Origin of the sequence: Marinomonas fungiae (assembly GCF_001418205.1) — a bacterium.
GTDB lineage: Bacteria > Pseudomonadota > Gammaproteobacteria > Pseudomonadales > Marinomonadaceae > Marinomonas > Marinomonas fungiae.
In genome coordinates this window covers 1-52374 of the sequence record NZ_LIQF01000019.1, presented here as the reverse complement: position 1 = coordinate 52374, position 52374 = coordinate 1, and the positions used below count along the sequence as shown (strand labels likewise).

Below are 52374 nucleotides of genomic sequence, written 5' to 3'. Positions count from 1 at the left end.
TGCCAATGAGCATGATCTAAACCAAATCACTGAACTCATGCATGGCGATGAGACGTTTGTCTCTGCTGACTCAGGCTATCGTGGCGTAGAAAAACGTGAGGAAACCAAAGATAAGAAATTGGACTGGTTGATTGCGGAGATGCCAAGCAAGGTTAGGGAATGGAAGAAGCATCCCCGTATTAATAAAACCCCCATCAATACTAAGTACATAAAAGCGAGTATCAGAGCAAAAGTCGAGCACCCATTTCGCATATTGAAGTGCCAGTTTGGCTTCCGTAAAGCGGTCTATAAAGGGTTATCCAAAAATGATAATAAGCTCGCGGTGTTGTTTGCACTGGGAAATTTGCTACGAGTAGATTAGATGATCAGGTCTGCAAAGGGTTAATCCGTCTTGATGACGGTAGTTGGAGCTTTAAAGCCTCCAACTAGGGTACAAGACGCGCTAAAAACTAAGATTTTGAGTAAATTAAAGAGCAAATCAAGTTAGTAGTGATTTCGTGCTAATTAGCTGACTTAATCGCATGTTCCTTAAGTCAGTATGCGAAATATTGCTCAGGTTATCGGTATTGAAGGGCAAGACGAAGACATTGCTGAATTTACTCGCCGACTGGTGTTCAATACCCTAATTGGCAATGCGGATATGCATTTGAAGAATTGGTCTGTGATCTACAAAGATAAGCGCACCGCATCGATTGCGCCTGCTTATGACTTTGTTTCAACCATTCCTTATATCCCCGATGATAGTGCATCGCTGAAGGTGAGCCGTAGCAAGAGATTCAGCGATTTCACGCTGGATGAGCTATCACACTTAGCGGCTAAAGCCATGTTGCCAGAAAAATTGGTGTTAGATACTGCAAAGCAAACTGTAGCAGGCTTCCATGAGGTATGGGCGAAAGAAAAAGCGCATTTACCCCTTACAAAGTCAGTGATTGAAGCCATCGAAACGCACTTACGAAGCATACCGCTACGTTGAATTACTAGTAGCTAAAGCGTACATATCGATAAAGATGGTTTAACTTTACGCGATTTTACGGCGCTTTGCGCCGTAAACTGGAAATTTGGTAAACCGTACAATGATACCGATGTCTTGATAAGGCTGATCTTCTGAAAAAAATCATGCATCTTTCTGACCATCAAAAAGTGATGAATCAGGCGATGATAGCTTTACATTGATTTTCAGGAGAATGCAGATGACAGCAGTGGCGCACCAGGTAACCCCTTTTCTAACATCTTACGAAGTGATGGCTCGTTCCCACATTAGCTATACGACGCTCTGGCGAAGAATAAAAGATGGCAGCTTGCTGCAACCTCGTATCAACCGAAATACACGAAACAAGCTGTGGCACATTGAAGACTTGGAGAAGTATGAGAAGAAAGAGGATTGAGCCTATTTCTTTTGTTGCCCGAAACGCCAGTTGAATGGAAAGCCTGTCGGCTCGATGATGGGCTCTAGCTGTTGATACCAAACGTCGTAAGCATGACGCATTTCATCCAGGTACTGATATTGGTTATAGATAGCATCCAACCCTTTTTTGCTGTGGCCAATCATCAACTCGGCAACTTCTTGCGTCGTGATGGCTGACATTCGCGTTCGCATCGTTCTGCGAAGATCATGCATAGACCAGTGCTCCATCTCAATACCAAGCGACCTTCGAGCCCAGATTTTCACATTGTTAGGAATAGTGGTATCAAAGCCATTTGTGGCAAGTTCTTCTTGTCCGTTCGCGGGAAACAAGTAAGTTGATTTACTCATCTGCATCGCCAGTTCAATCAGCTCAATAGTAGGCCTAATCAATGGCCGCATGATTGGCGCTCCAATTTTCTCACCTTGTTTGCGGATCTCTATGGGCACTATCCACATTGCAGATTGCAAGTCAAAGTGATGCTTTTCAGCTTGAATGAGTTCGCCCTTGCGACCGCCCAATAGCAGAAGCAGTTTTATGTAGATGCGATTCTTCTCAGTGATTTTTGACTCGTGCAAATAGCGCCAAAGTATCCTGATCTCGTTGTCATTTAGCACCCGAGTTCGTTTTCCTTTTTTACCGCCAACCTTTTTTGCTGTGATCCCAGCGGCAGCGTTAATTTCCAAAATTTGTTCATCAATCAGCCAGTCATAAAACTTGTACAGCACAGACACCAGACGTTCTGTGTTTGAAGGGGACGACTCCGAAACCTCACGAAGACAGTTTCACAAGGACAATTCATTGATGTCAGTTAATGGGTACTTGCCAAGTCGGGGCAGCAAATATATTTCACTGCTGCGTTTTTGGTAGTGCTGCGTTTTCTCCTTTAGCCCTTTCTTACCGGCAGAGTCTATCCAGTCTCGAAAAATCGATTCGAAGCTTTGATTGGCAGAATACTTGGCCCGTTCCTGCTGTAGGTAGAGCTTGGGGTTTCTGCCCTGATCAAGTACCGCCCTTAACCTATCCAGCTCATTCCTAGCTTCAGCAAGCTTCATAAGTGGGTAAGTACCTATGTCTACCCGCTGTTGCTTGCCATCAAACTTATAACGAAACTGAAAAACAATTTTGCCCTTGGGCGATACCCGAGCACTTAGCCCATCTCGGTCGGCTTTTACTATGGTTTCTTTTGCTTCTTTATTTAACCTGACATCGAGCCAGCTAACTGATAACGCCATGTTATAAGCCCAGCTCTAGTTTTGATTTTAATGATTGTTTACGTGATTCTGCTTTGGGTTCTAGCGCTGTACTCACAGAAGTATTTTCAACTTCTGGTGCATGGCCATCCACCGGTGTAGATGTAGTGGATAGATTGGGTTGGCTCATTTGAATTAACCCAAAGGTGGCCAGCATCCGCAGACGCTCAGCCCGTTCCCGTGGTGGCGTCTTTTCCAATTCTTTGAGCAGTTCAGGGTGGCTCCCTGGTGGAATGTTGACGACAACTCTCATAATCATGACCCATAAAACCAGAAGCCTCGGACGTTCGCCAAAATAGATTGTTCTGGCACGATGATCTTGCTTCGTGAAAAAATCTCCTTGGCCGCTTCCTTATAAGCCAAGGCCCCACCTCCGGCGATCAATACTAAGTCCGCATTGATGCTCTCGTCACGCATGGATTGGCGCATGGCTGTAAGTGCAACAGGCGCTACCCTTTTTATGGCTGCATTCAGATAAGGTGAAATATCGACTTTTTCACCAAATAGCAGGACCTGCAAGTCGCCGGTTCTCATTGCTTTTTCAAGTCGATCCATTCCGACTTTGGCACCATGATCTTCCGAAATCAGCTTATCAATGGTTTCCAGTAGCACGGACATTGCCTGAAGACTGGTTCCTGATGAGCTGTAGCGAATTTCTCCAGCCTCAAGGGCAACCCAATCAACAGAAAAGAAGCCAGGGTCTATGACCACGACGCGACCTTCTTCAATCAAGCCCAGATCACCACCTGCTTGAACCATATCCATATAGGCACCGGCAGGCTGCGGTAGTACTTTGACGTCATGAACGGTGATACTGCGCTTAGGTGTCACTTGATGGACACCTTTTAGACGCTTCACAAGGTCAGATCTACGTTGTGGTTCATGAAACTGGGAAACCGGTAATCCAGTGACAAGCAAATCGATGGACTCAGTTTCAGTCATTAACAAGGCGGCATGAAAAAGCGCCTTATAGGTTTTTGTGGTGGGATATTCCGGATGAAGTTCTCGTTCCCAGCCTTGAAGGCGTCCAGCAGGCACACCAGCGGCCCAACGCTCATTATCGACAGATACATACAAACAAGTTTCATCATCGCCTCCACCTATACGCTCAGGCATACGTTCCGCAGGACCGGCACCCGCAGGCAGAATAATGGTTTTCGGTTCACTGCCTGATTGGCCAGATGCCAGCTTCAGGTTTGAGTAACCGATATCTACGCCTAGTACAAACATACTTATCTCCTGTGCACTCAAAGTGCTCTAACGGTTTTCAATCAACCGCGCTAATCACGCTTGGGAATGTCCAAGTGCTCTGGCGGTTCACTCAAATGTCATTATCAGGATTCGGTGTACTGGCGGTGGGCAGAAAGGTGACAAATCCTTTCATCTATCTGCCTATTGCATTTTCGCAAAAGTATGAGAATAGGCTCTGTTTGGCGGCGGATGACCTAGTCAAAAAAATCGAGACGCCAAACGTCGTTTGCATTCTGGCTTGAACTTGCCAAACGGTTTGTATTTTCATGGCGATACGTCTTTTTAGGCGTTTTTCAGTGAAATCGGCCTGTATCCCTTGTCAGGTATGGGATTGCGCGAGTTGATTTATATCGAGACGCCAAACAGTGATTGTTACGGCAGTTTTACGTTTGGCGTTTCGATCCAAAAGCCAAACGGATAGTGGTTTTGGCTTTTGGGGTTAATTGGATGGGGAAATTGGTTTGGTAGAAATCGTCAATGAACAATGGAAAGCAGAGGTATCAGATTTACTTCAGCAAGAAACAGACAGGCTAAAAGCACTGGCACGAGCTGAAGTTGATGACTTTTGGGTTACCCATTACAAGGTTCGTGAGAATGCGCCCTTTAAAGATTGGGGGCTGCTTGGTGTCCGTATCAGAGACTTTAAGTATGGCTTTGGCATAGAGTGGTACATCAACAGCTTTCACGGTCAACGAGGCAAGCGCGTGGTCTTTAGCAAGGGACTGCGTATTTCAAAGACGAAGCTGAGATACTCATTTTTGGACTGCCAAGGTCTAGCCAAAGAATGGGAGTTAGCGCTGGCCATGGAGAAAGAAGAATTCTTCAGTGATGTTCGACGCCAGGTTGATAAGCTCAACATGCTACGTCGCAGAGTGAATGCCTATTGAATCACAGGGTCTACTTTACTCGTGGTAACTGGTCCCAGCGTGTTGTGTAGGCGGGAGACAAATGCTCTCGCTTCATCGACCAATCTTTCTTCGTACCTTGTCCAGCAAAGAAAACCTTTCCGGCACCGCTTTGATTAATGGTGTCCAATACAGACATTAACTGTTGACTATTGGAGCGGGTCGATACGTCATCGAATAGACCTGGTTGAAACATGCCGGGATCGTAAAAGTCAGACAGCATGACGCCCGCTTTGGCATAACGAAAACCATCCTTCCAAATTCGCTTGAGTAAGTGATTGGCCAGCTCGATAAAATCACGCGTATCGCAACTGGGGATCAACAACTCGCCCGATGCGGAATTGCTGTACTGCGGCTCGTTGTCCTTAAAGGGGCTGCTTCGTATGAACACGGTCATCACTTTGGCTTGCTGCTGTTCTTTGCGAAGCTTCTCAGTGGCGCGGGTTGCGTATTCGCATATGGCTTCACGTAACAATTCAAAGTGCGTCACTTTTACTCCAAATGAACGGCTACAGACGATTTGTTTCTTAGTTGGCGGGATCTCTTCAAGTTCAATGCACGACTCACCATTGAGCTCTCTGACGGTTCTCTCTAAAACTACTGAAAACTGGTCTCTGATGGCTCTAGGAGAGGCGTTGGCTAGGTCTAAGGCTGTGGTGATACCCAGAGCATTTAATCGCTTAGAAAGCCGTCTACCAACGCCCCAAACATCATCAGCCGGAACTAATGCGAGCAATCGACGTTGCCGATCTGGATTGGTCAGGTCTACAACGCCCTGAGTGGCTGGATACTTTTTGGCGGCATGGTTTGCCAGTTTGGCGAGTGTTTTAGTCGGTGCAATGCCTACACAGACGGTGATCCCAATCCAGTTACCTATCCGCTCTCGCACTTGTTGTCCGAACTCGACAAGGGATAGGACAGATTGAATACCGGTTAAATCCAAAAACGCTTCGTCAATAGAGTAAATCTCTACTTTTGGTGCCATCTCTTCCAAAGTGCGCATCACTCGACTGCTTAAATCTGCATACAGCGCGTAGTTGGATGAGAATGCTAAAATGCCATGACGCTGCATTTCAGCTTTGATCTGAAAGACGGGGACGCCCATTTTAATGCCGAGTGACTTGGCTTCACGTGAGCGAGCTACCACGCAGCCGTCGTTGTTGGACAGCACCACAACCGGCGTATCTTTTAAATCAGGGCGAAATAGCTTCTCACAACTGGCGTAAAAGTTGTTGCAGTCCACCAAGGCAAATACAGGCATAGGATCGTCACGACTTACGGCGCATGTTTCGCACCACATGAGTGACTACACCAAAGAGCTCTAACTCGGTCCCTTCAGGAATTCGGATGGGGTGATATGCCTGATTTCTTGGGATCAACTTGACGCACGGCCTTAGCTGAAGCTCCTTCACAGTGAACTCTCCATGAATACCAGCAATGACAATGTCACCGTGTTTAGCTTGGACAGAGCGATCAACCACGAGAATGTCATCAGGGTAAATCCCTGCTTCAATCATTGAATTGCCTTCAACACGAACAAAGAACGTTGCAGCCGGTCGCTTGATGCACAGCTCGTTGAGGTCGAGTGTTTGCTCAATATAATTCTGCGCTGGAGAGGGAAAACCAGCAGAAACGCATTCCATAAACAATGGTATACGAAAACGCTTGGCTTTGATGAAGTTAGTTTCGTGGTTACGACTTATCACTGAGACACTCATGAGAAACCTGTTAAAAATCCATATACTGTATATTTAAACAGTATTGGGTAATATTGTCACTTCTACAAGTTAAATTGTTGATAAAGAGGTGAAGTGTGAGTAGGGCGGCGTCCGCTTCTTTGTCGTGTTTAGAAAATAAAGGCAGGTAACAAATGCATTTCCGTCAAAGCCTGCAAGGCTTGGACAATACTGCTTCTGCCTACTGCTCTTGTTTCTGATCCTGTTACTGCTACTGGTTAACGCATGGGTCAAGTAACCGTCAGATAACGCTTGGTGAACCCTTTGCAAAGGGTTTAAAAACAGTTAGTAAAATTCTGCTTCGTATTGAATTTACTGGCTTAAAGCGAAGTCAGGAGCATCATTAAAATGCTCAGTTGAGCTCAGTTAAAGCCTTTTTCGACCGTTTGAAAAGGGGTTGGCTAAGCACTACGTAAAGGGTATCGGGAAGGGTTGCCTAAACGGTTTAACTAAGGCTTTCTGAAAGGCTTAGCTAAAGCCTTCATACATGGGTTCACCCAGTAGAAAGATTAAAAAAACGCTGAGGTATCCAAGGTGCATTTTGTACAACCTGTGGCACAGTGAAATCACCTAAAGCGAACAATAGAAGTGAAGAGGAACCATCAATGACAAGAGCCCCTGCGCCATTTCCGCTAGAGCGCCTCGCGGATATCCCAGAAAGACCAGAAGATTTTAGATTGCTGGAACGCATTCCTTTAACGCGTGAGCCGCAGTCCTGGCCACTTGCACTTTCTCCTATCGTCGGTGACGAACAGCCAATGGTGCTGCTCGATACAGAGACAACCGGACTGTCTGCCGATGACGAGTCCATTATTGAGCTTGGTATGGTTAAGGTGCTTTACAGCCCCTCGGCTCAGCGGATTGTGTCGATTGTTGATGTGATCAGCTTGTATGAAGATCCCGGCAAGCCAATCCCCGAGCTGATTACCGAGTTAACCGGCATCACCGATAAGATGGTGCAAGGCCAGCACATTGATGATTCACTGGTAGCGAGTTGGTTATCCGATGATCCGCTGGTGGTTGCACACAATGCACAGTTTGATCGTCCTTTCTTTGAAAAGCGGTTTGCCGCATTAGGCCATCTATCTTGGGCCTGTTCAGCTAGCGGCATAGATTGGAAAGCACTGGGCTTTGAAAGTCGAAAGCTTGAGTACCTGCTGCTTCGCTTAGGCTGGTTTTATGAAGGACACCGAGCTGCAACCGATTGTTTGGCGATGGCCTGGTTGTTTCATTTGTTGCCCGACTCCGTTGCAAACTTGTTGTCTGAAGCAGGCAGGCGAACAGTGTTAGTTCGTGCGTTTGGTGCGCCGTTTGACGTAAAGGACTATTTAAAAGAGCGCGGTTACCGCTGGCATGACGGTGTTAAAGGTGCTAACAAACATTGGTGGCGCGAAATCAGCGAAGACGAGTTGCCGCAGGAACAAATTTACCTGGATGATTTGTATCATCGTGGCTCAGAACATGCCCACTATGACTACAAAGATGCCCGCAATCGATTTAAAGCTTTGTCATAGCCCCTTGCATATTTGAAAATCTCTGGAAAATGGAAAGTGAACTCATGGTTTAACCAACAAGAGGAATCTTTCCATGTACCAAGACACCTACATTGAATACTGGGGCGAAATCTTCGTCTCTGCCCGCATCATTGAATTTGGCATCACGTTCGAGCGCTTTCTTAAAGATCCATGGAAGCACTTGATGTCCTGTGGCCAAGAGTCTGCACCAGACGCGATTGCTGAAGGGATGCTGCCATTGCTACCAGCCCAGGCAGAAGTTGCCAGGCGCATTCGGGAGAGTGAGCAACGAGCCCTGATGTCCACAGACTCGGAAAAAGGGAAGTCTCAAAGCAGTAACATCGTGGTGCCACTGGCTCGGGTAGCGCATTGATAGCGGCTATCAGCAATGACACGAAACAAGGCCTTCACGCCCATAACTGAGCGGCAATTGCAATCAAGATCAAAAAGTTGCCTCTTAGTCTTCCCTACAAAATAATTTGTGATAGGATGATACCTAATAAAATTAATTAGGTTGAGGCCTATTCAGTGTTTTATGGCCATCTGTCCAGCTTCAACCGGTAGAGATTGATTAGTCATTGCGGATGAAGAGCAGCATTGAGTGACGCTTTTCAATGTGATTACGCGATGTCGGTCCGTATTTTATAAACAGAGTTTTAAGAAACTGGTTGATTTGGATAAACAAGACGCATGACAAATGATGGTCTGAAACAAACGGTAGTGGCGAAGTCAGATAGGCTTTCGCAGATAGAGCAGTTGCCACAAGCAACTAGGGATCGCATTGCCCATATCGATTTCACCTTATTGTTTAAGGGAGAGGCGGTACGGGCAGATTTAGTCGATCGCTTCAGCATTGCCGCTGCACAAGCAACGAAAGACTTCACAATGTACCGAGAGCTTGCACCAGGCAACATTGAGTATGACCAAAAGCTCAAGTTGCATAAGCGTGGTGAAGCTTTTGAACCCTTGTTCGACTATGACGTTGTGAGAACACTGGCGACGATTAGCCAAGGGTACGGTGATGGCTTCACTGGAAAGGTAAAACCACCCCTTGCTTGTGAAGCGCCTTATCACCTCAACAAGCCGAGTTTATCGATAGTGGCGAAAGTCACCGAGGCCATACACAAAGGCAAAGCCTTGCGTATCACCTATGTATCGTTATCGAGCGGTGAAACCACGCGTGAAATTGTGCCGCATACGCTGGTGGACAATGGCCTGCGTTGGCATGTTCGTGGTTTTGACCGCAAGCATAATGAGTTCCGTGACTTTGTATTGACCCGCATTAAAGCAGCGGTTGTGCTTGAAGATTCCACTTTGTCGCCCTCTATTGTTAAAGAAAGTGAGCTCGAATCCCAAGACCGGCAATGGAATCGCTTTGTAGAGCTAGAGTTAGTGCCACACCCACGTATTGAGCACAGCGAAGCGATAGAGCTGGACTATGGTATGACGGGTGGCGTTCTAAAGGTTGAGATTAGGGCTGCAACCGCTGGGTATTTGCTTCGCCAATGGCATGTGGATTGTTCCAAAGCACACAGCCTTCAAGGCACTGAATACCAACTTTGGTTAAAGAATACTCCGACACTCTACGGGGTCGGAAATTTGAATTTAGCTCCAGGGTTTAACGAATGATGTTCGACGACAGTGAACATTGCGTAACCAATAAACGAATTAAAAGCAGGAATTAACAAATGACAAGTTTACAACAACGTGCCGAACTCCAACGCCAAATATGGGCGATTGCCAACGATGTAAGAGGCTCAGTGGATGGTTGGGATTTTAAACAATATGTACTGGGTACGCTGTTCTACCGTTTTATCAGTGAAAACTTTGTCAACTACATCACAGGCGGAGATGAGAGCGTTAATTATGCTGCCATGTCTGACGATGATGAAAACATCAAGTTTGCTAAAGAAGATGCCATTAAAACCAAAGGCTATTTTCTTTACCCTAGCCAGTTGTTTAGCAATGTAGCGGCTAATGCACACAAAAACGAAAATTTAAATACGGATTTGGCAGCAATTTTTGCTGCAATCGAAAACTCAGCCAATGGCTATGATTCAGAAAAAGACATCAAAGGCTTGTTTGCGGATTTTGATACCACCAGTAATCGTCTGGGTAATACGGTAGAGGCAAAAAACAAACGCCTGGCAGCCGTGTTAAAAGGCGTGGCAGGTTTAACCTTCGGTAATTTTGAAGACAACCAAATTGATTTATTTGGTGATGCCTACGAGTTCCTGATTTCAAACTATGCCGCCAATGCGGGTAAATCCGGTGGCGAATTTTTCACCCCCCAGCACGTTTCAAAATTGATCGCGCAGCTGGCCATGCACGGCCAAACCAGTGTGAATAAAATCTATGACCCTGCGGCGGGTTCGGGCTCGTTGCTGTTACAAGCTAAAAAGCACTTTGATGCGCATATCATTGAGGATGGTTTTTTTGGCCAAGAGCTTAATCACACCACCTATAACTTGGCGCGTATGAATATGTTTTTGCACAACATTAACTACGACAAGTTTAATATTCAGTTGGGTGATACCTTAACCGAACCGCACTTTTTGGACGACAAACCGTTTGATGCCATTGTCTCTAACCCGCCTTATTCAGTGAAATGGATTGGTAGCGACGACCCAACCCTAATCAACGATGACCGTTTTGCGCCCGCAGGCGTACTTGCGCCCAAATCAAAAGCGGACTTTGCCTTTGTGCTGCATGCGCTAAGTTACCTATCAAGCAAAGGTCGTGCAGCCATTGTTTGCTTCCCTGGTATTTTTTACCGTGGTGGTGCTGAGCAAAAAATTCGCCAGTACTTGGTTGATAACAACTATGTCGAAACCGTGATTTCACTGGCTCCAAACCTGTTTTTTGGTACCACCATTTCCGTGAATATTTTAGTGCTGTCTAAGCACAAAACTGACACCACCACGCAGTTTATTGATGCCAGCGGTTTGTTTAAAAAAGAAACCAATAACAACGTACTTTCTGATCAGCACATTGAAGACATCATGAAAGTGTTTGCCAGCAAAGAGAACGTGGATCATTTTGCTAAATCGGTTGAATTGGAAATCATAGCAGGCAATGGCTACAACCTTTCGGTAAGCAGTTATGTAGAGTCCGAAGATACTCGTGAGTTAGTAGACATAAATAAGCTCAATGCTGAGCTTAAAATTACCGTTGCGAAAATAGAGCGACTTCGCAGTGATATTGATGCCATAGTTGCGGAAATTGACGGTGAGGAGGTTGAGGCATGAACGATTTTAGCTATGTAGAGAAACTACTCGATGGTGTTGAAGTGGTTTGGTTTCCGATCAGCGAAGTTACTGAGCGAACAACGAATATAAAGTGGCGTGAAACTTCTGAAAGCCATCAGTATATTGATCTAACTTCAGTCAGCGTTGATACAAAAAAAATAATAGAAACAACTGAGGTAAAAGCTAGCAATGCGCCCAGCCGCGCTCAAAAGCTTGTAAAAAAAGACGATGTATTATTTGCAACAACTCGTCCGACACAAATGCGCTATTGCTTAATTGATGAGGAATATGATGGAGCAGTTGCGAGCACAGGATATTGTGTATTGCGAGTGAAAAGGGATGTGACTCTACCTAAGTGGATTTTGCATTTGATTTCCTCAAGTGATTTTAAAAAGTACCTTGAAGAGAATCAGAGTGGTTCGGCATATCCAGCTATTTCTGATGCGAAGGTCAAAGACTTTAGTATCCCTATCCCATGCCCAGATAACCCAGAAAAATCGCTGGCAATACAAGCTGAAATAGTGCGTGTTCTGGACGCATTTACCGCCATGACCGCCGAGCTGACCGCCGAGCTGACCGCCGAGCTTAACATGCGGAAAAAACAATACAATTACTACCGAGACCAGTTGTTGAGTTTTGAAGAAGGTGAAGTTGAGTGGAAGACGTTGGAGGAGGTCGCGCACTTTGCGAATGGAAAAGGGCATGAGAAAGATATATCAGAAGATGGTAAGTTTATTGTTGTAAATTCAAAATTTATCTCCACAGATGGGTTAGTTGCTAAGTACTCAGATAGTCAAATATGCCCTCTTTTTAAAGACGATATTCTACTAGTAATGAGTGATCTACCCAATGGTAAAGCTCTCTCAAAAACATTTATTGTAGATGAGGACGAAAGGTACACGTTAAATCAGCGTATAGGTGGAATTACCGTTAAAGATAAGTCTGAAATTTTGCCTAAATTTTTACACTATTATTTAGATAGAACACCGCAATTGTTAAAACATGATAATGGCGTTGATCAAACAAATTTACGCAAGGGGCAGATTCTTGAAGTTAAAGTGCCAATTCTTCCACTCCAAAAGCAGGAGCATATAGTTAGTATCTTAGATAAATTTGACAAACTCACAAAATCGCTTTCGGAAGGTCTCCCACGCGAAATAGAACTCCGCCAAAAGCAATACGAGTATTATCGTGACCTGTTGTTGAGCTTTCCTAAACAGAACGCAGAAGTGTCGGCCTGATATGAACAAGACACTCAAACAGATCGCGGAGCAACTAAATGCGCCGAGAACAGTGAAAAATAAGAAGACTACCGAGGTCGAAGTCGTCACGCAGGTGCCTAAAGTACAGCTGATTTATGCATTCAACGGAACAGGAAAAACTCGTTTGTCTCGTGAGTTCAAACAGTTGGTTGCACCTAAAGGAAATGGCGAAGGTGAAGAAACTATTTCGCCACGGGAGAAAATCCTCTATTACAACGCCTTCACTGAAGATCTCTTTTACTGGGATAACGATTTAGAAGAGGATGCTGCCCCTAGGCTTAAAATTCAGCCGAATACCTATACCGACTGGCTGCTCACTTTGCTGAAAGACCTTGGGCAAGATGCGAATATCGTTAAGTACTTTCAACACTTCGCCAATGACAAGTTAACCCCCCATTTCAGTGAAGACTATGCCGAAGTCACCTTTACCCTGGAGCGAGGTGACGATAAAGGCACAGAGCCTCTGAAAATATCCAAGGGTGAAGAAAGTAACTTTATCTGGAGTGTTTTCTACACGCTGTTGGATCAGGTGATTACCATCCTCAACGTTGCAGAACCAGAGAATCGTGAGTCCCGGCAATTTGAACAGCTGGAGTATGTGTTTATTGATGACCCGGTGAGTTCATTGGATGAAAATCACCTGATCGAATTAGCCGTAAACTTGGCTGGGCTGATCAAGTCTAGCAAGTCTAATTTGAAGTTCATTATCACCACCCATAGTCCGCTTTTTTATAACGTGCTCTACAACGAGCTAAACAGCAAAGCCTGTTATCTGTTGGAGCGGTTTGAAGATGGCACCTTTGCACTGTTAGATAAACACGGCGATTCCAATAAGAGCTTTTCTTACCACCTGTATTTGAAGCAGACTCTGGAAAAAGCCATCGCTGAAAACACCGTGCAAAAGTACCATTTTACGCTGTTGCGCAACCTCTACGAAAAGACGGCGAGCTTTTTGGGCTATCCCAAATGGTCGGAACTCTTGCCAGGTGATAAGCAGGCGTATTTAAACCGCATTATTCAATTTACTAGTCATTCGACATTATCGAATGAAGCCGTCGCCGAACCTAGTGACCCTGAAAAGAAAACAGTGGGTTTTCTATTGAATCACTTAGTCAGCAATTACGGCTTTTGGCAGCAGGAAGAACAGAATGGTTGATTACACCAAGCCCATCGCAGAGTCTAAAAATTACATTGTTTTAGATAAATACACACGCCAAGACCAAATTGCTGAGGGCTACCAGAGCGAAGGTGATTTAGAGCGTGAGCTGATCCAAGACTTAGCAAATCAGGGTTATGAGTATTTACCTGCGCTAACCACACCCGATGCCATGCTGGCGAATGTGCGCAAGCAGCTACAAGCCCTTAATAAAGTCGAGTTTACCGATGCCGAGTGGGCTCGCTTTTGCGAGCAATACTTAAACACCCCAAGCGATAATATTCTTGATAAAACTCGCAAGGTGCACAGTGACTATATCTTCGATTTTGTCTTTGATGATGGCCATATAGAAAATATCTACCTGTTCGACAAGAAAACCATTGCTCGCAACAAAGTGCAGGTCATTAAGCAGTTTGAGCAAACGGGAAGCCATGCCAACCGTTACGATGTGACGATTTTGGTCAATGGTTTGCCTTTGGTGCAAATCGAACTTAAAAAGCGTGGTGTGGCAATCCGTGAGGCGTTTAACCAAATACATCGCTACAGCAAAGAAAGCTTTAATGCAGAGAACTCGTTGTACAAGTTCTTGCAGCTGTTTGTGATCTCTAATGGCACCGACACGCGCTATTTTGCCAATACCACTAAGCGAGACAAAAATAGCTTCGACTTCACGATGAACTGGGCGAAGTCAGACAATACGCTGATTAAGGATTTAAAAGACTTTACTGCCACTTTTTTCCAGAAAGAGACGCTGCTTGAAGTGATCTTGCGTTACTCTGTGTTTGACGTAAGCAATACCTTGCTCGTGATGCGCCCTTACCAAATTGCGGCTACTGAGCGCATTTTATGGAAGATAAAGAGCGCGTTTAACGCTAAGAACTGGAGCAACACCGAGAGCGGTGGATACATTTGGCACACTACCGGTTCAGGAAAAACACTCACCAGCTTTAAAGCGGCACGTTTGGCCACCGATTTAGACTGTATAGATAAAGTCTTTTTTGTGGTGGACAGAAAAGACCTCGACTATCAGACGATGAAAGAGTATCAGCGCTTCTCACCTGATAGTGTGAACGGTTCAGACAGTACCGCAGGGCTTAAGAGTAACCTGGATAAAGACGATAACAAGATTGTCGTCACCACAATCCAAAAGCTCAATAACTTAATCAAAAGTGAAAGCGATTTAGCTATCTACAACAAGCAGGTTGTCTTTATTTTTGATGAGTGTCATCGAAGCCAGTTCGGTGAAGCGCAGAAAAACCTGAAGAAGAAATTCAAAAAGTACTACCAGTTTGGCTTTACCGGTACGCCAATTTTCCCTGAAAACGCCTTGGGTGCTGAAACCACGGGCAGCGTGTTTGGCCAGCAGTTGCACACTTATGTGATCACTGATGCCATTCGTGATGAAAAAGTACTCAAGTTCAAAGTGGACTATAACGATGTTCGTCCTCAATTTAAGAGCATTGAGACTGAGCAGGATGATAAGAAGCTCAGTGCGGCGGAGAACAAAAAAGCGTTCTTACATCCAATGCGCATTCGTGAAATCTCGCAGTATATTCTGAACCATTTTAACCAGAAAACGCATCGAGCCTATTCTGGTGCCAAAGGGTTTAACGCCATGTTTGCGGTAAGTAGTGTTGATGCAGCGAAAGCGTACTATGAAACCTTCAAAACATTGCAGGCCGAGGCCGAAAATGGACCCACGAGTAAGCCTCTGCGCATAGCGACTATCTTCTCATTTGCTGCCAATGAAGAGCAGGACGCCATTGGTGATATTTTAGATGAGAGTTTTGAAGTCAGTGCCATGAACAGCAGCGCAAAAGAGTTTTTGAGCGCCGCGATTAACGATTACAACGCCATGTTTAAATCTAACTATGGCGTGGACAGTAATGGTTTTCAGAACTACTACCGTGACCTTGCCCAGCGCGTGAAGAATCAAGAAATAGATCTGCTCATAGTGGTCGGTATGTTTTTAACGGGCTTTGATGCGCCTACGCTCAATACCTTGTTTGTTGACAAGAATTTGCGCTATCACGGCTTGATGCAGGCATTTTCTCGCACTAACCGCATTTATGATGCAACGAAGACCTTTGGCAATATTGTTACCTTTCGGGACTTGGAACAGGCAACCATTGATGCCATCACCTTGTTTGGTGACAAAAACACCAAAAACGTGGTGTTGGAGAAGAGCTACAAAGAATACATGGAAGGCTTTAACGATATTGTTACTGGCCAAGAGCGTCGAGGTTTTGTTGATATCGTAAAGGAGCTGCAAGAGCGTTTTTCAAACCCAGAAAATATTGAAAAAGAACAAGATAAAAAAGAATTTGCCAAGCTGTTTGGTGAATACCTAAAAGCAGAAAATATTTTACAAAACTACGATGAGTTTGCTGGATTAAAAGCACTACAAAGCCTAGATACTAGTGATGAACAAGCTGTTGAAGAGTTCAAGTCAAAGTACTATCTGGATGACGCTGACATCGAGGCAATGCAAACCATCGATATGCCAAGTGAGCGTGCTATTCAAGATTATCGCTCTACCTACAACGATACCCGCGACTGGTTGCGACGCGATAAAGAAGGGCAGGACAAAGATAAGTCAACGGTAGACTGGGACGATGTGGTCTTTGAAATTGATTTGCTTAAATCCCAAGAAATAAACCTCGATTACATTCTTGAACTGATTTTTGATCACAATAAGAAGAACAAGAGCAAAGAAGGCTTGATTGAAGAAGTTCGTCGTATGATCCGTGGTAGCCTTGGCAATAGAGCGAAAGAGAGCTTGGTGGTTGATTTTATTAACCAGACAAACCTAGATGAGATCAATGACAAAGCCAGCATTATCGACGCCTTCTTCAAGTTCGCCCAGGCGGAGCAGAAGCGCGAAGCCGATGCCATTATTGCCTCTGAAAAGCTCAATATCGATGCTGCCAAACGCTATATTGCGTCATCACTCAAACGTGAGTACGCCTCTGAAAATGGCACTGCACTTAATGAGGCGCTGCCCAAACTTAGCCCATTGAACCCACAGTACCGAACCCAGAAGCAAACGGTTTTTCAGAAAATTGCCGCTTTTGTTGAAAAATTCAAAGGTGTGGGTGGGCAGATATAAAAAATGACGATCTATTTAAGTGCCGCTCGCTTGCTCGATGATATAGATTTTACAGAATCTATTCTTTTGGTGAGTAGCATTCATTTAGGTTTAAGGGTGGTTTTATGACAGGAAATAATGAAGGTTTGTCGCTAGCTAGGCTACTAATGGTCTTGAGCAGTATGTCCCCACTATTCATTCTTTGGGCAATTAAGGGGTGGGGAATAAAAGGTATTTCGGAAGTATATTTTCTTTCTTTCTGCCTTTTTTTTATTACGGTGCCAAATTTATTCTTGTGGTTCCGCGTAAGATTAGTAAAAAAAAGAAAAGATCGGCGAGAATTGACCGCTGGCGATTGTGAGGATCACAGAGATCATCTACTTGTTTACCTTTTTGCTATGTTACTTCCTTTCTATAGTGTCAATATCGATAGTATTAGAGACTTAGCGGGTCATGTGGCGGCAATAACGTTCATTGTATTTCTGTTTTGGCATCTGAATATGCATTATATGAACATTTTTTGGGCCATGAAGGGGTTCAGGGTATATACGTTGAAACCTGATGCAGAAAATAACTCTATTAGTGGCAGAATTCCTGTCGTATTAATCACAAAGCGCTCTCATATTGTCAAAGGAGAGAAAATTTCAGCTTACAGGCTTAGCCAAACGGTATTTTTAGAGGATGAATAATGCCTATTAACTTTGATTTTGAAAATGTAAATATAACTGAGTTTGGTCTTGGTCTGGATAGTCCCAATCGAGGTTTTGTGTTTGTTCCTGTTGATGAAGTCGTACAGAAGTCATTAGTTGAAATGGTTAGTTTTACAAAGACACTGATGCAGGATAAGGCGAGCAGTATGGCTACGTATCAGCCATCAGAAAAATATGCGTCTATTGAATATCTTACCTTTTCAATCAATGACCCATTGGTACAAGAGCTTAAAAATCTTCATGAGTCCGAAAATGTACCAGAAGATTGCAGTGCTTTTGACAATATCAATCAATGTTTCGCGTACTTTGTAAAGCTCACTGATAACAACCAACAGAGAATAACAGCTGTACGTCGTTCAACTCAGTTTAAAACTTTAATAAAGAAAAGGCATAGGCTGGTTCAGTATGTTGATAATACTTTAAAGTCGTTAGAGGAAACTGTTTTTAAATTGGATAATGACTTCGATTTTATTATTCAGAATGATTTAATACACATTCTCCGCCCTAGTGGCCTAGAGTTTACAGCTCAACTTCAGAAGGCAATTATGGATGCAGTTCCAGCCAACATTGCGAGTATTGCGAGTGAAATTGATTTCGTTAACTTTGATAGTATATCTCAGTATGCGCAAAACCACCCGAGAGCTGCAAGATATATTGCTTCCATTAAATCCCAATCAGAAGCAATAAACATCAGTCAAGATAAACTAGAACGTTACTGCGAAAAAACCAATGTTGTCACAAATATAGTTGATGGGAAGATTAACTTAGACAGCTCGCAGATTATGGGATTTTTGGAAGTCCTAGACAGGCGTCGATACGAAATAGATCTAAAAGACGATGGAGAGTCGGAAGTTTATAGAGCGCCGAGCAGAAGCCGAGTAACTAGTTAGTTTACAAAGTCAGCGGCATTGTTAACCAAAATATCTGTGTGTCAATAGATCTGGATTTCTTTTATCTAATTCACCGCCGGTGATTTTATGAACCTTCACACTATCGTGTCGGAGGTTCACTATGTTCAAAAACCTATTTTTTCAAATCAAAGCACTACCAGAGCTTTCATCGCAACTGGATACAGAAATTCCGCGCTACCCGCCATTCCTGAAGGGGTTGCCAGCTGCGTCACCCGAGGATTTGCAGTCCACACAAGACGAGCTAATTGCCAAACTGCGCCAGGTACTTGGCTTTAACCTGCGTGATTTTCAAAGGCTAATTCAGCCCTGCATTGATCATCTGGCTGCTTATGTTCATTTGTTGCCAGCTTCTGAGCATCATCATCACAGTGGCGCTGGTGGTTTATTTCGTCATTCGTTGGAAGTTGCTTTCTGGGCGGCACAAGCAGCTGAAGGGATCATCTTTGTTGCCAGTGGCACACCGGTTGAGAAAAAAGAGCTGGAACCAAGGTGGCGTGTTGCGGCGGCTCTTGGCGGTTTGTTCCATGATATTGGTAAGCCAGTTTCAGACTTGTCCATTACAGACGAAGATGGACGCTATCAGTGGAACCCTTTTTTAGAAACCTTATCTCAGTGGACCACTAATAATAGCATTGAACGCTATTTCATTCGCTGGCGCGACGGACGGTGCAAGCGGCACGAGCAATTTTCAATTCTGGTGTTGAACCGGGTGATGACACCTGAGTTGCTCGCCTGGTTAACCCAGCCGGGCTCAGAGATTTTGCAAGCCATGCTGGAAGCAATTGGCAATACCGATCCCGAGCATGCCCTATCTAAATTGGTCATTGAAGCTGACCAAACCAGTGTCCAGAGAGACCTGAAAGCTCAACGAATTTCCGTTGACGACAATGCCCTTGGTGTCCCAGTCGAACGCTATCTACTTGATGCCATGAGGCGATTACTTGCCAGTTCCCAGTGGCTGGTCAATCAGCGAGACGCCAGAGTCTGGTTACGAAAATCGAATCAATCAACCAATCTTTACCTGGTCTGGAAAAGCGCGGCTAAGGACATCATTGAGCTGTTGGCCAAAGACAAGATACCTGGCATCCCAAGAGATCCCGATACCCTTGCGGACATCCTCATTGAGCGAGGATTGGCCATTAAATCCGCCTCAAATGAGCGATACGAAAGCCTTGCCCCTGAAGTGCTGCTCAAAGACGGCAAGCTAATCTGGCTACCCATGCTGCATATATCTGAGGCCGATTTATTGTTCAGCTCGAATGTACCAAGTGGTGTGACACTGTTTAGCAAATCTGAGTGGGAAGCAACACAGCAAACACAAGCCGAGCCACAGAGTCGCTCCAGTGAGCAGCCAGGCTTGCCTGACGCGTCATCATCAATCGAACACGGCAATTCGTCTGAGTCGCCATCGTCAAAATCGTCCGAACAAGATGATGAACTTCGTCTTGCTAGTGATGTTAATAACCCCCAGGCAAATGAAAATGCTCCAGGTTATGGATGTGAAAAGCCTAACAACTCATATGATGGCGCTATCTCAAATAACGTAAACCAGCACGATGTAGAAGCATTGAATCTGCCTGAATCTTTGGCATGGCTCCCAGAGGCCAGTAGTGCGTTGGTTATGGTTGATGAACAGATACTGATCCGCTATCCCGATGCCGTAAGACATTGGTGTGCTCCCCGAAAACTGCTTGCTGAACTCAGTCGATTAGATTGGCTTGAACTAGATCCGGCAAACCCGACGCGTAAAGCCAGAACTGTGACTACAAATGATGGAGTTCAGGAGCAAGGGTTACTGCTGAAACTATCGATTTCTAAAGGGCTTACTGTACTGATAGACCTTTCCAATCAAGACGCAGAATCAGCGGCAGCAATTCAGAACGAAGAGGCTTCACAGCGTCCGAGTCGAACTAAGATAACCAATGCCCAAGCAAAAGAGCCCGCCACAAGAGCGGAGCGTAATCAAAAGCCGATTGAGCCCAATGCGAACTCAAGTACAGACCCCAAACACGCGCAGCGGCAACAGATGGTTAATTTTGTGAAAGATTTGCCCATCTTACTGACCGATGGCGATTACCCAGACGTGGATCATAGTGCGGATGGTATTCGCGTCACTATTCAAACCTTACGCCAAGTCGCCAATGAGCATGGCATTCCAGCCGGGCAATTGCTTCGGGGGATCTCGGCCAGTGACCAATGCCAGTTTGATGAGGGGGAAACGGTTCTGTTTACCGCTCACGCTGAACGTTAATCCATTTTAAGTTGAGCGGATTGCAAACGGTTATTTTGCGGAGCATGAATGAAAGAAAACGCATATGAGATGCCCTGGCGCACGAACTATGAAGCCATGGCAGCAGCAGGTTGGCTGGTTGGTGCAACTGGGGCAATTGCCGCAGAAATGCTGACTGAGCTACCACCTGAGCCATTTTGGTGGATGACAGGGATTTCCTCGGGCATGGCGTTGTATCGCCTGCCTGAGGCTTACCGTCTTTATAAGTTGCAGAAGGGGCTAAAAGGCAAACCATTGGCATTTATGGCGCTGTCGCATTTGCAAAAGGTGATGGCAAAACATCCTGATGAATTGTGGTTAGGGTATGGCTTTGAGTGGGATCAACGTCATGCCCAACGCGCTTATGAAATTCTAAAAAGGGATAAGCAAACCTTGCTTAACCAAGGTCACGGCCAACAAATGGGTTCGACCTGGATTCATGGTGTTGAGCCCAAAGAAGAAGATGTGTACCAGCCAGTTGGTCACACTGAGGGGCATACCTTAATTGTCGGCACGACCGGTGCGGGAAAAACCCGATGCTTTGATGCGATGATAACCCAGGCCATTTTGCGCAATGAAGCCGTGATTATTATTGACCCCAAGGGAGACAAAGAACTTAAGGATAATGCACAGCGAGCCTGTATTGCCGCCGGTAGTCCTGAGCGCTTTGTGTATTTTCATCCGGGTTTTCCAGAGCATTCAGTACGACTTAATCCCCTGAGGAACTTTAACCGGGGTACTGAAATTGCTAGCCGAATTGCGGCCTTAATCCCATCCGAAACCGGTGCTGATCCATTTAAAGCCTTTGGCCAAATGGCACTGAATAACATAGTGCAAGGTCTGTTGCTTACGTCACAGCGTCCTGATCTGAAAACACTGAGACGATTCTTGGAAGGTGGCCCAGAAGGCTTGGTAGTAAAAGCCGTCACGGCCTGGGGGGAGCAGGTGTATCCGAACTTTAGTGTGGAGATCAAGCGCTTTACCGAAAAGGCCAACACCTTGGCTAAACAGGCCATGGCGATGCTGCTTTTCTACTACGAACGCATTCAGCCCGTTGCCGCCAATACTGATTTGGAAGGCCTTTTGAGCATGTTTGAGCATGACAGAACCCACTATTCTAAGATGGTGGCCTCATTGATGCCGGTGCTCAATATGCTCACTTCAAGTGAACTAGGTCCATTGCTATCACCGATTGCAAACGATGTGGATGACAGCCGGTTAATTACGGATTCTGGCCGTATTATCAACAATGCCCAAGTGGCCTATATCGGGTTGGATTCATTGACCGACGCCATGGTTGGCAGCGCCATTGGTTCGTTGCTTTTATCCGATCTCACCGCCGTGGCCGGTGACCGCTATAACTATGGTGTTGAAAATCGTCCCGTAAATATCTTCATCGATGAGGCGGCTGAAGTCGTCAACGATCCTTTCATTCAACTGCTCAACAAAGGTCGTGGCGCAAAAATGCGTTGTGTAATTGCTACTCAGACCTTTGCTGACTTTGCCGCTCGTACAGGCAGTGAGGCTAAGGCTCGTCAGGTGTTAGGTAACATCAACAACTTGATAGCCCTTCGGGTGATGGATGCCGAAACGCAGCAGTACATTACTGATAATCTGCCTAAGACTCGGTTGCAGTACATCATGCAAACTCAAGGTATGTCGTCCAACTCGGACAGCCCCGCGTTGTTTACCGGCAATCATGGCGAACGCTTGATGGAGGAAGAAGGCGATATGTTTCCACCGCAGTTATTGGGCCAGCTCCCGAACCTTGAGTACATCGCCAAGCTTTCAGGTGGCCGTGTGATTAAAGGTCGTATTCCTATTTTAACCAGCTCTACACAGGCAGCATAAGGAGTCTGTATGCATCATTCTGTCTGTCTGAAAATGACAACACTTACCAGTCAAGAAATGCTCGCTCAGTGGCAGCAACATAACCCCCAGTTCAAGGAAACCTTAAGACTGCTTGAAACCGACTGGCCTCATGCTTTGGCTTCTGTGTATTGTTTGGCGGACTATTTAACGGATGCGTTCACGTTAGATGGCCATTCCATCTTTGATTTGTGTCTGTGTAATGGCTTGGGTAGTTATGAAGAAGTCAGTTGTGATGATGACAGTGTACGCCTTTGGCATTTCATTGAGGCACTGACCTGGACTGCCGCCAGTGCTTTAACGGGGATTCGCCTGCGTGATCCTGACCATTTCGAGTGGGCTGCCGTGGATGGTGTGTATTTCTACTCCTGGATTCGTAATCGTCCAAATCGGATGGGGTATTTGGCTGAAGGACGCATCGATGTGCGTTATGTCAGTGGTCATACGACGACAAAGCGGCTTCAACAAGTGATTAAAGCCCGGATTATGACGCCAACCGTTGCAGCCATGCTGGCGCGAGTTGAAGAGGATGTTTGGCATGAGCAAGCATAAGTCGGTTTGGCTACTGTGTCTGGCACTGATGCTGGAGATTATTGCTATTGGCGTGTTAGTGCCCGGTGATTGGACTGGCCGGGTTATTAGTAAAGAGAAGCTGATGATTCAAAACCAATTGGGCGCACAAACAAGCTATTGGATTGGTCAAACTAGCCATCGCTGGTATCAGTCATGGATTGTGGATACGCGGATGGAGCAATCTGTGCGTGATTTTCTAATCCCCACTGAAGAGCAGCGAGTGCGCTCTAAAGGGATGGAGAACATGGGTGGCTTTTGGTTTGTTTGGGTGGAAGACCGTATTCAGGCATTTTTTGATGTGTTGTACCAAGTGTTCACTCGATTTGCTTTGCTGATGGTCTGGTTGCCCTTTGCGCTTATTCTCATGTTACCGGCGCTGTGGGACGGCTTGATGACCTGGAAGATTAAGAAGACAACCTTTGATTTTTCGAGCCCAATCATTCACCGCTACAGCATGGTTATCCTGGGCTCAGGTGTCATTTTGCTGTTTATGGGATTGTTCGCCCCGCTGGCTATTCCACCGGTGGTGTTACCGTCGCTGATCATCGGTTTGGCATTGATGGCGGGGTTGGCGTTAAGTCACTTGCAGAAGAAGATATGAGGCCAGTTAGGCCTCATCTTGTAGAGCTAAAACCTTACGCCTACTGTATTGCCATTCTCGTCTTCCGCTGGCAAATGATAAGTATCAATAAGGTGACCTTGAAGCCAAATATATTGCGGCATCCAAAACGAGTACTGTCGTATAAGAGCCAATACTTCTTTTAGCGGTTTGTTTGCATGAGGCTCGGCTAGGCGGAAGTACATGAATGAGCAATCATCTCGAAAGTACTCCTGAAGCTCTGAATCCGATAGCGTTTCTTTTAGCGGTCTGTTTTGTTCGTCGTCCTCATCAGGGGAATTGGCATAAATTTCAAATAGCTGCTTTTCAGTGAGCATCTCCAAGAAATGGTCTTCAATTAAGATCCCATCACTGGTATCGACATCCATACCATCTTTGACATCAAAAGCCATGACACATCCAGAAGATAATGCCACTTCTGATGGTTTCAGTATGTCATTGGCTTGTACAACCTGATGCCAATGATTAAAGCCAACAGAGTTTGCAATTTCATCGAGTGCTTGAGTGTGTGTAATGGATTTTTCACGTTTAAGCTTTCGTGCTTTTTGCTTTAAACGTTCAACCGTGTCAGAGGAAATGATTTTAGTAATTTGCATTGAGTTTCTCCTATTAGCGAATACGGTGCCCACTGCCGAGGTCGCAGAAAAAACCTAAGCAAAAAATAAATTTGATATGCATGTCGTCCCATCCGGGTTTGCTAAAGTGGGCAGCTGGTCTCGACACGACCAATATCCTCATCATATCAACCGCATCAAAAAGATCAATTGTTAGTATTGTCTGAGTAGAACCCTCAAAACCTTCAAGAATTCGGCATCTAGCTGACCACTGAAGCTGCCAATCCCAAGGCATTCTTCACTTCTCAATTCAAACAACGAGGAGTGACTATGGAACCTGTGAGTATTCCATCCTATATCGATGACCCGCCGCACTTCCTGCTTTGGAGTGCCGATGAGATGGCTCCCATTCTGTTGGGGCTAGTGATCGGCATTTTTACCGGTAATGCCTTGGTTTTATGCCTGTTGGGGTTGGTGACAACCAAGCTCTATCGGCGTTTTCGTGATGGTCGTCCAGATGGTTTTATTCTTCACGCCATCTACTGGGCTGGACTGTTGCCAACCAAAGCCAAGACGATCCCTAACCCATTTATCAGGAGCTATCTGCCGTGAAGTTCGACGTATTTTTAAAATCATGGCAAGGCACGCAATTAGAGAACCGATGGCAACGGTTCCTGATTGCGGTGCTGGTGCTATCTAATTTGCTGCTTGCGGTAGCGGCATTTTCTCGCAATACCGTGGTAGCCATTCAACCACCAACTTTGTCTGAACCGGCTGAAGTGTCACGAAACCAAGCTACTCAACCTTACCTTGAATCCTGGGGACTCTACCTGGCTGAGCTTATGGGTAACGTGACGCCAGGTAATGTGTCTTTCATCCGGGTTGCCATTGAGCCGCTACTTTCTCCAGCGGTGTACCAGCAAGTGGTCGATGCACTGGAGATTCAGGCAAGACAAATCCGCGAAGACCGGGTCACGCTCAAATTCCAACCCAGACAAGTGGAATATGAGTATGAAACCGGCCATGTCTTTGTGACCGGTTATTCCTTGGTTTCTGGGCCATCTGGAGATGAGCAGCGCCAAACTCGCACCTATGAGTTTGACATCGATATTGAGCAATACCGTCCAAAACTTAGCTGGATGGATACGTATGAGGGGCAAGCTAGAACGAAGCGCGTTCGTGAAAAGTTGACCCAAGAGCAAAACCGGAGGGTGAATGATGCGAACCAAAATTAGTCGATGGATGACACCAAGCTTAATCGCAATGAGCTTGAGTTGCGTCCTGTTATCTCAAGCGTCGTATGCAGACGTGGAATTGCCGATTGTGCCAGCCAGTGTGATGAAGCAGTCTGCTACTGCAAATCCACCGACTCAAACCAATACGGCTTCAACGGATGTGCCAACAACGCTAATGATGACACCGGGGGTTAATGAACTGATCCCTGTAGCACTTGGCCATCTGAATCGGATTGTGACGCCGTTTGAATCGCCTCAGGTGAGAACAACCAGTGATGCTCAGACGCAAATCAAGGGGAATGTTGTATATGTGGCCACGGACAAAGAATCACCGGTTTCACTTTACATCACTCCGCCTGGTCTGGAAGCGCCTGCGTTATCTGTCACCTTAGTACCTCGTCGTATTCCACCGCGTGAAATCACTTTAGCTATTGATGGTCAGCAATTGCCTATTAAGGGCGTCGTGAATCGAAAAGCTGCCACTTGGGAAACTGCTCAACCATACGTCGATAGCTTACGTGATTTACTCAGACGCCTTGCATTAAATGAATTACCAAAAGGCTATGACATCCGTTTATTTAGCCAAACAGACACAAGTCCGAACTGTTTTCAACCTGGCTTAAAATTTGATTTTAAGCAGGGGCAAATTGTAACAGGGCATTATTTCACCGTCTTTGTGGGATTGGTTGAAAGCTTTGCTGATGAGCCGATAGAAGCCAGTGAAATAGCCTGTAATGCATCAGATATCGTGGCAAGCGCCTACTGGCCTCGAAACATCTTGTTACCGGGTGATAAGACTGAGTTGTATGTGGTTGTTCGTAATCACCGTGAAGAGGCTGTCGAAAGTAAGCGACCTTCGCTTTTGGTGGGAGGTGAGTAAATATGAAAATGCAATGGGAGCAATTGAACCCTAATCTAAAACGAGGCATATCGGTTGTCAGTATTATAGGTGGTTTGGCTGTGCTTGTTTTGGTGTTTTCACCTAACCCTGATGAAGGGAATGAAAGCCGAAACCGCCAAAAAACCATTCGACACATACTAACAGATACGAATACGCGTGATGTTGGACTTGATAGTTTAGCCGCGAATGTAAAGCTACTAAGTGATCGAAATGATCAACTACGCCGTGAAGTTGAGCGTCTACGTCCGGAGGTAAGCACGAACCGTTCAGGCTCAAACACATCAGAAATCTCCATACAATTGAATGATGAGTTGGCTCAGCTGAGAGCTGAGCTTGATGAAGTTAGGAGCCAGCAAAATAACGTTGTAGAAGATGAAAAGAGTCGTTTTGAAGTTCCTGTATCCACCATGGAAATCCCTAAGCAAGAGCCACCGTCGCTGTCTAATCCTGACGACTATTTTGCCAATGCACCTCTACCTGAATCGATTCATCAACAACCCATAAGCAGTTCAGGATCACGGGGAGGGGATATGCCATTGCCGCCTGTTACCATTCGTATGATTGAACCAGAAGTGGTTGACGAGCCTGAAGTCGAAGAGCAAGAAGTGCCACCACTTTATTTGCCAGCGGGTAGCATAATCTCAGGCACTTTGATCACTGGCTTGGATGCTCCTACTCATGAGTCTGCAAGACGCGAACCCTTTCCTGCATTACTTAGAATTCAAAAAGAAGCCATTTTACCTAATCGATTTAGGGCAGATATTAAAGAGTGTTTTCTGATTGCAGCGGGCTATGGAGATTTGAGCTCTGAGCGTGCCTATCTGCGTGGCGAAACTATTTCGTGTGTACGGGAAGATGGTGGTGTTATTGAAACGCGTTTGGATTCTTATGCTGTAGGAGAAGATGGCAAAGCGGGTATTCGTGGCCGGTTAGTATCCAAACAAGGCCAACTGGTCGCCAAATCGATGACGGCAGGCTTTCTTCAAGGGCTTTCAAGTGCGTTTGATGTGAATCCAGTACCAACAATTCAGACTGGAGACGTAGGCAATACTCAATTGTATCAGCAAGTCATGAGTCAAGAAGCGCTTCAGGGGGCTGCAATAAGCGGTACAGGAAAGGCGTTAGATAGAGTTGCCAAGTTTTATTTGGACATGGCTGAAAATATGTTTCCAGTCATAGAGATAGACGCCGCAAGGAACATTGAAGTGATCGTGACTCGTGGTACGACATTGGCATTAGCGACTTCTCAAGGAGGAGCAAGAAGATGAAAAAATACTGTATGTTGCTAACTGAACAAGGTCTCTTTAAGACAATAAGATGTGTATCCGGAGGAATGTTCACCATGACGACATTTATTCAGATCAACCACAAATGTAAGCAAAAGACATGGTCTAAAGTAGGACTTTTGTTAGTGACCTTTGCTTCTGCCGTTTTGTCAGGTTGTAGCTCATTAGGTCTTGGTAGCAGCGAATACGGATGCTCAGGTATGCCTGATGGTGTGCGTTGCCTGTCCGCTCGCGAAGTGTATGAACTCACTAGCAATGGTGCTGCACTTAAGACAATTAATGCTGCTGCAACTCGACTGGGTTCATTCTCCGAGTATTCACAAACTGATTTAGAAACGGGACTACTCAGCCATCCAGCATTACCTGAGACACAGCAATCTGTACCAATTCGGATTCCATCAAGGGTAATGCGGATTTGGATTGCGCCTTGGGAGGATGAGCGTGGAGACCTGAATTTATCCAGTTACGTGTATACAGAAATTGAACCACGTCGGTGGGACATCGGGGTATCTGTGCCTCGTTCCGTTTCGCCAGTGCTTCGTCCACTTCAGACTAACAGCGAACCAGTCTCAGTATATGTTGATGGTAAGCGCGATAATTTGAGTATTTATGGAGAAACTAACAAATGATGAATAAAGCTCGTAGCATTCAAGCCCAACGTTTAGTCAGTATTGGAATGCTTGGGGTAATGGCGCTAATAATTTCGGAGCCATCCTTTGCAGGTACTGGTGGTGATGCGTTCACTGATGTGTGGGATACCCTAAAAGATTGGACCCAAGGTACTTTGGGACGGATCGTAGCTGGAGCCATGGTTCTGGTGGGTATTGTGGGCGGTATCGCTCGCCAAAGCTTGATGGCTTTTGCTTTGGGAATTGGTGGCGGTATGGGTCTCTACAACACACCAACAGTCGTTGAAAGTGTTATGTCTGCAACCTTACCTGTTGTTGCCAGCACTCAAGAAGTTATTGGCACAACTGTTCCAGCAATCAGCGCAGTCTTACTGGGCACTTGATAATATAGACGGCTTCTCTTGTGCAAGGGGAGCCGTCATCTCAGTCTATCTGCAATGATTTTTCGATATCGCAGATCCTTGCCATTAGTACTAAAGGATCAAACGTCGATTCTTTGAAGCCAAATTTCTTGTAGAACGTTTGCGCACTACTATCAATAGCATGGACTAAGATTCCTGCTCCACCGACAGCGTTCATTGCTTGTACTGAGCGAATGATACAATCTTTTAAAAGACCTGCCGCAATGCCTTGACCTTGATAGGCGTTATCTACTCCAAGCCTGGCTAGAATCACCATGGGAATGGGATCTGGACTATTTCTTCTTAATGAACTGAAAGCTTGCTCTCTGCAAACTGATCCCATGGCAATGGCATAGTACCCGACCACTTGATGGACGTCAGCGTCATTGACTACATACACTCTCGCGGTTCCCCGCTTTTGACTCTTTAACGCCTGCTTTCTTAACCAAGTATCGAGTTCTTCTATCCCACATTGAAAGGCGTTAATCTGGTGCTCATCAGAGAGTAGTGTTGGTGCACTTATTCCCAAGGTGCTCTCCTTTTAAACAGATTTTTCATACCTTCAAGAGTCTGTGGCTCAGCACGAAGTTCGTTATCGAACGCTTCAAAAGCCTTTGCTTCAAGAACAAAATCCCGCTGTTCGGCCAGCACGCTATGCGCTTCATTGAGCGCTGCTTGCTGAATGAACACGGTTCTATCAACTTTTTTTAAACTTGCTGCGGCATCGATGATGTCTCTTACCGATGGCAGTACTCGCATGTTGATTGGGGCTGTCTTTGTAGCCATGACACCATCCTCTGTATATCTATTTAATACACAGTTTAAATGACTTTTCTGTGTAGTCAATGGATATACGAATTGTTGGGCATGAAACTTTGAGAGTAGGTCAGTTTGATTTCGAGGGGATGTCACTCTTTCTGGTTTAAAACATTGCAAAAATTAACACCTAAGGTATGAAAAAAAGAATCAGCTAAACCAGATGACTTGAGGGGAAGTCTGTAAGGCTGGCAGAATGAAAGCTATCCCCTTACAAATAGTGCGTAACAACAAGTGGCACCCTAGCAAGGCATCCAATTCTTCAATCTATCTAACCGAGTCCACATAGGTGTAAAAAAACGGGCTCAGCTAAACCGGTTGGCTAGCAACGGCGCTTCTGTCATCGCTTGTAGGCGATAAAAGTGTTATGTCTGCAACCTTACCTATCGTTGCCAGCACTCAAGAAGTCATTGGCACAACCGTTCCAGCAATCAGCGCGGTTTTACTGGGCTCCTTATAACAACAAAAACGCCCAAGCGGCCAGATATCTGACGGCTTGGTCGTCATCCTACCCCGTACCCGTTTATCATGACGGCGTTTCAATTAGAAGTAGCCAAAGTAAAGTTGTTTGGGTTCTTTTCATTGTCTTGGCTTCATGAGAGTTATGTGATGTACAAAATGGTGTTTATGGGTTATAAATTTACCTAAAGGGTGTGAAAAATACCTTCCTATAAAAACCTTTATTTGTTCGATGGTGCGCAATTAATAAGGCCTTTAAGTCGAAGGTTGTTGGCACGATGCTTGACATATAGGATGAACAACTTATTCGATCAAAGGACGAAACATGGCGTTATTAAGATACGCAAACTTAGGTATTCACAGGCCAGACATCCTGCTTAGTAAAGCAGTGAGTGGTCTTGGTGACTTTTATAAGTATTTAGACACCACTCGAAAATTCCTGGAAAGTACGAAGGCTGTTAAAGCGATAGCTTGGGAAAAGCTGGACGATGCTCAAAGTGGAGTATGGATACAATTAGTTGAGCCTGCCGATATCTGCGGTGATTTCGAAAAGAACTTAAAGCTCTTTTTAGATGAAAGTACCGACACGGTATACGAAGCAAGCCCCGCTAGATGGAAAGCCGTGGGTAGTGCCGCTAGAGAATGCCCAAATTGTAGAAGTCACGGTAAACCTAAAATGGCTTATGCAACTGAGGAGCACGCGGACGAAATTGCGAGTGAATTAGGCAATGGGCTGTCGTCGTATGAGTGTCCAGACGGTTATGGTTGGCATTTGACTGGGAAATCACAAAGCAATGTTGGATTCAATAAATCCAACGCAATTTCAGTCCTGGACAGAAATGTAGAGAATGACAGCTTGTTATTGGATCGTTTACCTGACCACGACTATTTGGTTATTCGTCCAAACACATACCAGTTAAAGTGTCAGATTAATGCATTACAAAGCTTACAAGACACCCCTTCTATTCACCATCTTCCGCTATTGAGGCTGTTTGAAGGTAAGGATCATGCTAAGTGGCCGAATGTTCCTTATGATGAGCACTTATTTAACGATGACTACTACGTTCTTACCGATGGAGCAAGAGAGGGAACATCTCAGCAGCGTGAGTTTGTAAATATTGCACTCAATACACCAGACTTTGCCTTCCTTGAAGGCCCCCCAGGATCTGGCAAAACTACAGCCATTTGCGAACTGATTCTTCAATTAATAAAGCGAGGTAAGCGGATCTTACTTTGTGCATCAACACACGTTGCTGTTGACAATGTTCTTGAACGAATGATGTCTGAAGAAAATATTTATCGCGACATGGTGTTACCTGTACGGATTGGAGATAAATCAAGCGTTTCTCAAAAGGCAAAGCCATGGCAATTGGAAGAGTTTGTTAAAACTGAACGCACAAGATTGCTAAAACATCTTCAGCAACAACCGCACATTTCAGTTAGTCAGAAGTTACTTAAAAGTAAGGTCGGTGAAGGTAAACATATTGTTGAGCGTCTTGTTCTTGAAGCGGCGAATTTAGTTTGCGGGACAACTATTGGGTTGCTTCAGCATCCTGATATCAAAAATAAACAATCAACATCGCCAATCTTCGATGTGATGATTATTGATGAAGCATCAAAAACAACTTTTCAAGAGTTTTTGGTGCCAGCGGTACTTGCCAAGCGTTGGATCATGGTGGGAGACCCAAAACAGCTTTCACCTTATGTTGATGATGAAGCTACCGAAGTAAATTTGCAGCCATGTTTACAGGATCGTTATCAGCGAGAAGCATGCGCAGATATTTTCTCTGCTCGACAAATCAATATTCAGAAACGAGAAGTATCCTTGGTTTGCACTGACGATGAAAAGACAATTGAATTTTATCATCAGCAAGCAAAGTCCAAAAATGTATTGGTTGCATCATCTAAAGGTCCGAAGACAGATCTCCCTTACGCATCAGTAGTCCTTGGTTCGTCAGCGTTCATCGCTCAGAATGCTAATCACCTACCCCTGGATTTGACGACCATAAGGGGGCTGCCTGCGTTACCGGAAAAGTTAGAAATGCGACTTGCAGCGCATTCGAGATTAACTCGTACAAAAATCAAGACCGAGTCCGATAGCTGGGAATCCCAGTTAGCGTGGCGACTGGCTCGTATGTACGAACAGCGCCTAAATACAGAATCTAACGGAAGTTCTAAAACTGTTAATAAGTTAGAGGAGGATATCAAAGCGCTACTACCATTTGACTCAGAAAAAGATACGTTCACTGCAATAGACAGGATACGTAGGATCGCACTGCCTTCTATCCTTGAATCACTACAAGTTGGATTTGAACGAACAGAGTATCAGAAACAAGGCACCGCTCTGTCTGATGGACTTCCAGCCAGTGTTTTGGAACAACGACAAATACGGCTTAGTTACCAGCACAGAATGCATCCAGACATTGCCGAGTTTTCCCGAGTACATATATACCATGAAAAAGCACTGCAAAGTCCTGATGGCCAAGCTGAAAAGCGGGACTGGGGATACCGAAGCGGCTCACATCGTTGTATATGGCACGATGTTAAAGGTCGAAAAGGCAAAGAAGGTGAAATCACCGCTGAAGTAGAAGAAATATTAAAAGAATTAAGTCGCTTTGATTCTTGGGCAAAATCAAACCCAAATGTTGAGAAAAACCAACAAAAGCCTTGGGAAGTTGCTGTTTTGGCATTCTATCGGGCTCAAGAGCGAGCTATACGTCGAGCTTTACGAAAGTGGACGGGAAATCATCACGGAGTAAGGCATTTCTATCGAGGTGAAAAATCATCACCGTATATTGATATTCAGATATGTACCGTAGACCGTTTTCAGGGGCATGAGGCTGATTTTGTCATGCTTAGTTTCGCAAATAACCATCCCACGAGTTTTCTTGAAAGCCCAAATCGCTTGAATGTTGCAATTACGAGGGCCAAGCATCAGCTCATTGTGTACGGAAACCGCCCTGCAATGCAAAAGGCATCGGGTGTGTTAGGTACTTTTGCCAGCAATTCTTACTGGTCTACAACAATCGAGACTGAATCACAGGAGGCACTATGAGCCAGGACATCATACTAAAACGAGAAATTAAAACTGAAAGTTGGCTCATACAGGGTGAAATCGCGCTGGCAGATAGCCGTCCAGAAATTAACTGCGTGCTGCAATTCCTTCAAGATTATCCGAATGCGAGTTCTGCTGAGTGCTCCGAGCATTTATTTGGGGACAAAATCGGACGTCGTGTAGTTGCTGATAGGTTACTAAACATATGTCGATTATATGGGCTTGCTGAGTCTAATCGAGACCAATACAGGCTCACTGAATCAGGACTGATTGCTCTTGAGAAAGATCAAATCCTAGTGCCAGAAGATGGGTGTTGGAGCCTTTGCGTTTGTCATGAGCCTTTATTGCCTCATCCACTTCTTACTATTGATGCGCACACAGAGCCTAGTGCAGCGTCGATCGGACTTGGAAAAAACAGAAATGAGCTAAATGAAAGAGCAAAGCTACTAGTTGAGGTTCCTCAACTAGTCAAAGACGTTCGTGGCCTGAAGGTTGAACCAATAGGTGGAGGTTCGGAAGTACGCGTTGACAAAATTGAACTCAAAGGTGAGCGCATCTCACCGCAAGGAAAACCGTATTACATCGAGTGGAATGTGACTGAAGGCAATGTCGATGTGAAGCGCGGAAAGGATCTTATATTTTCACGTCGGGTTGAACCAATCAGTCGTCAGCAATTTTTGAAAGTACTTCTGCATAGTGAGGGCTTGCTTGAACAATGGGATGAGCAAACTGAAATCTTGTCAGTGGTTTTCGAAAATACTACTGAATCTGAGCGAATCAATATGAAGCGCTCGGTAAGCGTAAAAAGACCATCTGTTCACAAGTTGGGCTCGTTTGATGCGATGAAGTTACACAATATTTCTATATCAGCATTGACTGAATTGGATGCTAAAAAGTGGGCTGAATGGAGATTAGAGAAAAATATCAATATGTATGCCACTAATAGCAAGTACCAAGTTTGGAGAGAAAAAGCACTCGAACCTTTTAAAAGTTGGAATTTCACACTACCTGATAGGGCTGAGTTGGCAAATCAGTTTTGGACTGAAGAAGATCAGCAAAATCAGCATACCTGGCATGTCATTGCAGCCCATGATTGGAACCTATAAGGAATCATAGTGATGAATTTAATTGAAAAGTTTACTAAGACTGAAACTAAGATTGTTGATCAATCAAATACCAAGTTGCCCCCTGTGCTTTTGCCTGTTTTACCTAAACAGGTATCTGATCCGCAACCTATTAATAGCTCTTTGTTCTGCAATGAGCTGCAATCAAGAGTTGTCGAATTAATCGATAATGCTGAGCACTCGGTTATTCTTAGTACGTTTTTACTTGCTGATGAGAATGTCGAATCTGCTGTCCTAAAAGCTGCAAAGCGCAAAGTTCGTGTGTACATACTATTGGCATGTGAGACTCGTCTTGATGGCGATGTGCCTGACGATGAATTTGGTAAGAAGTGTCTTGTGCAGCATAAGGAAATGTTAAACAAATTGTCTGGACATGTTCACTTTGCATCTGCGCCGCATTTCCACGCAAAAGCCGTTGTTATAGACGCATTACATGAAACTGGTAATGCTAAAGGGTTGCTTTTAACGGCAAACCTTACAGAAGAAGCACTTTTACGAAATGAAGAGCTGGGGGTCGCGCTTTCACGCCATCAAATAGCTGAGATCGTGAATGTGTTCCGTTGGGCAATCTTCGAGAGTGCGCAGCACCATATGACAAGCCGTGGTGAATTCTCAGCTTATAAGTCGCCGGGCAATGTCAGATACCCAAGGGAATTAACTGAAATACTGGTCACATCGAGTGAAGACGCTCGAATTAGGGAACACGCATTAGCGTTGATCAATCAAGCGGAAAATGAACTCATCATATCGAGTTTTGGATGGCAAGAGGACCATCAGCTTGTAAAAGCAATATGTGAACGTGCGAAGTCGGGGCTAAAAGTCACCATTCTATCTCGCCAAAGACCCGCAGCCATGCCAGCGTTGTTGGCTATGAAACAGGCTGGTGCATCGGTGATGTGTTTTAAATGGCTACATGCCAAAGCGATTGTAGTAGATGGAATGCATGGCATGGTGATGTCGGCCAATTTTCAAGCGCATGGTATGGATCAAGGCTTTGAGTTAGGCGTAAAACTCACCGGTATTCAGGTAAAAGAGCTGATGAACTGCTTAGATATGTTTTTAACTAATAGCCACAATGAATTGAGCATCGACATGAGTCTAGGGATGATTTCTGGTGGTTTTGAAGCTTGGGAAAATAATACATTCAAGAGGTACTCAGTCAGCGAAGTAGACATTGTTGAGTTATCACCTATAAAAGCAGATTGTTTGTCTGATATGGATAAGCACCCAAAAATACCCAATGCAAACTGGCGGGAAAAAACATCGCACAAGATTGAGTATAAATGGCGTATAGAGCCGCCAGTTATCACTAACGCCAGTCCAGAGTATTTCAAACCTTTAACGGCTAAGGATGAAACTTCTAAGAAGCAGGATTCAGGATCGCCTAGAGAGAGTTATGAGCCAAAGGTTGTTCGACTGACAAAAAAACAGTTAGCTATTACAGTTCGTCAAGAATACGAACTTGCCATGGCAAAAAGGCTGAAGCAAAGTGAATTGCCAAACGCCCGAATTGTATTGGAGGCGTAATTTTGGATAACAAAAACACACTGCTTTGTTGGCACTCAAAAAGAGCTGGGGTTGAGGTATTAGACGAAGCGTTAAAGCGGCTTAAGAATCGTAAAGTTTATGTTGGCAAAGTAATTGTTCTTACTCAGTCAGCTGGGGATAACAGTCTGTACAAAGAGCATGAATTTGGCGATATACAGATTACCTTTCGAACTGTAGCTATCGAGAACCCAGCTGATCATAACGAAATTTATCACGCAATAGAGTCTGAGATTATTCCAGAGCTAAAGCTTGAACAGAATCTTCATATCAATGTATCGCCGGGAACTCCGGCGATGCATGCGGTTTGGTTGATTCTTCATGCTCGGGGGCATTTTCCACGCGAAACAATCCTCTGGTCATCACAATATAACCCCGATACCAAAAGAACCAGCATTGCCAAAGTTGATTTCAGTGTAAATACGTATTTGGCAGAGATCTCTGCTATTTCAAGTTCAGAGGGCGGTTACGCCCTTTACGATTTAGACCCTAAATCAAAAGCAAGGCAGGATGCATTACAAACGTTAAAGCAGTTCTCTTGCGTTCCCAAAGCTCCGTTACTTGTACTGGGTGAACGTGGTACAGGGAAAACGAGGCTAATTGAAACCGTTGTCGGTAAGGTAAAGCAAAAGCAGGTTGTTACGCTTGCATGTGGAGGACTAGATTCTCAAGTGGTTGATAGTATGTTGTTTGGCCACGTAAAAGGTGCCTTCACTGGGGCGGAAAAGGATCGCAATGGACTTTTGAAAGAAGCAAATGGAAAAGTTTTGTTTTTGGATGAGATACAAGATTTACCAACTTCGGTTCAGCGAAAGCTGGTTCGAGTGCTTCAAGATAACCATCACAGTTTTCGCCCTGTTGGAAGTGACACTGAGGAAACATCAGACTTCGAGCTAGTTTGTGCGAGTAATAAATCACTTGAGCAATTGGCAACGATACTCGATGCTGATTTCTTTGATCGTGTATCCATGCTCACAATAACAATACCTCCACTTCGTGCATGCAGAGAAGATATTCTGTCGGATTGGCAAAGAATCTGGCAGGAAGTTAATGTTAACCCCAATCTGCCTGCGGAAGCTCCAGTGTCAAATGAATTAATCCAGTTTTTTAACTCGGCATATTTACCAGGTAACTTACGTGACCTAAAAAAGCTGGCATACATGTCTTGTGCGTTTTTGAGCTCTCAAACTACAGCGTCGGCAATCTCTAGCTCATTAGCTGCGTTGGGCGAGCCAGTTATCCAGGGGGATAGTCCTGATACAAGGTTTGCATTTGGTGATTTAACCAACACAACTAAGGATGAGTTAACGAAAGCGTTTCATAAGGAATTTGCAACAGCTGCCAAAAAGCAATTCGGTACATGGGTGAAAGCCGCAGAAGCATTGAAGGTGGATCAAAAAACTTTGCAAAAGTATATGAGAGACAATTGAGTTATTTTAGTGTGTGATTGTTTTCATAAGATTTGGTGCTGCTTAGCAAGACGACAAATTCTTCAATCTATCTAACCGAGTCCACATAGGACAACTGCATAGACTGGAGCCTCGATTTACATTAACGAGGACTCCTCATGCGAAAACTATCTCCAATTATTCTGGCGCTTGCGCTGTCTCCTTTGGTTCAAGCTGAACCTGTGTCTGAAGTGTCGCCCGTTGGCAAAATTGATGGCATGGTTTCTTTGCCGGTCACCGGTATGAAAGCGGTCGAAAGCAACGGCCGTATTGTTTTTATGTCAGACAGTGGCCGATTCGTTATTGATGGCACGCTCTATGATGCTTGGTCTAAAAAGACGCTTACCAGTCTTGAGGAAATACGCGAAGCGGGGAACACTCTAGACTTAAGTCGTTTGGGCCTAAAAATGGAAGACTTGAATCCGCTTATTCTGGGGGAGGGAGACAAAACTGTCGTTGTGTTTGTTGATCCTCGATGCCCGCACTGTCACGAGCTGTTGAAACAAGCTTTGCCACTGACCAAAGAGTACACCTTCCAAATTCTCCCCGTGCCAGTTCTTGGTCCTGATTCAGAGCGTCAGGTTCGTCAGCTTGGCTGTGCGCGAGATAAAAAAGCGGCCACTGATGCATTGCTTAATGGCCGAATTAATAGTTTAGAGCAAGATGAGGCTTGCAATTTAGAGCCAATGCAGCGAACGCTAGTCACCTCTCAAATTCTAGGAATACAAGGCGTCCCTTTCATCATTGCTAATGATGGGCGCATCAGTCGAGGTCGCCCATATGATCTTTCCGCATGGCTGGAGGGGCGTTAATGAAAGCCTCACTTTATTCGGGAATCAGAGCGGCAGAACTTTTACCTGTATTGGCTTACTCAGATGATGAAAAGCTATTTTTTATGGATGATCATAGCATTGGCTATGGCTTCATCTGTGATCCTTTGCCTGGAGGCGATGACTCGGTTGCAGATCGCGTTAATGTTCTATTAAACAACGATTGGCCTAAAGATACGTTATTGCAATTTGGCTTGTTCGCATCCCCTGATATACAGACAGATCTGCAGCTAATGTTGGGGCTACGACATCGCCAAATCGATCCTTTATTAAGAGCTTCTATACGTAAACGAGCAAATTTTCTTGATAGGGGAACGGTTCAGCCAATAGAAGAATCGACACAAACTCAAGTGCGCAACTTCCAGTTACTTGTGACCTGCAAGTTGCCATTGGAAGGAACTTTACCAACTGAACGAGAATTGAGTCGGGCGTCTGCGCTTAGAGCTTCATTTTCACAGGCACTAGCAACGGTTGGTTTTCGCGTCACTGAGATGACTGACCGAAATTGGCTCGCGGCATTAAGTGCGCAGCTTAACTGGGGAAAAGATGCATCTTGGCGTAATCCATCACCAATCCGCAGTGAGGCAGATAAACCACTTCGAGAGCAAGTGTTGGATTATGACCGGGCTATCAAAGTGGATAGCCAAGGTCTGATGCTGGGCGATTACCGAGTTAAAACCTTATCGTTTAAGCGCCTACCTGAGCGGGTCTGGTTTGGCCATGCTGCAAGTTTTGCGGGCGACATGATGACTGGAAGCCGCGGTTTACGTGGCAGCTTCTTGTTGAATGTCACTATTCACTTTCCTTCAGCTGAGAGCATTCGCTCTCGCTTAGAGACCAAACGGCAATGGGCAGTCAATCAGGCCTATGGTCCGATGCTGAAGTTTGTGCCGGTGCTTGCAGCCAAGAAAAAGGGATTTGATGTTCTTTTTGAAGCCTTGCAAGAAGGTGATCGTCCTATTCGGGCAAATATGACTTTAACGCTGTTTTCACCCACGGAAGAGGCGTCCATCAGCTCTGTTTCAAATGCTCGAACTTATTTCAAAGAACTCGGATTTGAGTTAATGGAAGATAAATTCTTCTGTTTACCAATTTTTCTCAATGCATTGCCATTTGGTGCAGACCGTCAGGCGATGAACGACTTGTTCCGATTCAAGACAATGGCAACACGGCACGTCATCCCTCTATTGCCTTTGTTCGCTGATTGGAAAGGCACCGGCACGCCAGTGATTAACTTTGTTTCTCGCAATGGCCAAATGATGAGTGTGTCCCTTTATGACTCTGGAAGTAATTACAATTGTTGCATAGCGGCGCAATCAGGGTCGGGCAAGTCTTTCCTGGTGAACGAAATCATCTCCTCCTACTTATCAGAAGGCGGGCAATGCTGGGTAATAGATGTTGGCCGTTCCTATGAAAAATTGTGTGAAGTCTATGATGGGGAGTTTTTACAGTTTGGTCGGGACAGTGGTATTTGCTTAAATCCGTTTGAAATCGTTGAGGACTATGACGAAGAAGCAGATGTACTGGTTGGGTTATTGGCCGCAATGGCCGCACCTACGCAGTCATTAACGGATTTTCAGATGGCCAACCTAAAACGTCAGACCCGTGAACTATGGGAGAAAAAAGGTCGTGAAATGCTGGTTGATGATGTAGCTGAGGCCTTAAAAAATCATCAAGACCGGCGCGTGCAGGACGTAGGCGATCAGCTTTATCCATTTACCACTCAGGGAGAATATGGCCGCTTCTTTAACGGGCATAACAATATCCGCTTTAAGAACCGTTTCACTGTTCTTGAACTTGAAGAACTCAAAGGGCGGAAGCACTTACAACAAGTGGTATTACTTCAGTTGATCTACCAAATCCAACAAGAAATGTATTTGGGTGAGCGTGATCGACGAAAGATCGTGTTTATCGACGAAGCCTGGGATCTGCTTACCCAAGGAGACGTAGGTAAGTTTATTGAAACTGGCTACCGTCGCTTTCGAAAATATGGCGGCAGTGCAGTAACCGTCACTCAGTCGGTTAATGATTTGTATGACAGTCCTACAGGTAAAGCCATTGCTGAGAACTCGGCCAATATGTACCTCCTTGGCCAAAAATCCGAAACCATCAATGCACTTAAAAAAGAAGGCCGATTACCTCTGGGAGATGGTGGTTATGAATACCTGAAAACCGTTCATACCGTCACGGGTGTTTATTCAGAGATTTTCTTTATTACAGAGATGGGAACAGGCATCGGTCGTCTTATTGTTGATCCGTTTCATAAGCTGCTTTACTCGTCACGTGCGGAAGATGTAAACGCGATTAAGCAGCTAACCCGCAAAGGCCTTTCTGTTGCTGATGCTATTTCACAGTTGTTGAAGGAGCGAGCTTATGAATAAGTCCAAGTTGTGGCCGCTTTTTGCCTCTATTACTTTTTCCACTGCAGTTAGTGGATTGTTTACCTGTTGGATCTTAATGAAAACACTTGATCCTATCCAACGTCAGTTGGCATTAAGAACGCCTATTGCGGTAGTGGATTTTGGCGAGGCTGTGCTGTCTTTAGGTCCCAATGCCAGCGAACAAGACATCGAATCAAGGTTGTTTCAGACCAATCAGCAGATTGAAAAGCTAAAAGCAGCCGGTTTTATCGTTCTGGATGCCCAAGCGGTGGTGGGAGCTGATGATTCCGTATTTGTGCCGGTGAATTCAATGGAGGTGTCTCATGCAGATACTCCGTAAAAGTATGCCTTGGCGGCCATATCTGATCCGGTTGACGTTTCTTTCTCTAATCATAGCCTTGGCTGGCTTCTACGCCATGACGCGCTACCGAATAGGTATTGACACCCAGAAAGAGCGCTGCCTACCAGATACAACGGTGTACTTGATTGACCTATGGGATAAAGAGCCTATTAGAGGTGAATTGTATGCCTTTCACTCAGAAGGACTCGCTCCGTTATACAGCGACGGTACTCGGATGCTGAAACGCCTAACAGGGATGCCTGGGGATGGAGTCAACGTGACTGCGGAGCGTGTGCTGGTAAATGGCGTTGAAGTCTCAACCGGTATGGCATTAGCCCATCGTCTTGGTGTGGTTGAAACAGAATTTAGCCGATCACTGACGCTGCAAGAAAACGAGTATTGGTTTTCCGGTGAGGCTGCAACAAGTTTTGACTCCCGCTATTGGAACGCCGTTAAACGTGAGCAAATTATTGGCCGCGCGAGGCCGCTTTTGTAGGAGGCGATGATGCAAAGACTTTGTCTCTTATTCTTACTGGTTGCCCCATTGTTTTGGAAGCAATTGTCTTGGGCGCAAGAGCCTTACTCACAAGAGCCTTATCCGCTGTCTGACGAGGACAAAAAAATCGTCGAAATGAGCCGCAGCATTTTACAAAGTGCAGTGGATGGTTCATCTGAATTTTTCGAGCCTTTTGAACCGATTGAACAACCTAAGTCGCGAAAACACAACGATGAATGGTTGATATTTGCGTCGTCATCACTGGGTGATTCGTCACTTAAACAGCTTTTTAAAGAGGCCAGTGCTACCGGCGCTGCTGTGTTGTTTCGGGGAATTCCTGAAGGCAAGACCTTGGGTGCGGCTATTCGTGATTGGCATACGCTGATGAAGGGGCTTTATCCTGTTCCTCAGGTTCGAATCGATCCGAAAGCCTTTGTGCACTGGCGGGTGACTAGCGTGCCTGCCATTTTTGGCATAGAAGATGACAAGGTGACTGCAAGTGCACTAGGGGTTTACAGCAAGGACTGGTTGCAGCGTCAAATTGAAGCTGGCAATACCGGATCATTGGGTCAACGCGGTCCTATACATTCGATTTTAGAACCGGATTTGATGCAAGTGGCGATGCAACGTTTACAGTCGATTGACTTGGACGCGTTAAAGAAAAAAGCCATTGAGCGTTTTTGGTCTCGCCAAACATTTAATAATTTACCACAAGCCAAGCAGTATCGGATAAGAACTGTTGATCCAACCATCGTCATGCAGCGTCCACTATTAGACGCCGATGGTCGAACATTGATCCCGGCTGGAACACGTATTAACCCGCTAAAAGCTTTGCCATTTACTCAACAGCTCGTGGTGTTTAATGCGTCGAACGCTGAAGAAGTGGACGCAGTAGCGGATTGGCTTGAGGGGCAAGATAGGACAGCACGCCGCATTACGCTTATCACAACGGAACTCGACCGTGAACAAGGATGGAATAGTCTCAGTGCGCTAGAAAAGACTTTAGACAGTCCGGTTTATCTTCTCAATGCCTCGCTAAAGCAGCGTTTTGATTTACAAGTCACCCCATCGTTTGTTCAAGCAAAGGGGCTCGCGTTTGAAATAGAAGAAATTCCAGCAAGGGAGCTTGTTTATGAAAAAGCTCAATAATACTTATCGTCTGTTACATACCCTCGTTGTCACAATCATTCTAGGAACTTCCATTCCAGCAAAAGCCGAATTGACCTGCCCAGATGCGGGTTTATTGTCAGGCAAGTTGCTGACGGATGTTTGCTGGTCATGCATTTTTCCTATCCGAGTGGCAGGTCTTCCGCTTGGCTCTGGCAGTGTGCCGAGCGGTGCATCCAATAAATCGATGTGTATGTGCGACGATAACCTAGGCTTACCAAGACCAGGCTTGGTGACAAGCATGTGGGAACCCGCACGTTTGATTGAGTTGGTTAGAGCACCAGGATGTTCACCTTCCTTAGGAGGAATCCGTTTACCAATGGGGGACAGACGACTACAAGGTGGCCATGGTGAAGGAGAGTACGATACCGGTGATCTCGCATTCTATCATTACCATTATTACGCCTTTCCACTTCTTGTCATGCTTGATTTGTTCATGGACGGTAACTGCAATGCCGATGGTTATATGGATTTCGACCTAATGTACTTATCTGAGCTAGATCCTACTTGGCTAAACGATGAACTGGCGTTTTTTACTCAACCTGAGGCGGCGGCTGTTGCCAACCCATTAGCGATTTCTGCTTGCACTTCTGATGCTGCGTCTTCTGCTTTAGGTCATCCAATCGATGATTTGTTTTGGTGTGCTGGTAGTTGGGGACACCTGTATCCATTATCAGGCCATACCTTAGCCTTTGGTTCTCTCGCTGAAAATACCAGTCATTTAGCTGCTAGGGCAATTGCAGCTCAACATCGACGAGGTTTAGCAAGACGGACAATGGGGAATAGTGCTCTGTGCCGTCCAGTGATTGAACCGATGTTACCTAAGTCTCAATACAAACTGAGCATGTTCTTTCCCGTCCCTGAAACTGAAAATGCGCACGTTATCGGTGAAAGCACAATGAACTGGGGAGAGTGGCGTACAATTCCTGGTGTGGGTGAGGATGCTCTTTACATTTTATGGCGCTGGCAAGATTGTTGTAATTTGGGAGGGTAGTAATGCAGCCAACAATTTGTAATCGAATTTTAGCTGGGATCTTATCCATTACTATGTCCTGTTTGCCTCTACACAGTATGGCTGACTCTCAGCGTCAAAGTGGTTTAAGTGGGCAACAGTCGGGGAAACAACTGCTGCAAAATTGGACGATGCCATCGCTTAATAGTGACAGTATGACTATTTATGATGGTGAATCCAGTTCAACCATCAATTTGAGCGAGCTTTTTCCTGGGATGGGTGATGGCTCTATCGACTTTTTAAAGCAGGCATACGGGTCAGAGTCTGCTATGAATGAGTTGGGAAACCAAGCAGAGCAGGATCTATCTTCCGATACCGGCCTAACAGGCATGGCATTTGAGTCTTTAAAGGGGATCAGTGACCGATCTCGTCCAGATATGAATCGAGATCGAATATGGTCCCTTTCCGATGCCGTACAAGCTGATCCAAATATTTTGAGTCAAAGCTTTCCAGAGTGTCAGAACCAACAACCATCTACACCTAATTACAGACAGTGTGACCGACTTAATATCGCTGCAAAAAGTTGTACCGTAACTCACGAGTATTCAGCAGGGATTATTGAGCACGTTGATGGGCCATTAAACCTACAATCTTGTGGTGACGATTGTTTAGAAGTCTGGATTGGTCAAGTCGGGGACAATTACTGGGCTGGCAACTGTCAAATATATGAACAGTCCTTGACTTTAAAAGTTGTGAACCCTGATGCGATTACTTCAGCGGTTCTAGAATACGCCAAATGGGATGATTACATGCAAGTTTGGCTTGGTGAACAAAAGGTCTGGTCAGGTCCTAATGGTAATTTTCCTCCTGAAACTGCGGGGCAATGTGAATTAAGAACGAGTTGGGAGCAAAACCCTAATACTGATCTAACGACTCATTTAAAAACGGTTTCTCCTGGAACAAATATACCCGTTAAGATTCGAGTATCAGTGACTGGTAATGGAGAAGGGTATGCACGAATCAAAATTCGATTTGACCCTAGCAAGGTCATATTGAACGATATTTGGACACCTGAAGCTTGTATTGATCAGGCAAATTCGCTTCATCAAAATTTTTCTGAGTTCTCCATCCAGTGCGTCGATCAGCCTTCATCAACAAACAGTTGTACAGTGGTGAATGGTGTATCGGTATGCGAATCCGAATTCTCACCAAGTCCTATCAATGGTATTTCACCTTTGTGTCGTCGGGTTCAAGTAAGTGTGAATGACGAATCCTTTAACCGCTTCGAGCATTCTTCCTGTCAGATTTTGGAAGACAATGACGCGTGCGGTTTTATTTCTTCTACATGTGTAGAAGCAGACCAAGATGGCCAATGCATTCGTTATACGGATACATACGATTGTGGTATTCAGGAGACAAACCCTAATTGTATTGTGTCTGATTTAATGCCATCCAGTTTTGCTGAATGCCAATCTACGCATACCATCATTCCTATAACAGAAGAAAAGCATATTCCTGACTACAGAGTTTGTGAACGAGTGAACAAGCTTACTGAGTGTCAAGTCGAGCGAGAAGTATCTGTACGTGACCACGAGCAAAGTTGGCCAATAACAAGAGGGTGTTTTGATTCGGAAGTGGTCAGACTTCAGCCACTACACAGCAATACTATGCAAACTGGAAATGTCAGCCTTCAAATCTCTCAGCTATTAAATACAAATGCTTCAATCATTGAGTACCCAAGTAAAGCGAACAATTGGATAACAAAAGTTGCACTATCGGGAAACAAAGAGCCTGTCACTGAAACAACACCAACAATTAAGTATCAAGCCTATTATTGTCCCGCAGGGAGTCTATACGGTTCATTGTGCCAAGTTGTTACGGAAGAAGGAACAACTTGGCTAGGTGCTCAAACAGAAACTCGATCTCGATGTGAATATGGTTGGAGCAAAGTAGATTTTGATACGTGTAGTCGAGTTGTAGAAAAATGCTTGGCCCCAGCGAATCTAAATGCAACCGTATCGTTTACTGGAAAATATTTATCTCAACAAGTTTTTCATGATTCAAGTGATCCAGGAGTCAACCAGTGCATTATGCAAACTGATCAATTTACTTCGGTTCAATGGGAATGCTTGGAAACTGGAACAAAGCACATTAATGGCTTACATGTTGGTGCTGCTCAACTAGAAAGCCTAGCTTCACTTTACCCTGCTACGGTTTCATCACCATCTCATTTGACCAGTCAAGGTCGTTCAGATGGGCTTGGACTTTCTTGTTGGAAGGCTAAAGCAACCTACAATGCGGATACGGGTGATTCAGAGTTTAATGTTGGTGTCTCTGGTAGTTGGCTTGACGTGAACGGAAATGTTCAAGCAATCGAGAATAGAATTGATGAGACAAGTGAAAATACGTGCGCTGTGCTTGAGCAAGACCCGCAATGTCAGTATGTAAGAACTGAGTGTACGGAAGGCGGAGCTGGGCACGAAGGCTTTTGTTACATACAAAATTTAATATACGACTGCGGTGAAGATATCGAAGTTCAAAACGCTGAAGTCAAAACAGAATATAACTGCCCGGGGCCCATTCGTTGTATGGGAACGGATTGTTTAGAGCCTGATTCTATTAAGCAAGCCAATTTTGCTGAAGCTGCAGCCATGATCAATGCTGCTCAGTACATGACGAATGATATGACGTGCACTGGATCTGATAGTCAAAATAATGTGGAGTGCTCTGTTTTCAAAGGAAGCGCAGGTGAATGCAAGAAAGCTGTTGGAGGAATAGTTGATTGCTGTGAAAAGCCAAATGGCGTGTCACTATCGGATTACATTTCAATGATTGTTGCAGTCAACAAGCTCGATACAGCTGTTATGGCTATGAACCCATCTTCGGCAATCTATGGTTCGTGGAATACGCTTAGGGAACCCATCACCAGTACCTGGAGTGCAGTCAAAGAGCCTTTTGTGTCTGCGTGGGATTCTCTAATGGGAGCAGGGCCATCCACAGCAGCTAGTGCTGGGGCCGAACAAGCGGCAACAGGTTTCATGCAAGCGTTGACGAATAAGACAGCTGAGTGGGTAGGAACCACCTTTGGGTCTGGGGCTCAGTCAGCACTTTTTAGCAATGTCGGCGGGGCAGTGGGAAGTGATGGTGTCGTATCAGGTGGGAATTTTGCTCTAGGGGGGACTGCTGGTGCTGTCCTTGGCACCGTAATGACAGCATATATGATCTATTCTGTTGCTATGATTCTTGTCCAACTTATCTGGAAATGCGAGCAGAGCGAGTTCGAGATGAATGCGAAACGTGCGCTGAAGAGTTGTCATTATGTTGGGTCATACTGCAAGTCTAAATTCCTTGGTTCGTGTGTAGAGAAACGGGAATCATATTGTTGTTTCTCTTCTCCACTTTCGAGGATTATTCAAGAACAGGTTCGTCCGCAACTCGGCATCGGCTGGGGAAGTGCGAAGTCACCAAACTGTGAAGGTTTGACCGCTAGTCAGTTAAACCAGATAAATTGGACTCAAGTCAATCTTGATGAATGGATAGGGATCTTATCGATCACGGATAATTTACCCGAAGTACCGTCACTGGATCTGGAAAGACTCACTAGCTCAGGAAGTACGCTAAACGTGGATGGAAACCGTCAAAGTGCAGCAGACAGAGCAATCGAAAGGATAAATGGCGTGAATATTCAAAAGTTGCGACAAGATGCTTCTGAAGAACTATCAATAGCTAAGTAAAATAGGATGCTCAGTCAGTTAATAAAATGGCAGAGATAAGATGTAGCTAGTACAAGTAAATATGCCTTATAGAGCATATTTACTTGTTTTTGGTGTTGATCACTTAACTGAACAATTATTTAAAACATAGCAATTTGAATTGCCTTGAATGTTTTTGATTTTCATATCGCGAGCTGTTTCTTGGTCATCAACCGGGTCCATTTTAGCCCAAGCTTCAAATAGCTGAGTTTGTTGTCTGCTTAGTCTCAGGCCGTATTGATCTCGCATATAGAAATAAATTCTAGCAATATCACCTTGACGGCTAGCTGGTGGTTCAGCTCGTCGGTCTTTGAAATCAACTTCGAAATCGCATTGACCATAGGCTCTTGGTTCGTTTGGAATCATGCCAAATCTAAAATTTGATCTATCTCCATTGAGTTCTCCCACAGATGGAACGAGATTATGCAGATCTGAAACCATTTTAGAAAACTCAGGATCATTCTTTTCACAGTTCTTTCGCCCACCATTTTGCCAGCATTGGCGTTGATGGCCTATTTCCCATGCAGGGACTACATGTTCCCACTCTAAACGTTTTCCTCGTTTAGGCTGTTTCCTAGGCTCATATCCGCAAGATGATGCATCAATTTCTCCTGCATTGCTATAATCGCATCCACAATAAAATGTCGTTTGGTTATCTTGGTAAATGTCTCGGGCTAATCGTTTAGCCTGACTAAATGATGAAGGGTGTTCTGCGAATACAGGAATAGAGACGAAGACTGCTAAAAGGGCAGTGAGAAAAATGCTTTTTTTCATTAAGGTATTCCACAGTGTTCGAGATAAAAAGCCATTTTAACAAATTTCAGAGTAAATACAGTCACATAAAGAGTTTTTTATCGATGTGGGCTCAAACATGTTTATAGACATGTTAAGTCCTTAATTAGCTACATTAAGTGGTGTTTTAGTGAGTTAAGAAATCATTTGGGGACTTTATGATGAGCCCCTTTCGCAGGGGCTGGTTGATGGTATCTTAGTTAGTTCGCTATCTGGAGTGGGTGTCGTCTGTGTCTTCTGTAATATCTTCATCTGTAGCGGGCATGGCCTGTTCAACTTCTGCTTCTTTGCCTTTGGTTTGTGCAGACTTCCTCGCTCGAATTTCAATATCAATAATTCGTCGTGCAAGTTTAATGATTCGCTGCTGCCATGCATAATTGCCATCGACACGTTGCTTGTTGCTAAGTACATTTGATAACCAAAGAGTATCCATAGAGATCATCAAAGCATCCAGTTTTCGTATTAAACCAACAAACTGACCAACCTGAGGTGAGCTGATTTGTGCCTTAAAAGTAATTGGCCCTGTGTATTCAGGAATATCATCTATACCATTCGATTCCATCAGCTTATCAAGACGTGCTTGCTCACTATCAACCGATTTTGAGCAATTTTCTATTAGCTGGGATATAACTTGATCAACTTCATCAATTTCGTTTTCATCGCCAATGATGCGAAGAATGACATCAATTCCGTAAAGCGCACTGACTGTTCGTTTGAAAACTCGATCAACGACACGTTGAGCCTGTAAGCTATTGATAGTGAAGGATTGCTCAAAAATTGGCTTGGAATAATTCGGTCTTTCTTGGGCCATAAGTTCGCTCCTGATAAGAGAATAATCACCCTTTAGCCTATTCCTCTAATTAGTCATGGCCCTTCAGCTAGATGTAAGAATTGAGCATCTTGCTAGCTATCCAAATTCGACTAGACGTTTACACTGAATATCAAATATCGCTGATCTGTTTCAGTGATATATGCACCTGAGAGCATGAGCTCAAAGGAAGTCCGCCGCTGAGTTTTACCAGTGGTATTTAGAGATAGCTAGTCTCTATAAACAAATAGCCTGCATGTTTTTACATGTTCAACGATACGTTCCTTTCGGAACGCCATTATACAACCCAACTGGGGGAGTTCTTCCCCAGTCGGGGACGACTCCTTCAAAACTAAACTAAGGAGTCATTTATGGAATATATCTTCGGATTTCTGATCCAAGTCGCGGGCATTATTTTGCTTGCAAAATTGAGCTGGTCGCTTCTGCGATTTCTTACATCCCAATGTGTGCGTCCGTTTAAATTTGTGCTATCGCAAATCAAACGAATGCTCAAATCAAAACCAAAGCAACGCCCTATGGCCACACCTAATAAACAAGGTTTGTGTCGTTGGACGTCTGCTTACGTCGTAGAGTCTGATCAGTACGATTTGGCTTTACTTGATATCCCAGCCTATCTGCGCCGACAGTCGTCTTTACCTAATCAGGTAGAAGTAACTGTGTGCACAGAGTTCAACTAAGACGAGGAAAACTTTATGAAGAACCAAGTAATACTCATTGGTTACGTTGGCTCTGAGCCTGAAACGAGAGCCTATCCATCAGGTGATTTAGTGACCAGTATTTCACTAGCCACTTCTGAAAAATGGCGCGACCGTCAATCTAATGAGCTCAAAGAGCATACGGAATGGCATCGAGTCGTATTTCGCGACCGTGGTGGCTTTAAGCTAGGTTTAAGAGCAAAAGATTTAATCCAAAAAGGAGCAAAGCTTTACGTTCAAGGGCCTCAGCGCACCCGTTCATGGGAGAAAGGTGGCATTAAACATCGATTGACCGAGGTGGATGCAGGCGAATTTCTGCTTCTTGATAATGCGAATAAAACATCTGAGCCATCAATGGCGGATGATGCTAATTCCCAAGTTAATTGGGCGCATTCATATCCTGAACCAGACTTTTAATCTAGCGAAAATACATTAACCCAGCCGGGAGTTCTTTCCCGTCAGGGATAGGCTCCCGCATTTATGTCGGAGTCTAAGATGGAAAAACCAAAGTTAATCCAACGCTTTGCTGAGCGTTTTAGTGTTGATTCAAATAAATTGTTTGAAACATTAAAAGCTACAGCATTCAAGCAACGTGATGGCAGTTCACCAACTAATGAGCAAATGATGGCGCTCTTGGTGGTTGCAGATCAGTACGGCTTGAATCCTTTCACCAAAGAGATTTTTGCGTTTCCTGATAAACAAGCTGGGATTATTCCAGTGGTTGGTGTCGATGGATGGTCTCGCATCATTAATCAGCACGATCAGTTTGATGGGATGGAGTTTAGAACTTCAGAAAACAAAGTCTCCTTGGATGGCGCAAAAGAATGCCCTGAATGGATGGAATGCATCATCTATCGGCGCGACCGTTCGCACCCAGTCAAAATCACTGAGTATTTGGATGAAGTCTATCGACCGCCATTTGAAGGTAACGGCAAAAATGGCCCTTATCGAGTGGATGGTCCATGGCAGACGCACACTAAGCGAATGCTAAGGCATAAATCCATGATTCAGTGTTCCCGTATCGCTTTTGGCTTTGTGGGCATTTTCGATCAAGACGAAGCAGAACGTATTATCGAAGGCCAGGCAACTCACGTTGTCGAGCCAACGATGATTACACCTGAGCAAGTTGATGATCGAACCAGAGGAATTGTTTTCAAACTGATTGAAAGAGCAGAAGCTTCAAATGCTTGGAATAGCGCGTTGGAATATGCCAATGAACATTTCCAAGGAATTGAGCTGATGTTTGCAAAACAAGAAATTTTCAATGCACAACAGCAGGTAGAGAAAGCCTTGGCACAGCCATTAGCATCTTAGCATTGTGTAATTAATTCAATCTTGCCCAAAAGGGGAGCTATCTCCTTTAGGGGAAAGTCTCCCCTCAAAGGAGACTATATGAAGGTAATAGACCTATCACAACGTACTCCTGCATGGCACCAGTGGCGCATTGCAGGGGTTACGGCATCTGAAGCCCCAATTATTATGGGGGGTTCACCCTACAAAACACCTTGGCGATTATGGGCAGAAAAAACCGGATTCGTATTACCGGAAGACCTGTCGAATAATCCTAATGTGCTTCGCGGTATTCGGTTGGAGCCTCAAGCAAGGCGAGCATTTGAGAATGCGCATAATGACTTTCTTCTGCCGTTATGTGCAGAAGCCGATCATAACGCAATCTTTCGAGCCAGCTTTGATGGCATCAACGATGCGGGCGAACCCGTTGAACTGAAATGTCCTTGCCAGTCAGTTTTTGAGGATGTGCAAGCTCACCGAGAACAAAGCGAGGCGTATCAGTTGTATTGGGTACAAGTACAGCATCAAATACTGGTCGCCAATAGCACGCGTGGTTGGTTGGTATTCTATTTTGAGGATCAACTGATTGAGTTTGAAATACAACGAGACGCGGCGTTCTTAACTGAGTTGCAAGAAACGGCGCTTCAGTTTTGGGAGTTAGTTCAAACTAAAAAAGAACCGCCAAAATGCCCTGAGCAAGATTGTTTTGTTCCCAAGGGTGAAGCCCAATACCGTTGGACATCGCTGTCTCGACAGTATTGCTCAGCACATGCCGAAGTGGTTCGACTGGAAAATCACATTAAATTTTTGAAAGAGGAAATGCGAGACGCTCAGTCAAAATTGGTCGCTATGATGGGTAACTACGCTCATGCCGACTACGCTGGGGTCAAACTCAGTCGCTACATGATGGCGGGCACGGTGGACTATAAGCAATTGGCCACCGATAAGTTAGGCGAGCTGGATGAACAGGTTTTAGCCGCTTACCGAAAATCGCCACAAGAGCGGTTGCGCATCAGCACCAATAAGCCAGATCAGCCCGTTGAAACACCGATTAAAATCAGTCTTGAGCAAGAGAACTTGGTTCTGCCAGGTGACTCGCCGAGCTCATTTTACTTTTAACGTTCACTTGGAGCCGATTTCGGCTCCTTTCTCATGCGTTTACATCGAGTGCATCAGAAAGCAGTTTCACTCGTAGCCAATGCTGGGTACGAATGATAGAGCGAGCTGAACTCTTATATACACAGCCATACCACAATCAACACACCACCCGACGGGGACTTCATTCCCTGTTGGGGCATGGGGCCTCGTCAAAACAGATGAGGTTTACCATGACTGAACAATCCCCATTTTTGGTTCAAGTGAATCAAGCGTTTAATGTCCCGGCTCCTGATGCTTTCGTTCTGGAAGGATTTGGTGCCGACACTACCCATCCAAACCTTCCCGTTCGCAAGGACGAGTACGTTTTTAGAAAAGAAGACTTACGTGACGTATTGGCGTTCTTGTCTAACCCAGACGGTGACGGTTTGTATATTACTGGCCCCACTGGATGCGGTAAGACCTCGCTAATTTGCCAAGTTGCTTCTCGATTGAATTGGCCTGTTCAGCAAATTACTGCGCACGGTCGATTGGA

Annotated in this window: 50 protein-coding genes; 39 read left to right on the top strand and 11 right to left on the bottom strand. The window is 44.9% G+C overall.

Features of this window, described 5'->3' with window-relative positions:
- The 3 genes from ASC49_RS18185 to ASC49_RS18175 form a co-directional block, all read left to right on the top strand.
- On the top strand, nt 1–361 hold a 361-nt coding region (locus ASC49_RS18185), incomplete at its 5' end, for a transposase (RefSeq protein WP_141656878.1).
- Between the two features lie 177 nt (nt 362–538).
- A complete protein-coding gene (locus ASC49_RS18180) occupies nt 539–973 on the top strand; it encodes a type II toxin-antitoxin system HipA family toxin (protein WP_428838693.1) in 435 nt (144 codons plus the stop codon).
- Between the two features lie 217 nt (nt 974–1190).
- Complete coding sequence (locus tag ASC49_RS18175) at nt 1191–1385, top strand: hypothetical protein (protein WP_055464663.1); 195 nt, start codon at nt 1191–1193, stop codon at nt 1383–1385.
- Between the two features lie 2 nt (nt 1386–1387).
- Here ASC49_RS18175 and ASC49_RS20380 read toward each other — a convergent pair whose 3' ends face one another.
- The 4 genes from ASC49_RS20380 to ASC49_RS18160 are packed head-to-tail and all read right to left on the bottom strand — an operon-like array spanning nt 1388 to nt 3886.
- Complete coding sequence (locus ASC49_RS20380) at nt 1388–2131, bottom strand: tyrosine-type recombinase/integrase (RefSeq protein ID WP_428838692.1); 744 nt, start codon at nt 2129–2131, stop codon at nt 1388–1390.
- Nucleotides 2132–2188: 57 nt separating this feature from the next.
- Nucleotides 2189–2638 carry a DUF4102 domain-containing protein gene (locus ASC49_RS20375; RefSeq protein ID WP_428838691.1) on the bottom strand — a complete coding sequence of 150 codons (450 nt, stop codon included), beginning with the start codon at nt 2636–2638 and terminating at the stop codon, nt 2189–2191.
- 1 nt (nt 2639) lies between these two features.
- Entirely contained in the window at nt 2640–2909 is a 270-nt protein-coding gene (locus tag ASC49_RS18165; RefSeq protein WP_055464662.1) for a hypothetical protein, read from the bottom strand.
- A 2-nt stretch (nt 2910–2911) separates the two neighbouring features.
- On the bottom strand, nt 2912–3886 hold the full coding sequence (locus ASC49_RS18160) for a ParM/StbA family protein (protein ID WP_055464661.1): 975 nt from the start codon (nt 3884–3886) through the stop codon (nt 2912–2914).
- Nucleotides 3887–4350: 464 nt separating this feature from the next.
- Between ASC49_RS18160 and mobI the strand changes: the two genes are divergently transcribed.
- Nucleotides 4351–4794, top strand: coding sequence for a conjugative transfer protein MobI(A/C) (mobI, locus tag ASC49_RS18155; protein WP_029627953.1), 444 nt, complete (start codon nt 4351–4353; stop codon nt 4792–4794).
- A gap of 10 nt (nt 4795–4804) precedes the next feature.
- On the opposite strand, the gene umuC is transcribed toward mobI, so the two are convergent.
- Entirely contained in the window at nt 4805–6112 is a 1308-nt protein-coding gene (umuC, locus tag ASC49_RS18150; protein WP_428838690.1) for a translesion error-prone DNA polymerase V subunit UmuC, read from the bottom strand.
- On the bottom strand, nt 6081–6530 hold the full coding sequence (gene umuD / locus ASC49_RS18145) for a translesion error-prone DNA polymerase V autoproteolytic subunit (protein WP_055464659.1): 450 nt from the start codon (nt 6528–6530) through the stop codon (nt 6081–6083). Before umuD ends, umuC begins: the two co-directional genes overlap by 32 nt.
- A 623-nt stretch (nt 6531–7153) precedes the next feature.
- Between umuD and ASC49_RS18140 the strand changes: the two genes are divergently transcribed.
- From ASC49_RS18140 to ASC49_RS18080, 13 genes are all read left to right on the top strand, one after another.
- On the top strand, nt 7154–8062 hold the full coding sequence (locus tag ASC49_RS18140) for a 3'-5' exonuclease (RefSeq protein ID WP_055464658.1): 909 nt from the start codon (nt 7154–7156) through the stop codon (nt 8060–8062).
- A gap of 73 nt (nt 8063–8135) precedes the next feature.
- On the top strand, nt 8136–8435 hold the full coding sequence (locus ASC49_RS18135; protein WP_055464657.1) for a hypothetical protein: 300 nt from the start codon (nt 8136–8138) through the stop codon (nt 8433–8435).
- Between the two features lie 317 nt (nt 8436–8752).
- Nucleotides 8753–9691 (top strand): WYL domain-containing protein, encoded by a 939-nt coding sequence (locus ASC49_RS18130; RefSeq protein WP_055464656.1) that lies wholly within the window; start codon nt 8753–8755, stop codon nt 9689–9691.
- 59 nt (nt 9692–9750) lie between these two features.
- Nucleotides 9751–11310, top strand: a complete 1560-nt coding sequence (locus ASC49_RS18125; RefSeq protein WP_055464655.1) for a type I restriction-modification system subunit M — start codon at nt 9751–9753, stop codon at nt 11308–11310.
- Nucleotides 11307–12551, top strand: coding sequence for a restriction endonuclease subunit S (locus tag ASC49_RS18120; protein ID WP_055464654.1), 1245 nt, complete (start codon nt 11307–11309; stop codon nt 12549–12551). The genes ASC49_RS18125 and ASC49_RS18120 overlap by 4 nt, the downstream gene beginning before the upstream one ends.
- A gap of 1 nt (nt 12552) precedes the next feature.
- Nucleotides 12553–13728 carry an ATP-binding protein gene (locus ASC49_RS18115; RefSeq protein WP_055464653.1) on the top strand — a complete coding sequence of 392 codons (1176 nt, stop codon included), beginning with the start codon at nt 12553–12555 and terminating at the stop codon, nt 13726–13728.
- Entirely contained in the window at nt 13721–16837 is a 3117-nt protein-coding gene (locus tag ASC49_RS18110; RefSeq protein ID WP_055464652.1) for an HsdR family type I site-specific deoxyribonuclease, read from the top strand. The genes ASC49_RS18115 and ASC49_RS18110 overlap by 8 nt, the downstream gene beginning before the upstream one ends.
- Before the next feature lie 104 nt (nt 16838–16941).
- Nucleotides 16942–17505 carry a hypothetical protein gene (locus tag ASC49_RS18105; protein WP_055464651.1) on the top strand — a complete coding sequence of 188 codons (564 nt, stop codon included), beginning with the start codon at nt 16942–16944 and terminating at the stop codon, nt 17503–17505.
- Entirely contained in the window at nt 17505–18416 is a 912-nt protein-coding gene (locus ASC49_RS18100; protein ID WP_055464650.1) for a Kiwa anti-phage protein KwaB-like domain-containing protein, read from the top strand. Before ASC49_RS18105 ends, ASC49_RS18100 begins: the two co-directional genes overlap by 1 nt.
- A 121-nt stretch (nt 18417–18537) precedes the next feature.
- Complete coding sequence (gene mobH, locus ASC49_RS18095; RefSeq protein ID WP_055464649.1) at nt 18538–20688, top strand: MobH family relaxase; 2151 nt, start codon at nt 18538–18540, stop codon at nt 20686–20688.
- A gap of 48 nt (nt 20689–20736) precedes the next feature.
- The gene (traD, locus tag ASC49_RS18090) at nt 20737–22557 is read left to right on the top strand and encodes a conjugative transfer system coupling protein TraD (protein ID WP_055464648.1); all 1821 of its coding nucleotides are present in this window, start codon (nt 20737–20739) and stop codon (nt 22555–22557) included.
- A 9-nt stretch (nt 22558–22566) separates the two neighbouring features.
- Nucleotides 22567–23127, top strand: coding sequence for a hypothetical protein (locus ASC49_RS18085; protein ID WP_055464647.1), 561 nt, complete (start codon nt 22567–22569; stop codon nt 23125–23127).
- Nucleotides 23114–23749, top strand: a complete 636-nt coding sequence (locus tag ASC49_RS18080; protein ID WP_055464646.1) for a DUF4400 domain-containing protein — start codon at nt 23114–23116, stop codon at nt 23747–23749. Before ASC49_RS18085 ends, ASC49_RS18080 begins: the two co-directional genes overlap by 14 nt.
- A gap of 26 nt (nt 23750–23775) precedes the next feature.
- Here the strand turns inward: ASC49_RS18080 and ASC49_RS18075 are convergent, their stop codons facing one another.
- Nucleotides 23776–24363 carry a hypothetical protein gene (locus tag ASC49_RS18075; protein ID WP_055464645.1) on the bottom strand — a complete coding sequence of 196 codons (588 nt, stop codon included), beginning with the start codon at nt 24361–24363 and terminating at the stop codon, nt 23776–23778.
- Nucleotides 24364–24651: 288 nt separating this feature from the next.
- Here ASC49_RS18075 and traL point away from each other — a divergent pair, with 288 nt between their 5' ends.
- The 6 genes from traL to traA all read left to right on the top strand — a co-directional run bounded on the left by traL (nt 24652) and on the right by traA (nt 28755).
- Complete coding sequence (gene traL / locus ASC49_RS18065; protein WP_000433891.1) at nt 24652–24933, top strand: type IV conjugative transfer system protein TraL; 282 nt, start codon at nt 24652–24654, stop codon at nt 24931–24933.
- Nucleotides 24930–25556, top strand: a complete 627-nt coding sequence (locus ASC49_RS18060; protein ID WP_000667167.1) for a TraE/TraK family type IV conjugative transfer system protein — start codon at nt 24930–24932, stop codon at nt 25554–25556. Before traL ends, ASC49_RS18060 begins: the two co-directional genes overlap by 4 nt.
- A complete protein-coding gene (locus ASC49_RS18055; protein ID WP_342667550.1) occupies nt 25537–26436 on the top strand; it encodes a TraK domain-containing protein in 900 nt (299 codons plus the stop codon). The genes ASC49_RS18060 and ASC49_RS18055 overlap by 20 nt, the downstream gene beginning before the upstream one ends.
- A 2-nt stretch (nt 26437–26438) precedes the next feature.
- On the top strand, nt 26439–27725 hold the full coding sequence (locus tag ASC49_RS18050) for a TraB/VirB10 family protein (RefSeq protein WP_055464643.1): 1287 nt from the start codon (nt 26439–26441) through the stop codon (nt 27723–27725).
- Between the two features lie 74 nt (nt 27726–27799).
- Entirely contained in the window at nt 27800–28372 is a 573-nt protein-coding gene (gene traV / locus ASC49_RS18045) for a type IV conjugative transfer system lipoprotein TraV (protein WP_141656877.1), read from the top strand.
- A complete protein-coding gene (traA, locus tag ASC49_RS18040; protein ID WP_055464641.1) occupies nt 28369–28755 on the top strand; it encodes a TraA family conjugative transfer protein in 387 nt (128 codons plus the stop codon). The genes traV and traA overlap by 4 nt, the downstream gene beginning before the upstream one ends.
- A 40-nt stretch (nt 28756–28795) precedes the next feature.
- Here the strand turns inward: traA and ASC49_RS18035 are convergent, their stop codons facing one another.
- Together ASC49_RS18035 and ASC49_RS18030 are read right to left on the bottom strand one after the other, a co-directional pair.
- Nucleotides 28796–29302, bottom strand: coding sequence for a GNAT family N-acetyltransferase (locus ASC49_RS18035; RefSeq protein ID WP_055464640.1), 507 nt, complete (start codon nt 29300–29302; stop codon nt 28796–28798).
- Entirely contained in the window at nt 29293–29559 is a 267-nt protein-coding gene (locus tag ASC49_RS18030) for a type II toxin-antitoxin system TacA family antitoxin (protein WP_055464639.1), read from the bottom strand. The genes ASC49_RS18035 and ASC49_RS18030 overlap by 10 nt, the downstream gene beginning before the upstream one ends.
- 814 nt (nt 29560–30373) lie before the next feature.
- On the opposite strand from ASC49_RS18030, the gene ASC49_RS18025 reads away from it, so the two are divergent.
- The 11 genes from ASC49_RS18025 (at nt 30374) to traN (ending at nt 47120) form a co-directional block, all read left to right on the top strand.
- On the top strand, nt 30374–33103 hold the full coding sequence (locus ASC49_RS18025; protein WP_055464638.1) for a DEAD/DEAH box helicase family protein: 2730 nt from the start codon (nt 30374–30376) through the stop codon (nt 33101–33103).
- Nucleotides 33100–34209: a hypothetical protein gene (locus ASC49_RS18020; RefSeq protein WP_055464637.1), complete on the top strand. Its 1110-nt coding sequence runs from the start codon at nt 33100–33102 to the stop codon at nt 34207–34209. Before ASC49_RS18025 ends, ASC49_RS18020 begins: the two co-directional genes overlap by 4 nt.
- 12 nt (nt 34210–34221) lie before the next feature.
- Complete coding sequence (locus ASC49_RS18015; protein ID WP_055464636.1) at nt 34222–35754, top strand: phospholipase D-like domain-containing protein; 1533 nt, start codon at nt 34222–34224, stop codon at nt 35752–35754.
- 2 nt (nt 35755–35756) lie between these two features.
- Complete coding sequence (locus tag ASC49_RS18010; protein ID WP_055464635.1) at nt 35757–37202, top strand: sigma-54-dependent transcriptional regulator; 1446 nt, start codon at nt 35757–35759, stop codon at nt 37200–37202.
- Nucleotides 37203–37339: 137 nt separating this feature from the next.
- Entirely contained in the window at nt 37340–38032 is a 693-nt protein-coding gene (locus ASC49_RS18005; protein WP_055464634.1) for a DsbC family protein, read from the top strand.
- Nucleotides 38032–40431, top strand: coding sequence for a type IV secretion system protein TraC (gene traC / locus ASC49_RS18000; RefSeq protein WP_055464633.1), 2400 nt, complete (start codon nt 38032–38034; stop codon nt 40429–40431). The genes ASC49_RS18005 and traC overlap by 1 nt, the downstream gene beginning before the upstream one ends.
- On the top strand, nt 40424–40771 hold the full coding sequence (locus tag ASC49_RS17995) for a hypothetical protein (protein ID WP_055464632.1): 348 nt from the start codon (nt 40424–40426) through the stop codon (nt 40769–40771). Before traC ends, ASC49_RS17995 begins: the two co-directional genes overlap by 8 nt.
- On the top strand, nt 40755–41267 hold the full coding sequence (locus tag ASC49_RS17990; protein WP_169787818.1) for a S26 family signal peptidase: 513 nt from the start codon (nt 40755–40757) through the stop codon (nt 41265–41267). Before ASC49_RS17995 ends, ASC49_RS17990 begins: the two co-directional genes overlap by 17 nt.
- A gap of 6 nt (nt 41268–41273) precedes the next feature.
- Nucleotides 41274–42416, top strand: coding sequence for a TrbC family F-type conjugative pilus assembly protein (locus tag ASC49_RS17985; RefSeq protein ID WP_245624770.1), 1143 nt, complete (start codon nt 41274–41276; stop codon nt 42414–42416).
- Nucleotides 42400–43428, top strand: coding sequence for a TraU family protein (locus ASC49_RS17980; RefSeq protein WP_055464630.1), 1029 nt, complete (start codon nt 42400–42402; stop codon nt 43426–43428). The genes ASC49_RS17985 and ASC49_RS17980 overlap by 17 nt, the downstream gene beginning before the upstream one ends.
- Nucleotides 43429–43430: 2 nt before the next feature.
- On the top strand, nt 43431–47120 hold the full coding sequence (traN, locus tag ASC49_RS17975) for a conjugal transfer protein TraN (protein ID WP_055464629.1): 3690 nt from the start codon (nt 43431–43433) through the stop codon (nt 47118–47120).
- Nucleotides 47121–47219: 99 nt separating this feature from the next.
- Here traN and ASC49_RS17970 read toward each other — a convergent pair whose 3' ends face one another.
- Nucleotides 47220–47912: an endonuclease gene (locus ASC49_RS17970; RefSeq protein WP_055464628.1), complete on the bottom strand. Its 693-nt coding sequence runs from the start codon at nt 47910–47912 to the stop codon at nt 47220–47222.
- Between the two features lie 226 nt (nt 47913–48138).
- Entirely contained in the window at nt 48139–48741 is a 603-nt protein-coding gene (locus ASC49_RS17965) for a hypothetical protein (protein WP_055464627.1), read from the bottom strand.
- 368 nt (nt 48742–49109) lie between these two features.
- Here ASC49_RS17965 and ASC49_RS17960 point away from each other — a divergent pair, with 368 nt between their 5' ends.
- From ASC49_RS17960 to ASC49_RS17940, 5 genes are all read left to right on the top strand, one after another.
- Entirely contained in the window at nt 49110–49436 is a 327-nt protein-coding gene (locus ASC49_RS17960) for a hypothetical protein (RefSeq protein ID WP_055464626.1), read from the top strand.
- A gap of 15 nt (nt 49437–49451) precedes the next feature.
- The gene (ssb, locus tag ASC49_RS17955; protein WP_055464625.1) at nt 49452–49871 is read left to right on the top strand and encodes a single-stranded DNA-binding protein; all 420 of its coding nucleotides are present in this window, start codon (nt 49452–49454) and stop codon (nt 49869–49871) included.
- A gap of 78 nt (nt 49872–49949) precedes the next feature.
- Nucleotides 49950–50768 carry a phage recombination protein Bet gene (bet, locus tag ASC49_RS17950; protein WP_055464624.1) on the top strand — a complete coding sequence of 273 codons (819 nt, stop codon included), beginning with the start codon at nt 49950–49952 and terminating at the stop codon, nt 50766–50768.
- A 78-nt stretch (nt 50769–50846) separates the two neighbouring features.
- Nucleotides 50847–51863 (top strand): YqaJ viral recombinase family nuclease, encoded by a 1017-nt coding sequence (locus tag ASC49_RS17945; protein ID WP_055464623.1) that lies wholly within the window; start codon nt 50847–50849, stop codon nt 51861–51863.
- A gap of 209 nt (nt 51864–52072) precedes the next feature.
- Nucleotides 52073–52374 (top strand): P-loop NTPase family protein (locus ASC49_RS17940; RefSeq protein ID WP_141656876.1); only part of this gene is annotated, 302 nt, incomplete at its 3' end.

What these genes read in the sequence shown, in the direction of transcription:
- ASC49_RS18180 (WP_428838693.1), top strand. Translation starts at nt 539, where the DNA reads ATGCGAAATATTGCTCAGGTTATCGGTATTGAAGGGCAAGACGAAGAC.
- ASC49_RS18175 (WP_055464663.1), top strand. Translation starts at nt 1,191, where the DNA reads ATGACAGCAGTGGCGCACCAGGTAACCCCTTTTCTAACATCTTACGAA.
- ASC49_RS20375 (WP_428838691.1), bottom strand. Translation starts at nt 2,638, where the DNA reads ATGGCGTTATCAGTTAGCTGGCTCGATGTCAGGTTAAATAAAGAAGCA.
- ASC49_RS18165 (WP_055464662.1), bottom strand. Translation starts at nt 2,909, where the DNA reads ATGAGAGTTGTCGTCAACATTCCACCAGGGAGCCACCCTGAACTGCTC.
- ASC49_RS18160 (WP_055464661.1), bottom strand. Translation starts at nt 3,886, where the DNA reads ATGTTTGTACTAGGCGTAGATATCGGTTACTCAAACCTGAAGCTGGCA.
- umuC (WP_428838690.1), bottom strand. Translation starts at nt 6,112, where the DNA reads ATGTGGTGCGAAACATGCGCCGTAAGTCGTGACGATCCTATGCCTGTA.
- umuD (WP_055464659.1), bottom strand. Translation starts at nt 6,530, where the DNA reads ATGAGTGTCTCAGTGATAAGTCGTAACCACGAAACTAACTTCATCAAA.
- ASC49_RS18140 (WP_055464658.1), top strand. Translation starts at nt 7,154, where the DNA reads ATGACAAGAGCCCCTGCGCCATTTCCGCTAGAGCGCCTCGCGGATATC.
- ASC49_RS18135 (WP_055464657.1), top strand. Translation starts at nt 8,136, where the DNA reads ATGTACCAAGACACCTACATTGAATACTGGGGCGAAATCTTCGTCTCT.
- ASC49_RS18130 (WP_055464656.1), top strand. Translation starts at nt 8,753, where the DNA reads ATGACAAATGATGGTCTGAAACAAACGGTAGTGGCGAAGTCAGATAGG.
- ASC49_RS18125 (WP_055464655.1), top strand. Translation starts at nt 9,751, where the DNA reads ATGACAAGTTTACAACAACGTGCCGAACTCCAACGCCAAATATGGGCG.
- ASC49_RS18120 (WP_055464654.1), top strand. Translation starts at nt 11,307, where the DNA reads ATGAACGATTTTAGCTATGTAGAGAAACTACTCGATGGTGTTGAAGTG.
- ASC49_RS18115 (WP_055464653.1), top strand. Translation starts at nt 12,553, where the DNA reads ATGAACAAGACACTCAAACAGATCGCGGAGCAACTAAATGCGCCGAGA.
- ASC49_RS18110 (WP_055464652.1), top strand. Translation starts at nt 13,721, where the DNA reads ATGGTTGATTACACCAAGCCCATCGCAGAGTCTAAAAATTACATTGTT.
- ASC49_RS18105 (WP_055464651.1), top strand. Translation starts at nt 16,942, where the DNA reads ATGACAGGAAATAATGAAGGTTTGTCGCTAGCTAGGCTACTAATGGTC.
- ASC49_RS18100 (WP_055464650.1), top strand. Translation starts at nt 17,505, where the DNA reads ATGCCTATTAACTTTGATTTTGAAAATGTAAATATAACTGAGTTTGGT.
- mobH (WP_055464649.1), top strand. Translation starts at nt 18,538, where the DNA reads ATGTTCAAAAACCTATTTTTTCAAATCAAAGCACTACCAGAGCTTTCA.
- traD (WP_055464648.1), top strand. Translation starts at nt 20,737, where the DNA reads ATGAAAGAAAACGCATATGAGATGCCCTGGCGCACGAACTATGAAGCC.
- ASC49_RS18085 (WP_055464647.1), top strand. Translation starts at nt 22,567, where the DNA reads ATGCATCATTCTGTCTGTCTGAAAATGACAACACTTACCAGTCAAGAA.
- ASC49_RS18080 (WP_055464646.1), top strand. Translation starts at nt 23,114, where the DNA reads ATGAGCAAGCATAAGTCGGTTTGGCTACTGTGTCTGGCACTGATGCTG.
- ASC49_RS18075 (WP_055464645.1), bottom strand. Translation starts at nt 24,363, where the DNA reads ATGCAAATTACTAAAATCATTTCCTCTGACACGGTTGAACGTTTAAAG.
- traL (WP_000433891.1), top strand. Translation starts at nt 24,652, where the DNA reads ATGGAACCTGTGAGTATTCCATCCTATATCGATGACCCGCCGCACTTC.
- ASC49_RS18055 (WP_342667550.1), top strand. Translation starts at nt 25,537, where the DNA reads ATGATGCGAACCAAAATTAGTCGATGGATGACACCAAGCTTAATCGCA.
- ASC49_RS18050 (WP_055464643.1), top strand. Translation starts at nt 26,439, where the DNA reads ATGAAAATGCAATGGGAGCAATTGAACCCTAATCTAAAACGAGGCATA.
- traV (WP_141656877.1), top strand. Translation starts at nt 27,800, where the DNA reads ATGACGACATTTATTCAGATCAACCACAAATGTAAGCAAAAGACATGG.
- traA (WP_055464641.1), top strand. Translation starts at nt 28,369, where the DNA reads ATGATGAATAAAGCTCGTAGCATTCAAGCCCAACGTTTAGTCAGTATT.
- ASC49_RS18030 (WP_055464639.1), bottom strand. Translation starts at nt 29,559, where the DNA reads ATGGCTACAAAGACAGCCCCAATCAACATGCGAGTACTGCCATCGGTA.
- ASC49_RS18025 (WP_055464638.1), top strand. Translation starts at nt 30,374, where the DNA reads ATGGCGTTATTAAGATACGCAAACTTAGGTATTCACAGGCCAGACATC.
- ASC49_RS18020 (WP_055464637.1), top strand. Translation starts at nt 33,100, where the DNA reads ATGAGCCAGGACATCATACTAAAACGAGAAATTAAAACTGAAAGTTGG.
- ASC49_RS18015 (WP_055464636.1), top strand. Translation starts at nt 34,222, where the DNA reads ATGAATTTAATTGAAAAGTTTACTAAGACTGAAACTAAGATTGTTGAT.
- ASC49_RS18005 (WP_055464634.1), top strand. Translation starts at nt 37,340, where the DNA reads ATGCGAAAACTATCTCCAATTATTCTGGCGCTTGCGCTGTCTCCTTTG.
- traC (WP_055464633.1), top strand. Translation starts at nt 38,032, where the DNA reads ATGAAAGCCTCACTTTATTCGGGAATCAGAGCGGCAGAACTTTTACCT.
- ASC49_RS17995 (WP_055464632.1), top strand. Translation starts at nt 40,424, where the DNA reads ATGAATAAGTCCAAGTTGTGGCCGCTTTTTGCCTCTATTACTTTTTCC.
- ASC49_RS17990 (WP_169787818.1), top strand. Translation starts at nt 40,755, where the DNA reads ATGCAGATACTCCGTAAAAGTATGCCTTGGCGGCCATATCTGATCCGG.
- ASC49_RS17985 (WP_245624770.1), top strand. Translation starts at nt 41,274, where the DNA reads ATGATGCAAAGACTTTGTCTCTTATTCTTACTGGTTGCCCCATTGTTT.
- ASC49_RS17980 (WP_055464630.1), top strand. Translation starts at nt 42,400, where the DNA reads ATGAAAAAGCTCAATAATACTTATCGTCTGTTACATACCCTCGTTGTC.
- traN (WP_055464629.1), top strand. Translation starts at nt 43,431, where the DNA reads ATGCAGCCAACAATTTGTAATCGAATTTTAGCTGGGATCTTATCCATT.
- ASC49_RS17970 (WP_055464628.1), bottom strand. Translation starts at nt 47,912, where the DNA reads ATGAAAAAAAGCATTTTTCTCACTGCCCTTTTAGCAGTCTTCGTCTCT.
- ASC49_RS17965 (WP_055464627.1), bottom strand. Translation starts at nt 48,741, where the DNA reads ATGGCCCAAGAAAGACCGAATTATTCCAAGCCAATTTTTGAGCAATCC.
- ASC49_RS17960 (WP_055464626.1), top strand. Translation starts at nt 49,110, where the DNA reads ATGGAATATATCTTCGGATTTCTGATCCAAGTCGCGGGCATTATTTTG.
- ssb (WP_055464625.1), top strand. Translation starts at nt 49,452, where the DNA reads ATGAAGAACCAAGTAATACTCATTGGTTACGTTGGCTCTGAGCCTGAA.
- bet (WP_055464624.1), top strand. Translation starts at nt 49,950, where the DNA reads ATGGAAAAACCAAAGTTAATCCAACGCTTTGCTGAGCGTTTTAGTGTT.
- ASC49_RS17945 (WP_055464623.1), top strand. Translation starts at nt 50,847, where the DNA reads ATGAAGGTAATAGACCTATCACAACGTACTCCTGCATGGCACCAGTGG.